Raw genomic sequence first — 57,671 nt, forward strand, 5'->3', positions numbered from 1 at the left:
GCCCATCAGGCGCATGGCCATGTCGACGCCCTTGCGGATCATCGGCTCGCCGCTCTTGCCGATGATGCGGCTCAGGGACGAGGTCAGGCCTGCTTCGTTGTGGGTGGCGACCAGCTTGCCAGTCAGCAGTAGGCCCCAGGTAGCGGCGTTGACGAACAGCGATGGGCTGTTGCCCAGGTGCGGCTGCCAGTTGCCGGTGCTGATCTTGTCGCGGATCAGCGCATCGCGGGTGCCTTTGTCCGGGATACGCAGCAGCGCTTCGGCCAGGCACATCAGCGCCACGCCTTCCTGGGACGACAGGGAGAATTCTTGCAACAGGCCCTGAACAATACCGGCACGGCCGCCGGCACTCTTCTGATTGCGCAGTTTTTCGGCAATGCTCGCGGCCAGCTTGTTGGTGGCTTCGGCCATCGGTGCCGGCAGGCGCGCCTGTTCGATCAGCATCGGCACCACTTCCGGCTCCGGGCGGCGGTAAGCGGCGGTAATCGAAGCGCGCAGCACCGATTGTGGCAGGATGCTCTCGGCGAACTCAAGGAAGCACTGGTGGGCGTGGTCGGCCTGGACCTCGCCGGCATCATCGGCCTCCTTGCTGCTCAAGCCATTGAGCTCGGACAGGGTTGCACCACCCTCGAGTTTCTCCAGGTAATTGAAAATCGCCTGCTTGATCAGCCAGTGCGGCGTGCGATCAATGGAGGTCGCGGCGGCCTTCAGGCGTTCGCGGGTCGGGTCGTCGAGTTTGACCCCAAGGGTGGTCGTTGCCATTTTTTTATCCTCATGGGTGCCACTACCGAGTGGCATCTGCTGGCGGCAAGATTAGCTTTGCCCATCCTGAGGTGCAACCGGGTGCAACCCTTTTGTTGGTTAAATGTTCGACGCTTGATCGGAAAAAATTAAACTCACGACGGAATCCGCTTCACGCTGGTGCATTTGCTTCTGAGATCGGCTGTTCTTGCTCCGAAAAGGAGCAAAAAAAGCGCGTTTGTCCTAAAACACACTTGGGTGCAACTTAATCGGCAGAAACTGGTTGCACCTTATTTGCTTTGTTGAATAGCATTCGCGCACCAAGGTGCAACCAACCCTCAGGGTGGGTTCATCGGCTGGCGGCTTTCCTGGGGAAACGCCAGTCATAAATGCGCGGCATGCAGGTTCGTCTATCCGGTTATCCACGGGTGGCCGTCCCCATGACCGTCGCTACATAAAAACAAAGCCAGGGCGTCACTCCTATGAGCGTTAGTAATCCAACCTTGATCACGTTCGTGATCTACATCGCAGCAATGGTGCTGATCGGCCTGATGGCCTATCGCTCCACCAACAACCTTTCCGATTACATCCTGGGCGGCCGCAGCCTCGGTAGCGTGGTGACAGCCTTGTCCGCCGGTGCTTCCGACATGAGCGGCTGGCTGTTGATGGGCTTGCCGGGCGCGATCTACATGTCCGGTCTGTCGGAAAGCTGGATTGCCATCGGCCTGATCGTCGGTGCTTACCTCAACTGGTTGTTCGTGGCCGGCCGCCTGCGCGTGCAGACCGAACACAACGGCGACGCCCTGACCCTGCCGGATTACTTCTCCAGCCGCTTCGAAGATAAAAGCGGCCTGCTGCGGATCATCTCCGCCGTGGTGATCCTGGTGTTCTTCACCATCTACTGCGCCTCCGGCATCGTCGCCGGCGCCCGCCTGTTCGAAAGCACCTTCGGCATGTCCTACGAGACCGCGCTGTGGGCCGGTGCCGCGGCGACTATTGCCTACACCTTCATCGGTGGTTTCCTGGCAGTCAGCTGGACCGACACCGTACAAGCCACGCTGATGATCTTCGCGCTGATCCTCACGCCGATCATCGTGCTGCTGGCTACCGGCGGCGTAGACACCACCTTCCTGGCCATTGAAGCCAAGGATCCGACCAGCTTCGACATGCTGAAAAACACCACCTTCATCGGCATCATCTCGCTGATGGGCTGGGGCCTGGGCTACTTCGGCCAGCCGCACATCCTGGCGCGTTTCATGGCAGCCGATTCGGTGAAGTCGATTGCCAACGCACGTCGCATCTCCATGACTTGGATGATCCTGTGCCTGGGCGGTACCGTGGCAGTGGGCTTCTTCGGCATCGCCTACTTCTCGGCGCATCCTGAGGTGGCAGGCCCGGTAACTGAAAACCCAGAGCGTGTGTTTATCGAACTGGCCAAAATCCTGTTCAACCCATGGGTTGCCGGTGTGTTGCTGTCGGCCATTCTGGCGGCTGTGATGAGCACCCTGAGCTGCCAACTGCTGGTGTGCTCCAGCGCCCTGACCGAAGACTTCTACAAGGCGTTCCTGCGTAAAGGCGCTTCCCAGCTTGAGCTGGTATGGGTCGGTCGCATCATGGTGCTGGTAGTGGCCTTGATCGCCATCGCCATGGCCGCCAACCCGGAAAACCGCGTACTGGGCCTGGTCAGCTACGCCTGGGCCGGTTTCGGCGCGGCATTCGGCCCAGTGGTGCTGATCTCGGTGATCTGGAAAAACATGACCCGCAACGGCGCACTGGCCGGCATCCTGGTCGGCGCGATCACCGTAATCGTGTGGAAACACTTCGAATTGCTGGGCCTGTACGAAATCATCCCAGGCTTCATCTTCGCCAGCCTGGCGATCTACTTCGTGAGCAAGATGGGCGCACCGACGGTGGGTATGGTCGAGCGTTTTGATGCTGCGGAAAAAGATTACAACCTGAACAAGTAATTCGCTGGTCGTTTAACGGCTGCTGAGCGAACAAGAAAGGCCCACGTCCCAAGGACGCTGGGCCTTTTTTTATATGGGCTTATTGATGCAATTGCCGTTGATGCCTGTGGATTCCAGTGGTGCTCACGTAGGACCTTACTTATTTGCCAACGCAGCGCTCGGCCAGGCGAACGGCTGGTGCAGAATCGGCCGCTCACCCTTCGCAGAGAAACACCGGATGTTCGCTCCTGCCAACCAACCTGCATTTACCCTGGCCCTGGATGGGGCGCCCAGTGACTTCAAGGTGTTCGCGTTCAGCGGCACCGAGGCCATCAGCCAGCCCTATCGTTTTGAACTTGAGCTGGTCAGCGAGCAGCCGGATGTCGACCTGGAGAGCTTGCTGCATCGCCAGGTGTACTTGGGCTTCGATGAGCAGGGGCATGGCGTTCATGGCCTGGTGTATCGGGTTGCCCAGGGCGACTCGGGCCGGCGCTTGACGCGCTACCAGCTCAGCCTTGCGCCGCATCTGGCGTACCTGGCGCACAGCAGTCACCAGCGTATTTTCCAGCATAAGACGGTGCCGCAGATTGTTGCCCAGGTGCTGGCCGCGCAGGGGATTCACAGTGACCGCTTCGAGTTCCGGTTGAGCGGTGATTACCCTGAGCGTGAATATTGCGTGCAGTTCGGCGAGAGCGACCTGGCGTTCATCCAGCGCCTGTGTGCCGAGCTGGGGATTCATTATCACTTCCAGCATTCCCCCGGCGGGCACCTGCTGGTGTTTGGTGATGATCAGACCGTGTTTGCCCAGATGGATCAGCCCACGCCTTACCGGCCGGGTTCGGGAATGGTTGCCGATACCCCTGGGATCAAGCGCTTCACCTTGCAATTGGCGACCCGGACCACGGCGTTGAATCTTCGCGATTACGACTTTCGCAAACCCCATGTCGAGCTGGAAAGCGCAGCCGTCGATGAGTCTTTGCCCAAGCTTGAAACGCAGCACTACCCCGGCAATTTTTATGACCGAGCCCATGGCAGGTACCTCGCCCAGCGTGGCTTGGAGCGGCACCGCAGCGACTACCGCAGTGCCCATGGCCAGGGCGATGAGCCGGCATTGGCCAGTGGCCGGTTTTTGCAGTTGCGTGAGCACCCCCGCGAGGACTGGAATGATTTGTGGCTGGTGACACAGGTGCGCCATGAGGGCAAACAGCCCCAGGTGCTGGAAGAGGTGGTCACCGAGGAGGAAGGTGGGGAGCTGCGCCAGGGGTATCGCAACACATTTGTCGCCGCGCCATGGGATGCGGTGTTTCGTCCGCCTTTGCCGGAGCCGCCGCGCCCGACGGTGTCGGGGTATCAAAGCGCGGTGGTCACCGGCCCGGTTGACAGTGAGGTCCACTGTGACGAGTACGGCCGGGTCAAGGTGCAACTGGCCTGGGATCGTGTCGGTGAGCACAACGACCATTCCAGTTGCTGGCTGCGGGTCGCCAGTGGCTGGGCCCATGACCGTTATGGCGTGGTGCTGATCCCCCGGGTCGGTATGGAAGTGCTGGTGGGGTTCGTCAATGGCGACATGGACATGCCGCTGGTGGTGGGGTGCCTGCCCAACGCTGCCACACCTGTGCCCCTCGACCTGCCCGCGGACAAGACCCGCAGTCTCTGGCGTAGCCAGAGCAGCCCTGGCGGTGGTGGCTACAACGAACTGCGTATCGAGGACCGCAAGGGCGCCGAAGAAATCTACCTGCGCGCCCAGCGGGACTGGACCCAGCATGTATTGCACGACCAGCAGGTACAGGTCGACAACCGGCGTCGCGTGCAGGTGGGCGGCGAGTCGCGCCATGAGTTGCTGGGCGAAGAGCAGCGCATTACCCAGGGCAACCGTTTAACGCAGCTCAAGCAGGATGACCATCTGGTGGTTGGCGGTTCGCAGCACATGCGTGCCGGACAGACCATTGCGCTGGGGGCCGGGCAAAACATCATCATTGATGCGGGTGCCAGCGTGACGATCCAGGCGGGCGGGCAGTCGATCACGTTGTCAGCGGGCGGGATATTCAGCAGTGTGCCGATCCAGCTCGGCAGTGCGTCTGCCCCGACGCCGGCGCCGTTAATGCCCGGGTTAAAGGAAACTTTATTGACAGTGGTTCCGGCGCCGTTAAGCCGTGCACAAGTGCTCAGCCTGAAACGCAGCGCGCCGTTCTGCGAAGAATGTGAGCGCTGCAAGAACGGCCAGTGTGACATCGGCGCCCATGCACGGAGTGCGTCCTGATGCCCGCGCTCTTGACGCCCAATGCCTGGCTGGCGCACTACCCGCTGCAGCCTGATGAACAGCTGTACGCCGTGCTGGGCAATGCCAGCGACGCCAAGCCGCTCGCCGTGTGGCAAGCCACGGCTGTCGCAAAGATGCCACGACCGATCTGGGCGGGCACGGCTTACGCTGACTGGGATGAGGTCATGCCCTACGTTGGCGTCGTTGAGCCGAGCAGTGCCTTTCTCGATTGGATAGCCACCACCCAAGCGCCGGATTGGGGCTGGCTGGCGGTCTCTTCCAGCCCGCTGGACGTGGTGATCGCGCATTTGAAGGGCTTGACCCAGGTGTACCTGCCGGAAAGCCAGCCGGTGTTTTTGCGTTTCTGGGACGGCGCGCACCTTTTGCCGATCCTGCAGTCGTTAGGCGACGAGGCTGCGCACGTGCTGCCGGTGTTCCAGCGCTACTTGATCAACGGCCAGCCGCTGTCGGTGGCCCCCAAATCAGTCACCGCGGCCCCCACCAGCCCCTGGTGGCAGGTGCCGGCATCGTTGCTGACGCCTATGGCGCAGCAGTCACCGCAGGTGCTGGTCGACAACCTGCTGCAATGGCTCCAGGAGCAGCGCCCTGACCTCTACACTGCGTTTGCGCCAGCCACCTTGCAGCACAAGGTCGGCTACTTCGCACGCAGGCCGCAAATCAGCCATGGCGCATTGGCTGATTACCTTGCCTCGCAACTCAGTTGAGCCCCTGGCGATAGCGTGACATCCGTGCCGCCTGCCGTGTGGCCCTGCACCTTTGCGTCGGTAGAAGGTAAACTTCGCCCCCTGCGCAGGAGCAACCATGAATTATCGTCACGCCTTTCACGCCGGCAACCATGCCGATGTCTTCAAACACCTGGCCTTGACCCGTCTCATCGCCCTGATGTCGCGCAAGGAACAGCCGTTCGCCTACCTCGACACTCACGCAGGCATTGGCTTGTACGACTTGCAGGGCGACCAGGCCAACCGCACCGGTGAATACCTGGAAGGCATCGCCCGCCTGTGGGGCGCAAGCGACCTGCCGCCGCTTACCGCCGACTACATGCGCGTGCTGCACGAGATGAACCCGGATGGCCAGTTGCGCTACTACCCGGGCTCGCCGGAACTGGCGCGCCGTCTCACGCGGCCCCAGGACCGTGTGCTGCTCAACGAGAAGCACCCCGAAGATGGCGTGCTGCTCAAGGACAACATGAAAGGTGATCGCCGCGTCAAAGTGCACCTGGGCGAAGGCTGGCATGTGCCACGGGCCTTGTTGCCGGTGCCGGAAAAGCGCGCGCTGATGCTGATCGACCCGCCGTTTGAAAAGCTCGACGAAATGCAGCGTTGCGCCGCGTCCCTCAAGGAGGCCGTTAGCCGTATGCGCCAGACGGTGGCGGCGATTTGGTACCCGGTGAAAGACCAGCGCATGTTGCGCCGTTTCTACCAGGACCTGGCCGGTACCGGTGCGCCGAAATTGCTGCGTGTGGAGTTGCTGGTGCATCCGCTGGACACGCCCAATACCCTCACCGGCTCGGGCCTGGCGATTGCCAACCCGCCGTGGGGGTTGGAAGAAGAACTGCGTGAGTTGCTGCCATGGTTGTCCAAGCAACTGGGCCAGACCCAAGGTGGCTGGCAGATGGATTGGCTCATCGCCGAATAACCGATCTCAATCCAAACGCAGGACCCAATGTGGGAGCGGGTTTGCTCGCGAAAACGGTATATCAGTCAGCAAATTCAGTGACTGACACTCCGCTTTCGCGAGCAAGCCCGCTCCCACATTTTATTTGTATTGCTCCCTAGATCGGGCAGGTCACGCCAGTGCCGCCGATCCCACAGTAACCCTGCGGATTCTTCGCCAGGTACTGCTGGTGATACGCCTCGGCGAAGTACACCGTCGGGGCTTCTTCGATTTCCGTGGTGATCTCACCCAGGCCGGCCTTGCTCAGCTCTTGTTGATAAGCCTGGGCACTGGCCTTGGCCGCCGCCAGTTGCTCAGGTGTGGTGGCGTAGATCACCGAACGGTACTGGCTGCCGATGTCGTTGCCCTGGCGCATGCCCTGGGTCGGGTTGTGCAGTTCCCAGAACATCTTCAGCAGGTCTTCGTATTTCACCTTGGCCTGGTCATACACCACCAGCACCACTTCGCTATGGCCGGTCAGGCCCGAGCAGACTTCTTCATAAGTCGGGTTAGGCGTGAAGCCGCCGGCGTAGCCGACCACGGTGCTGACCACGCCGTCGCGCTGCCAGAACTTGCGTTCTGCGCCCCAGAAGCAGCCCAGGCCGAAGATCGCAAAGCCGACATCATCCAGGAACGGGCCCAGCAGTGGGTTGCCGTTGACGAAGTGCGTTTCGGGCAACTTCATTGGGGTTTCACGACCAGGCAACGCTTGTTCTTGGGTAGGCAGCACGTTTTTGTTCACCAGAATTTCCGAGCGCAAGACCATGATCAGTCCTCTCGTCAGGTTGAGTAACAGTAAATTATCAGACAGCCAGTGTGCCCGAGTGTTACAGCGCTGTCAGGCGATTGGCCCGCGCGGGTAGCGTTTAAGCCTTTGCATCAGCTCGGCACCCGGGATCGGGCGGTCGAACAGGTAGCCCTGGCCCACGTCGCAACGATGCCGGCGCAGGAACGCCAACTGCTCAGCGGTCTCGATGCCTTCGGCCACGACCTTGAGCTTGAGGTTGTGGGCCATGGCGATCACCGCCGAGGTGATTTCCATGTCGTCCTGGTTGTCCGGGATTTCGTGGATAAAGCTGCGATCAATCTTAATGATGTCGATGGGGAATTTTTTCAAGTAGCTCAGCGACGAGTAACCGGTGCCGAAGTCGTCCATCGCCAGGGTCAGGCCGAAGCTCTTGAGCTGGTCCAGTTGCAGACGCGTATCTTCGGTGGCTTCCAGCAGCAAGCCTTCGGTCAACTCCAGCTCCAGCAGGTTGGCCGGCAGCTGCTCCTCCTTGAGGATGGTGGCAATCGAGGACACCAGGTCCGGGTCGGAGAATTGCTTGGGCGACAGGTTGATGGCCACCTGCAAGTTACCCAGGCCTGCGGCCGTCAATTGCCGGCTCATGCGGCAGGCCTGGCGCGCGATCCATTTGCCGATGGGGATGATCAGCCCGGTTTCTTCAGCCACGCTGATGAACTGGTCGGGGCGGATCATGCCCTTTTCCGGGTGGTTCCAGCGCAACAGCGCTTCCATGCCCAGCAGGCGACCGCTGCGCAGGCACAGCTTGGGCTGGTAGAACACGTCCAGCTCGTTCTGGGTCAGGGCACGGCGCAGGTTGTTTTCTACAAACAGCTTGTAGCTGGCCTCGGCATTCAGGGCTTCGGTAAACACTTGTACCTGGTGCTTACCGTTGGCCTTGGCCTTGTGCAGGGCCAGGCCGGCGTTGCGCATCAGGGTCTGTGGGTCGCGACCATGCAGCGGCGCGCAGGCCAGGCCCACGGAACCGGTGACGCTGATCAGCTGGTTGTCGACGAACATCGGCTTGTCGAGGGTGGTCAGCAACTGGCTGGCCACCTGCTGGCCGGTCTCAAGGTCGGCGTCGTCCAACAGCACCGCGAATTCGTTACTGGCAAAGCGTGCCAGGCTGCCGCCGCTGCTCAAGCTGTTGCGCAGGCGGCGTGCCAGGCTGATCAGCAACTTGTCGCCGGTCTGGTGGCCGAGGCTGTCGTTGATGCGCTTGAAGTTGTCGATATCCACCAACAGCAGGCTGATCGGGCTGTCGCTGTCGCGGGCAAAGCGCTCGTCGAGGTTGCGAATGAACGCCGGGCGATTGCCCAGGTTGGTCAGGTTGTCGGTGTAGGCCAGGCGTTCGATGCGCTGCTGCGCCAGCTTGGTCTGGGTGATGTCTTCGTAGATGCCGATGTAGTGGGTCAACTCGCGGTTGTCGCCATACACCTTGGAAATCGACAGCTGGCCCCAGTAGGGTTCCAGGTTTTTGCGGCGGCTTTTGAACTCACCTTGCCAGCTGTTGCTTTTGGCCAGGGCCGAGGGCGCGTCGAAGAGCAATTCGCTGAGGTTCTCCAGGGCCGGCAGTTGGGCCAGGCGATGGCCATGGACTTCTTCGGCGCTGTACTGGGTAATCGCGGTGAAGCTGGGGTTGACGTACTCCACCACGCCGTCGCAATTGACCAGCAGAAATGCGTTGGCGCTTTGTTCCACCGCCCGCTGGAACAGGTGCAAGGCACTGGTGGCGGTACGGCGGTTGTGGTTGTTGATGACCTGGGCGAACTGGTCTGCCAGCTCGCCGGCGAACGCGATCTCATCGGACTGCCAGGCGCGCGGGCTGCCACCTTGCTCCAGGCACAGCACGCCGACGACCTGGCCGTCGACACGGATGCTGGCGTCGAGCATCGCGTGGATGTCCTTGGCGCGCAGGCTTTCGGCCATTTCCCGGGTGCGTGGGTCGCGCAGGGCGTGGGTGGCATCGATCGCACGGCTGGAGTGCAGGGCTTCCAGGTAATCCGGGAAGCTGCTGGCATCGATGGCTTCAGGCAGGCGGTGTTGTTGATCGGCGCGGTGGTAGGCGGAGATCGGTACCAGATGATGGCCTTCGAGGTTCCAGATGCTGGCGCAGTCGATCTGGTAAATGTCGCAGGCGCTGCGCGTGATCAGTTCAGCCGCTTCTTGCAGGGAGTTGGGCGTGGTGTAGCGTTGGCGCGCCAGCAGCAGGATCAATTCCTGCTGGGCACGTACCCGCTCCAGGTGTTGCAACTGTTCTTGCTGCGCTCGCTGGTTGAGCTCCAGGGCGATTTGCAGGCGGCTGTTCTGGTTTTCCAGGTCGGCGGTCGGGGCGGGCGCGCTGGTCTCGCTGAACAGCCCCTCGACCACCATCAGGTAGCCGCGCACCAGGTGGCGGTTGTGTTGTTTGTAGGCCTCGCCCATTTCCAGCACGCTCAGCGGGCCGTCATGGGTGTGCAGGGTATAGCGCACCAGATAATGGGGGCTGTGGGCCAGTTGTTGCTGGATCGCATCGTGCAACTGGTAGCGCGCCTGGGGTTCCATCAGGCTGGCGTAGGGCGTGCCGATCAAGGCGCAGAGTTCAACCGCCGGCAGGCCGAACTGGCGTTCGCAATTGGGATCGAGGTAGAGCAGGGCCCAGCTTGCCTCATTAAGCCGCTCGAAACGCAACATACCGAGGCGCGAAGGCACCGGTAATTGCGTCACTACCTCGGCCGCCATACGGGCGACATCGGGTTGGCTTTTCATGGGGAAACTCGCTTGGGAAAATGCGCACTGCGCTGGGCTCACGCCCTCTTGACTGTCGACTGCGGCAAGGTTGCATCATGCAGCACGCAGTGACAAGAGAGGATGAAGGCTAAGTGCTATAGCCTGTTATCGGCCGCGCGAGGGATTTCTGTAATTGGGGTGATCGGTGGTGCGTTGACGCAGGTACGGTCGCGTGTGGCGAGCAAGCTTGCTTGCGCTGGGCTGCGTAGCGGCCCCAAAAACTTGGGAGCGCTTCGCGCCCCAGCGGGAGCAAGCTCCCTCGCCACAGCAAGCTCGCTCCTACAGAAAAAACAGGCAAAAAAAGCCCCGCCAAGTGGCGGGGTTGAGGTACGAGCGTGGCGCTCGGAAATCGGTGTGGCAAGGGCCTTCCCGGTAACAGGAAGGCCCTGTGACTTACAGCAGGATGGTGCGGATGTCGTTCAGCAGCTGGCTGAGGCGCTGGGTGAAGCGCGCAGCCGCGGCGCCGTTGATCACGCGGTGATCGTAGGACAGCGACAGTGGCAGCATCAGCTTGGGTTGGAACGCTTTGCCGTCCCACACAGGCTGGATGGTGGCCTTGGACACACCCAGGATCGCCACTTCTGGCGCGTTGACGATTGGCGTGAAGCCAGTACCGCCAATGTGGCCGAGGCTGGAGATGGTGAAGCAGGCGCCCTGCATGTCGTCCGGGGTGAGCTTCTTGTCGCGGGCCTTGGCAGCCAGCGCAGCCGCTTCGCCAGCGAGCTGCAGCAGGCTCTTCTGATCGACGTTCTTGATGACCGGTACCAGCAGGCCATCCGGAGTGTCGACGGCAAAGCCGATGTTGACGTACTTCTTGCGAATGATCGCCTTGCCGCTTGGCGCCAGCGAGCTGTTGAAGTCCGGCAGTTCCTTGAGCAGGTGCGCGCAGGCCTTGAGCAGCAGTGGCAGTACGGTCAGCTTCACACCGGCCTTCTCGGCCACGGCTTTCTGCGCAACGCGGAACGCTTCCAGGTCGGTGATATCGGCCTGGTCGAATTGAGTCACGTGCGGGATGTTCAGCCAGCTGGCGTGCAGGCCTGCCGCGCCGATTTGCATCAGGCGGGTCATCGGCACTTCTTCGATTTCGCCGAAACGGCTGAAATCCACGGTACGGATCGGCGGAATGCCCGAACCACCGGTAGCGCCGCCGGCAGCCGGAGCTTCCTTGGCTTTTTGCATCATGGCTTTGACGTAGACCTGCACGTCTTCCTTCAGCACACGACCGTGAGGGCCGCTGGCTGCAACAGCGCTCAGCTCGACGCCGAATTCACGGGCCAGCTGACGCACGGCTGGGCCGGCGTGCACCTTGGCACCGCTTGGCGCAGGTGCGGCAGCCGCAGGGGCCGGTGTGGCCTCGGCTTTTGCAGCAGGTGCTGGGGCAGCAGCGGCCGGAGCGGCTTCAGCCTTGGCAGCCGGAGCAGCCGCCGGTGCTGGAGCGGCTGCTGGGGCAGCACCTTGTACTTTCAGCTTGAGGATGAAGTCACCAGTGCCGACTTCGTCTTCCAGCTTGACCGCGATGCTTTCCACTACGCCGGCAGCCGGCGATGGGATCTCCATGGAGGCCTTGTCGGACTCCAGGGTGATCAGCGACTGGTCGGCTTCGACGGTGTCGCCGACCTTGACCAGCAGCTCGATGATCTTGGCCTTGCCCGACGAGCCGATATCCGGGACGTGAATGTCCTGGACGGTGGCGGCGGCAGGTGCAGCAGCCGGGGCTGGAGCAGCCTCGGCAGCGGCAGGCTTTTCAGCAGCAGGTGCAGGTGCAGCGGCGGCCGGAGCCGCGGCCGCAGGGGCTGCATCAGCAGCGCCTTCGATTTCCAGCTCCAGCAGTTCGTCGCCTTCTTTCAGGCGGTCGCCCAGCTTCACTTTCAGGCTCTTGACCACGCCGGCCTTGGGAGCAGGGATTTCCATGCTCGCCTTGTCCGACTCCAGGGTCAGGATGCTCTGGTCGGCTTCGACGGTGTCGCCGACCTTCACAAACAGCTCGATTACTTCACCTTCACCGCTGCCGATGTCAGGTACGCGAATGAGTTCGCTCACAAAAAATCTCCTCAGCAGTCCAGTGGGTTGCGTTTTTCCGGGTTGATCCCGAACTTGACGATAGCGTCAGCCACCACCTTAGGTTCGATCTCACCACGGTCAGCCAAGGCTTCCAGGGCTGCCAACACCACGAAGTGACGGTCGACTTCGAAGAAGTGACGCAGCTTCTTGCGGCTGTCACTGCGGCCGAAACCATCGGTGCCCAGGACTTTGAATTCCTTGGACGGGACCCACTGGCGAATTTGTTCAGCAAACAGTTTCATGTAGTCGGTAGAGGCAATGACTGGACCTTTACGGCCGGCCAGGCACTCTTCAACGTAGCTCTTGGCTGGCTTCTGGCCAGGGTGCAGACGGTTGCTGCGCTCCACGGCCAGGCCGTCACGGCGCAGTTCGTTGAAGCTGGTCACGCTCCATACGTCGGCACCTACGTTGAACTCGTCGCGCAGGATCTTCGCCGCTTCACGCACTTCACGCAGGATGGTGCCGGAGCCCATCAGCTGTACGTGGTGCGCCGCTTCCTTGGTGTCTTCTTCGAGCAGGTACATGCCCTTGATGATGCCTTCCTCTACACCGGCCGGCATGGCTGGCTGCTGGTAGGACTCGTTCATCACGGTGATGTAGTAGAAAACGTCCTGCTGCTCTTCGGTCATCTTCTTCATGCCGTCCTGGATGATCACCGCCAGCTCATAGCCGTAGGTTGGATCAAAGGTGCGGCAGTTCGGGATGGTGGCAGCCAGGATGTGGCTGTGACCGTCTTCGTGTTGCAGGCCTTCGCCGTTCAGCGTGGTACGGCCGGCGGTGCCGCCGATCAGGAAGCCACGGGTGCGGCTGTCGCCAGCGGCCCAGGCCAGGTCGCCGATACGCTGGAAGCCGAACATCGAGTAGAAGATGTAGAACGGCAGCATTGGCTGGTTGTGGCTGGAGTACGAAGTACCGGCAGCGATGAAGGAGCTCATGGCGCCTGCTTCGTTGATGCCTTCTTCGAGGATCTGGCCCTTCTTGTCTTCCTTGTAGAACATCACCTGGTCTTTATCGACTGGCTCGTAGAGCTGGCCGACGGAGGAGTAGATGCCCAACTGACGGAACATGCCTTCCATACCGAAGGTACGGGCTTCGTCCGGGATGATCGGGACGATGCGCGGGCCGATTTCCTTGTCCTTGACCAGCTGCGCAAGAATACGCACGAAGGCCATGGTGGTGGAGATTTCACGGTCGCCCGAGCCGTCAAGGATAGCCTTGAGGGTGCTCAGGTCTGGCGTCGGTACGCTGAAGCTGTTGGCGCGGCGCTGTGGCACGAAACCGCCCAGTGCACTGCGACGCTCGCTCAGGTAGCGGGCTTCGGCGCTGTTTGGCTCTGGCTTGAAGAACGGCAGGTTCTCCAGCTCTTCGTCCTTGACCGGAATGTCGAAGCGGTCGCGGAACAACTTCAGGCTGTCGACGTCGACTTTCTTGGTGTTGTGCGCGGTGTTCTTCGCTTCGCCGGCACCGGTGCCATAACCCTTGATGGTCTTGGCCAGGATGACGGTGGGTTGTTCTTTGTGGTTGACCGCTTCGTGGTACGCCGCGTAGACCTTGTACGGGTCGTGGCCGCCACGGTTGAGCTTCCAGATCTCGTCGTCGGACAGGTCGGCAACCATCGCCTTGAGTTCAGGCGTGTTGAAGAAGTGCTCACGGACGAACGCGCCGTCTTTGGCTTTGTAGTTCTGGTACTCGCCGTCGATGACTTCGTCCATGCGACGTTGCAGGATACCGTCGACGTCCTTGGCCAGCAGTGGGTCCCAGAAACGGCCCCAGATGACTTTGGTCACGTTCCACTGGGCGCCGCGGAACACGCCTTCGAGTTCCTGGATGATCTTGCCGTTGCCGCGAACCGGGCCGTCGAGGCGCTGCAGGTTGCAGTTGATGACGAAGATCAGGTTGTCGAGCTTCTCGCGGCCGGCCAGGGAAATGGCACCCAGGGATTCAGGCTCGTCGCACTCGCCGTCGCCCAGGAAGCACCAGACTTTCTGCTTGCCTTCAGGGATGAAGCCACGGGCTTCCAGGTACTTCATGAAGCGTGCCTGGTAGATCGCCTGGATCGGGCCCAGACCCATGGAAACGGTCGGGAACTGCCAGAAATCAGGCATCAGCCACGGGTGCGGGTAGGACGACAGGCCCTGACCGTCGACTTCCTGGCGGAAGTTGTTCATTTGTTCTTCGCTGATGCGACCTTCCATGAACGCACGGGCGTAGACGCCTGGCGAGGTGTGGCCCTGGAAGTAGATCAGGTCGCCGCCGTGTTCGTCGGTCGGGGCCTGGAAGAAGTAGTTGAAGCCGATGTCATACAGGGTTGCGCTGGAAGCGAAGCTGGAGATGTGACCGCCCAGGTCCGAATCTTTCAAGTTCGTGCGCATTACCATCGCCATGGCGTTCCAACGTACCAGCGAGCGAATGCGGCGTTCCATGAACAGGTCGCCAGGCATGCGTGCTTCGTGGGTAACGGGGATGGTGTTGCGGTATGGCGTAGTGATGGCGTATGGCAGTTGCGAGCCGCTGCGGGTCGCGAGTTCGCCCATACGGGTCATCAGGTAGTGAGCACGGTCTTCGCCTTCTTTGTCGAGAACCGATTCCAGGGCGTCCAGCCATTCCTGGGTTTCGACGGGATCGAGGTCTTGCATGGCTTGCTCCAGGGCGGAAAGGCTACCAGAATCGGTTGCCTGAAGTTTGCGACTGGCCTTGTGGGCAGACGACATAAATTCTTGGATGGCCGAAGGTTGCTTCGGCGTCCTGTAGTTTTACTACAAATCGTCGGCCATTTCAGCCTTTCGAATGTATATACGAGTAGTAAAACTACACAAGACTGAGCGTATGGCTCGGTCTTGCTGGTGAGCATAATCGTTATTGTTGGTCTATTGCGAACAAGAAAAGGTGAAACTTTGATGTTGCCTGCCAAGATTAATTTAATTTCAGCTATTTCTAACCTTTGTTCGACAGTCCTTCACCGAGCATGGCTCTTGCCTTCACAACTACACGCCATTTACACGCCGATCAAGGATAGACCATGAGCCTTCCAACGCTGGCCGCACTGCCGGCCATTCTGTTGCCTTACGCCCACCGGGCCGAGCAGTCATTTCGTGACGCGGTGGCCGCGCTGGACGACGATCATGGCCTTTCTGCGTGGACGCCGCAACGGTGGGCGGACTTCGCCCGCGTGTGCGCTGCCAGTGATTTCGTCATTGAACAGAGTGTTCGTGACCCTTTGATGTTGCTGGAGCTGGTGGCTTGGGGCGAGCTGGACCGCGGTTTTGCGCCCGGCGAGCTATGCAGCCAGATAGCCGGTGCCGTGCAACAGGCCGAAACAGAAGATGAGCTGGGCCGTGTGCTGCGCCGCCAACGCACGCGCCAGCAGGTGCGCATCATCTGGCGCGACCTCACACGCCAGGCCGACCTGGTGCAAACCTGTCGCGATCTGTCCGACATGGCCGATGCCTGCATCGACCAGGCCTATCAATGGCTGTACCAGCGCCACTGCGCCCAGTTCGGCACGCCGACCGGCGCACGCAGCGGCGAGGCACAGCACATGGTCATCCTCGGCATGGGCAAGCTCGGAGCGGTGGAGCTGAACCTGTCGTCGGATATCGACTTGATCTTCGCGTATCCCGAAGGCGGTGAAACGGTGGGCGTGAAGCGCGCCCTGGATAATCAGGAGTTCTTTATTCGCCTGGGTCAAAAACTGATCAAGGCCCTGGACCCGATGACCGTCGACGGTTTTGTCTTCCGTGTCGACATGCGCTTGCGCCCCTACGGTTCGGCCGGCGCCCTGGTACTGAGCTTCAACGCGCTGGAGCAGTACTATCAGGACCAGGGCCGGGACTGGGAGCGCTACGCCATGATCAAGGCGCGGGTGGTGGCCGGCGACCAGGTGGCTGGCGCGCAACTGCTCGACATGCTGCGCCCGTTTGTCTATCGCCGTTATCTGGACTTCTCGGCCATTGAAGCGCTGCGCACCATGAAGCAACTGATCCAGCAGGAAGTGCGGCGCAAGGGCATGGCCGACAATATCAAGCTGGGCGCGGGCGGCATTCGTGAGGTGGAATTTATCGCCCAGGCATTCCAGCTGATCCATGGCGGCCGCGACCTCAGCCTGCAGCAACGCCCGCTGTTGAACGTGCTGGGCACGCTGGAAGGCCAGGGTTATTTGCCTGCGGCGGTGATCAGCGAGCTGCGCAGTGGTTACGAGTTCCTGCGCTACACCGAACATGCGATCCAGGCGATTGCCGACCGCCAGACGCAAATGCTGCCGGACAGCCCCGAAGACCAGGCGCGCATTGCCTTTATGTTGGGCTTTGGTGACTGGGCGGCGTTCCATGAGCGCCTGATGTACTGGCGTGGTCGCGTGGACTGGCACTTTCGCCAAGTGATTGCCGACCCTGATGAAGAAGAGGGCGAAGAAAGCGAATTAGTGGTCGGTGGTGAATGGTTGCCACTGTGGGAGGAATCCCAGGATGACGACGCTGCGTGCCGCCAACTGAGTGAAGGCGGTTTCACCGATGCCCCCAAGGCCCTCAAGGCCTTGGCCAGCCTGCGTGCCAGCCCGCAGTTGCGCGCCATGCAGCGCCTGGGGCGTGAGCGCCTGGATGCGTTTATCCCACGCCTGCTGGCCCAGGCCGTTGAACATGCCAACCCGGACCTGGTGCTGGAGCGTGTGTTGCCGCTGGTGGAAGCCGTGGCCCGGCGTTCGGCCTACCTGGTGTTGCTGACCGAGAACCCCGACGCCCTGCGTCGCCTGCTGACATTGTGCGCGGCCAGCCCGTGGATCGCCGAACAGATCACCCGTTTCCCGCTGTTGCTGGATGAGTTGCTCAACGAAGGCCGCTTGTTCAAGCCGCCGCTGGCGCCGGAACTGGCCGCGGAGTTGCGCGAGCGCCTCACGCGCATTCCCGAAGATGACCTTGAGCAACAAATGGAAGCCTTGCGCCATTTCAAACTGGCGCACCGCCTGCGGGTGGCCGCTTCCGAAATCGCTGGCAGCCTGCCGTTGATGAAAGTCAGCGACTACCTCACCTGGCTGGCCGAAGCCATTCTTGAACAAGTGCTGGCCCTGGCCTGGCGCCAGACGGTCGCCCGTCACGGCTCGCCGCAGCGACTGGACGGCACCCTGTGCGATCCTGGGTTCATCATTGTCGGTTATGGGAAAGTCGGCGGCATCGAACTGGGGCATGGTTCGGACCTGGACCTGGTGTTTATCCATGACGGCGACCCCCAGGCCGAGACGGACGGTGCCAAGCCGATCGATGGCGCGCAGTTCTTTACACGCCTGGGCCAGCGCATCATTCACCTGCTGACCACCCAGACCAACTCCGGCCAGCTGTATGAAGTGGACATGCGCCTGCGACCTTCCGGCGCATCCGGCTTGCTGGTGAGTTCCCTGGGTGCGTTTGATCGCTATCAACAAAATGAAGCCTGGACCTGGGAACATCAGGCCCTGATCCGCGCGCGGGTGCTGGTGGGCAGCCAGGATGTGGGCCAGGCGTTCGAGCAGGTACGGGCTAACGTGTTGGGGCGTGAACGGGACTTGGAGAAGCTGCGCCAGGAGGTCAGCGAGATGCGGGCCAAGATGCGTGACAACCTGGGCACCAAGGCCACGACGGCCGGCAGGGGCGCCAATGCCTTCGAGGCCACGGCGCTGTTCGACCTCAAGCAGGACGCCGGAGGTATCGTCGATATTGAATTTATGGTGCAATACGCGGCTTTGGCGTGGTCTGCGCAACATCCATCGTTGCTGCGCTACACCGACAATATCCGCATTCTGGAGGGCCTGGAGCAGGTCGGGCTGATGCCCGCCGCCGATGCCCATTTGCTGCGTGAGGTGTATAAGGCCTACCGCTCAGCCGCGCACCGCCAGGCTTTGCAGAACGAGGCCGGTACGGTAGCTGGGGACCAGTTCGCCGACGAGCGGCGACAGGTGATGCGAATCTGGCAAGCGCTGGGCTTAAATTGAAACTCGACTGATTGGCGACGCCAATTTTTATATGGGATGCGGATTAATGTGGGAGCCGGGCTTGCCCGCGATGCAGGCGCCTCGGTTTATCAGTGATACCGAGGTGATGCAATCGCAGGCAAGCCAGCTCCCACATAAAGATGCTCCCTGGCGCACCGCGATCTACAGTCATTATCGATGCGGGGAGGCATAGGCCTCCCCGCATCGTTTGTGGAAACTACATGAATATTCTGATCGTTGGGCCCAGTTGGGTCGGTGACATGGTGATGGCACAGACACTGTTTCAGTGCCTGCGCCTGCGCTATCCAGACTGCCAGATCGACGTGCTCGCCCCTGAGTGGAGCCGGCCGATCCTTGAGCGCATGCCCGAGGTGCGCAAGGCCTTGAGCTTTCCGCTCGGCCACGGCGCCCTGGAGCTGGCGACCCGCCGACGCATCGGCAAGTCCATGGCCGGCCAGTACGACCAAGCAATCTTGCTGCCTAACTCGCTGAAGTCGGCGCTGGTGCCGTACTTTGCCGGTATCCCCAAGCGCACCGGCTGGCGCGGCGAGTTTCGCTATGTGCTGCTCAATGACGTGCGCACCCTGGATAAAGCCCGTTACCCGTTGATGATCGAACGCTTTATGGCTTTGGCCCACGAGCCGGGCGCTGAACTGCCCAAGCCGTACCCGCGCCCCAGCTTGCAGATCGACCCGGTGACCCGCGACGCGGCACTGGCCAAGTTCGGCCTGACCCTGGATCGGCCCGTATTGGCCTTGTGCCCGGGCGCCGAATTTGGCGAGTCCAAGCGCTGGCCGTCGGAGCATTACGCCAAAGTTGCCGAGACGAAGATCCGCGAAGGCTGGCAGGTGTGGTTGTTCGGTTCCAAGAACGATCATTCGGTGGGTGAAGACATTCGCCAGCGCCTGATCCCCGGCCTACGTGAAGAGGCGGTGAACCTCAGTGGCGACACGTCCCTGGCCGAGGCCATCGACCTGTTGTCGTGCGCTGACTCGGTGGTGTCCAACGATTCCGGCCTGATGCATGTGGCGGCGGCGCTGAACCGTCCGCTGGTGGCCGTGTACGGCTCCACATCCCCAGGCTTCACTCCGCCGTTGGCCGACAAGGTCGAAGTGGTGCGCCTGGGCCTGGATTGCAGCCCGTGCTTTGACCGTACCTGCCGTTTCGGTCACTACAATTGCCTGCGCCAGTTGCTGCCCCAGCCGGTAACCGATGCCCTGCAGCGTTTGCAGGGCGACGTGGTCGAGGTTCATTGAGTTGCGGGTTCTGGTAATCAAGACCTCATCCCTGGGCGACGTGATCCATGCCTTGCCGGCCCTCACTGACGCAGCGCGGGCAGTTCCCGGCATTCGGTTCGACTGGGTGGTGGAAGAAGGCTTTGCCGAAATCCCCACCTGGCACCCGGCGGTCGACAAGGTGATCCCGGTGGCGATTCGCCGCTGGCGCAAGAACCTCTGGCAAACCGTCAAGAGCGGCGAATGGCGGCGTTTCAAGCAGGCGGTACAGTCGACCCAATATGACCTGGTGATCGACGCCCAGGGCTTGCTCAAAAGCGCCTGGCTGACCCGTTATGTGCGGGCGCCCATCGCCGGCTTCGACAAAGATTCTGCGCGTGAACCTCTGGCTGCGCGCTTTTACTCCCGGCGCCTGGCCGTGGCCCGTGGGCAGCATGCGGTGGAGCGCTTGCGCCAGCTGTTCGCCGTGGCGCTGGGCTACGACCTGCCCCAACGCCTGGGCGACTACGGCCTGAGCGTCGAAAAACTGCTCGGCCTGCCGCCGAAAAAACCGTTCGTATTGCTGCTGCACGGTACTACCTGGGACACCAAGCACTGGCCCGAAGCCTATTGGCGCGAGCTGGCCGAACGCATGGGCCGCCTGGGCGTGGACGTAAAGCTGCCGTGGGGTAACGCTGCCGAAAAGGCGCGGGCCGAACGCCTGGCCCTGGGCCTGCCCAACGCCGAAGTGTTGCCCAAGCTCAACCTGGCGGGGGTGGCTCGTGTCTTGGCGAGCGCCCGTGCCTGCGTGGCCGTCGACACTGGCCTTGGCCACTTGGCGGCGGCACTGGATGTGCCGACCATTTCCCTGTTCGGCCCCACCAACCCAGGCCTTACCGGCGCCTACGGCAAAGGCCAGATTCACTTGGCCAGCGACTGGCCGTGTGCGCCTTGCCTGCAAAAACAGTGCACCTATCAACCCACTGCCGACGACCTGCGGCGGTTCGACATCGCGCGCGAGTCGCCCCTGTGCTTCACGCGCTTGAACCCTGAGCGTGTCGCAAGCCGGCTGAGCACGTTGTTACTGGCCGAGGAGCAGCACTGATGCAACTGGCTTTTGTTCTGTACAAGTACTTCCCTTTCGGTGGCCTGCAGCGCGACTTCATGCGCATCGCCCTGGAGTGCCAGCAGCGCGGCCACAGCATTCGGGTGTACACCCTGATCTGGGAAGGCGATATCCCGCCAGGCTTTGAGGTGCTGGTGGCGCCGGTCAAGGCCTTGGTCAACCACCGCCGCAACGAAAAGCTTTACGCCTGGATCCAGGCCGACCTGGCAAAGCGCCCGGTGGACCGCGTGGTGGGGTTCAACAAGATGCCGGGGCTGGATCTGTACTTTGCCGCCGACGGTGTGTTCGAGGACAAGGCCCAGACCCTGCGTAACCCGATGTATCGCTGGTTCGGGCGCTACAAGCACTTTGCCGAATACGAGCGCGCCGTGTTCGATAAAAACGCCAAGACGCAGATCATGGTGCTGTCCGAGCATCAGCAGCAGCTGTTTACCCAGTATTACGGCACCCAGGCCGAGCGTTTTCACCTGTTGCCACCGGGTATTGCCCGCGACCGCCGCGCCCCGCCGAACGCCGCCGAGATCCGCGCCGAGTTCCGCGCTGAATTCGGCTTGGCCGAAGATGATTTGCTGTTGGTGCAGATCGGTTCGGGGTTCAAGACCAAGGGCGTCGACCGCAGCCTCAAGGCGCTGGCCGCCCTGCCTTCGCGGCTGAAGAAACGCACCCGGCTATTTGTAATCGGCCAGGACGACCCCAAAGTATTCCAATTGCAGAGCGCGGCGCTGGGCCTGGGCGACCAGGTGCAGTTCTTCAAGGGCCGCAATGATATTCCGCGTTTCCTGCTGGGGGCGGACCTGTTGATTCACCCTGCGTACAACGAGGCGGCCGGCATGGTGCTGGTCGAAGCGGTGGTCGCCGGCCTCCCGGTACTGGTGAGCCAGGTGTGCGGCTATGCGTTCTACATCGACAAGGCCCAGAGCGGCCGGGTGTTGGACGAGCCGTTCGAGCAAACCCAGCTCAACCAGTATTTGGTCGATATGCTCGACGACCCACAAGCGCGTGCGACCTGGAGTCGCAATGGTCTGGCCTTCGCCGAGACGGCCGACCTCTTTAGCATGCCGCAGTACGCTGCGGACCTGATTCTGGCGGAGCCAAACCGATGAAGTTGATTCTAGCCGAACCCTTCAAGACCCTCTGGGCCGGGCGCGATGCGTTCGCCGAGGTCGAGAAGCTGGAAGGCCAGGTATTCCGCGAGCTGGCCGCTCGCCGTACGTTGCGTACGGTGGTCGAGGGCCAGCCTTATTTTGTGAAGATCCACCGTGGGATCGGCTGGGGCGAAATCCTCAAGAACCTGGTCACCGCCAAATTACCGGTGTTGGGCGCGGGCCAGGAGTGGGTGGCGATCCAGCGCTTGCAAGCGCTTGGCGTACCGACCATGACCGCCGTGGCGTTCGGTGAAAAAGGCAGCAACCCGGCCGACCAGCACTCGTTCATCATCACCCAGGAACTGACCCCCATCATCAGCCTGGAAGACCTGACCCTGGACTGGGTCAAGCAACCGCCCGTGCCGGCCATCAAGCATGCCTTGACCCTTGAGCTGGCGCGCACCGTCGGCGCGATGCACCGGGGCGGCGTCAACCACCGTGACTGCTACCTCTGCCATTTCCTGCTGCACACCGACCGGCCCATCAGCGTCGACAACCTCAAGCTGTCGGTGATCGACCTGCACCGTGCCCAGGTGCGTGCGACGATCCCTGTGCGCTGGCGCAATAAAGACCTGGCCGGCCTGTATTACTCCGCGCTGGAGATCGGCTTGACCCAGCGCGACAAGCTGCGTTTTCTCAAGGCCTACTTCCAGCAGCCGCTGCGCCAGATCCTGGCGGAGCAAACCGCGCTGTTGTCTGCGCTGGAACGCATGGCAGCAAAGCTGTATGCGCGTAAACAACGATACGGGGATGCGATCTGATGGCGGGTTGGAATCTGGAACCTGCCTACGCCGCCCTGGCGGATGACTTTGGAAGCCTGGACGCGGTGTTCGCCCTGCAAGGCGAGCGGCTGACCCGCGACCCGTTGTCGGAGGTGATCCGGGTGGAGCGTGGTGGGGTCAATTATTACGTCAAACGCTATGTAGGTGCCGGCAAGGGCCTGCGTCGTTACCTGGGCAGGCCGCGGGTGAAGTCCGAATGGCAGAACCTCAAGCGCTTCGCCAAGTGGGGCATCCCCACCGCCGACGTGGTGGCCTGGGGCCTGGACCGCAAGGGCCTGGCCTATAACCGTGGCGCCATGATCACCCGTGAACTGCCCAAGACCGAAGATCTGTCGGTGTTGGCCGAGCGTCACGATGAGCGCCTCAAAGACCCCCGGTGGGTCGATGGCATCAGCCGCCAGCTCGCCGAATACACGCGCACCATGCACGATCACCGCTTCACCCATAACGACTTGAAGTGGCGCAACCTGCTGGTGGACGACCAGCGCACCCTGTACCTGATCGACTGCCCCAACGGTGATTTCTGGCGCGGTTTCTGGCTCAAGTACCGCATCACCAAGGACCTGGCCTGCCTGGACAAAGTCGCCAAGTATCACTTGTCGGCCACCCAGCGCCTGCGCTTCTACCTGCAATATCGCCAGCGCGCGCACCTGACCGCGTCGGACAAACAGCGAATTCGCCATGTGGTGAAGTTTTTCGAGGGACGCGAATGAGTGACTTCCTGGCGGCCGAAGACCGCGCTCTGCTTGAGCGCAACGGCCTGGCGACCTTCGACGCCCTGTGGGCCAAGCAACTGGATGCGGTGGATGAGCCGAACACCAGCGGCGATGGTTGGAGCAGCGTGTATCGCCTGGAGCTTGAGGGGCAAGGTTACTACCTCAAGCGCCAGAGCAACTACCTCACGCGCACCTTGCACCGCCCGTTTGGCGAGCCGAGTTTTGCCCGCGAGTTTCGCAACATCAGCCTGTATCGAAAGCTCGGTATCCCGGCCCTGCAAGCGGCGTTCTTCGGTGAGCGCAAGGTCAAGGGCGAGCGCCGGGCGATGCTGCTCACCCGTGCGCTGGATGGCTGGAATGACCTGGATTCGTTGCTGGAGCAGTGGGCGCAATTGAGCGCAGCCCAGCACGGTGCGGTCCTGTTGGCGTGCGGCAAGCTGGCGCGTCATCTGCACAGCGTCGGGCAGGTGCATGGCTGTTTTTACCCCAAGCATATTTTCCTGCAGCCTGCCGGTGAGGGTTACGCCGCGCAGTTGATCGACCTGGAGAAAACCCGCCCGCTGTTGTTTGGCTGGCGTGACCGGGTCAAGGACCTGGAACCTTTGCTGCGCCGCGCGCCGCAATGGTCGGATGCGCAGGTGCGCCAACTGCTGGCGGCGTACCTTGAACAGCCCGAGGACAGTGCCCTGGTGTCCACTTGGCACCAGCGCCTGACCGCGCGCCGCAGCCACAAGGAGAACCGCTGATGCGTTTATCCAAGCTGAAAACGGCTGGGCGTACCCCCAGCCTGCCACTGACCCTCGACCTGGCGGATGCCGCCGGCCCTGGACAATTGCAATTGCTGAGCCTGCTGCGGGTGTTGCCGGGGCAGCGCTACGTGGGGGCCGCTGTGTGGCGGGGGCGCCCGGTGTTGGCCAAGTTGTTGGTGGGCAGCAAGGCGGCGCGGCATTTTCAGCGTGAGCTCACGGGTGTACGTCTGTTGGCTGAGCAAGGCCTGACCACGCCGTTGCTGCTGGCCGATGGCTTGCAGGACGGCGAGGGTGGCTGGCTGCTGTTTGAATTTATCGAGGGTGCCCAAAGCCTGTCCGACGCTTGGCTTGCCGTCGAAAACCTGCCGCCGTTGGCGGACGAACAAACCGCCGTGCTCGCCGAAGCGCTGGGCGCGATTGCCCAGATGCATGCCAAGGGCCTGTGGCAAGAAGACCTGCATCTGGACAACTTGCTGCGCAAGGATGGCAAGCTGTATTTGATCGATGGCGCCGGTATTCGTGTCGAAGAGGCGGGCAAGCCGTTGTCGCGCAATCGAGTGCTGGAGAATCTCGGTGTGTTCTTCGCCCAACTGCCGAAAAACCTCGAGCCCTTTACCGAAGAGTTGCTGGTGTATTACTTGCTGGCCAACGGCGAACACGCCTTGCCAATGCAAGCCTTGGAAAAGCAGGTGCGTAAAGTCAGCGCCTGGCGTTTGAGAGACTACCTGGACAAGACCGGCCGCGAATGCACGCTGTTCAGTGTGGTGCGCGGCGCTTTTGGCTTGCGTGCGATCCGCCGCGAAGAAGAAGCCGCGATGGTGCCGGTGCTTGAGCAAGCCGATGCGTTGCTCGACCAGGGGCACCTGTACAAGACCGGTGGCGCGGCGAGCGTGGCCAAGGTCGACGTGGCTGGCCGGCCGCTGGTGATCAAGCGCTACAACATCAAGGGCTTTGCCCATTGGCTCAAGCGCTTCTGGCGCCCAAGCCGCGCCTGGCACTCCTGGCGCGAAGGCAACCGCCTGGCCTTCCTGGGCTTCGCCACGCCCAAGCCGCTGGCGGTGCTGGAGAAACGGTTTCTGTGGTTGCGCAGCCGTGCTTACCTGGTCACCGAATACCTGCCTGGGCCAGACATCATCGAGCGCTTTGCGCCGTATGTGGAGAGCGGCGAGGCGCCCGAGAGCGAGTTGCAGGCACTGGACCAGTTGTTTGCCGACTTGATCCGCGAGCGCATCAGCCATGGGGATTTCAAGGGCCATAACCTGTTCTGGAATGACGGGCGCTGGGCGATGATTGACCTGGATGCCATGTGCCAGCACGGTTCTGTTGCCAGTTTTGCGCCGGCATACGCCAAGGATCGGGCGCGGTTTATGCGCAATTGGCCCCAAGACAGTGCGCTGTATCGGGTGATTGATCAGCGGTTGCCCAAAGAGATCAGTGTCGTCAGTTGAAGCGGGCCCTGTGGGAGCGGGCTTGCTCGCGAAAGCGGCGGGTCAGTCAGCATTAGTGTTTGCTGGGCTGACGCCTTCGCGAGCAAGCCCGCTCCCACATTTGATCTTCATTGTTTTGCATTGTGTTCGCTTAACTGATCGGTATTGGGGTCAGAACTGATACTGCGCCCCGGCCCCCGCATACCACGAGCGCCCCGGCGCCGCTTCGTAATAGCGGCCATTGCCATCCCCCACGATCACCGACCCTACATACTGACGGCCCAGCAGGTTATCCAGGCGCAAGGTCTGGTGAAAGGTCCAGTGCTCTACCTTCTGCTCAAACCGTGCGCGCCAGTTGAAGACGCTGTAGGCCGGTGCGGCGTGTTGTTGGTTGGTGTCTTCTACGTAGACCTTGCTGCGGTACATGCCTTCGATGGCGGTGCTGACCCAGTCCCGTGGTTTCCAGTTCAGTTCTGCGAACAGGGTGGTTTGTGGCACGCCGGGGAGGTAGTTGCCTTTGTCGATGGTGTTGGCGCCGCTGGCAAAGTCGCTGTCGTAGGTTGCGTGCAGGCGGGTGTAGGCGAGGCTGGTGCTCCAGTGGTCGCTCAGTTGGCTTTCAACACCCAGTTCGAAGCCGCGGCGCAATGTGCGACCGGCGTTCTGGTAGCTGGTACGGCCACCGATGGATTGCTGCACTACCAGTTCGTCCTCAGTGGTGATCTGGAAAACGGCGGCGTTGATCCGCGTGTTGTTCAGTTGCGCTTTCACACCCATTTCATATTGCGTACTTTCAGACGGCTTCAAGCCGAAGTTGAAGCCCTCGGTGTTGCCCGGTGCATAGGCCAGCTCGGCCTGAGTCGGGGTTTCAAAGCCTTTGCCTGCGCTGATGTAGCCGTGCAGGTCGGGTGTGAACGCGTACATCACGCTCATCGACGGTGTGTTTTTCTGGTAGGTCTTGTTGCCGCTGGCGTCGCCATTGCTCAGGAACTGATCGTCAACGTCCATGTGCATGGTGCTGTGTCGGATACCGGCTTGCAGGGTCCAGCGGTCGAGGGCCCAGTTGGCTTGGATATACGGGTCGAGGCTGCGAGCTGTGTCGATTTCGTCGCGGCGTAGTTGGCCTTTCACGCCGAGGGTGTTGCCGCTGTAGTTCTGATAGCCATGGCGGCTGTCTTCGCTTTGGTCGAAATCCAGGCCGGTAATGATCATCAGCTCGCCAGGCGCGCTTTCGATGGGCTGCATCCAGCGCACGCTGCCGCCGTAGAACTTACGGTCAAATTGCACCACGCCACCGCCGCGTTCGTTGGCGGGCGTGCCCTTGGGGATCGACAGGTACTGGATCACACTGCGTCGCCCGGTGTAGGCATTGACCTGCAAGGTCGCAGCGCCGAAATACCGCTCGTAATTCATCCCCAATTGCTGGTGATCGATACTTTTACGCGTGTTGTAGTTCAGCGCATTGGCGCTTACCGAGCGCGGGTCTGCCTTGTACGCTGCCCAGGTCTGCCCCAGTGGATCTTGCGTACCGTTCTGCTCCAGGCTGCTATAGATCAGCGCCAGCTTGCTGTCGTCATCGGGCTCGACATTGAGCTTGGCGAAGGTCTGGTCGCGCCGCGCGCTGCTGTGATCGCGGTAGCCGTTGGTGTCCATGCGCGAGGCGTCGAGCACAAACCCCGCGCCATTCGCCGCGCCCTCGGCGCTGAGGTGGTTCTTGTTCAGGCCGTCGCTGCCCACCAGGGTTTCGGCGCCGATACGCGGCGGGCCTTCGCCGTCGCGGGAGAACATCTGGATCACGCCCCCGGCATTGCTGCCATACAGCGTCGCCGCCGGGCCGCGCAGCACTTCGATGCGCTCGGCGGTGTCGAGGTTGAAGGTGGCGGCCTGACCCTGACCATCCGGGGTACTGGCGGGAATGCCATCGGCGATCAGCTTGATGCCGCGCACGCCGAATGCTGAACGGGCGCCGAAACCTCGGGAAGAAATTTGCAGGTCCTGCGCATAGTTCTGGCGGTTCTGCACCACCAGGCCGGGCACGCGGGACAGGGCTTCAGAGGCGTTGATGCCGAGTTGGCCGTCGCTGATCTGTTCGCGGTTGATGCCGTCCACGGAATAGGGCAAATCGAACGTTGGGCTAGCGCTGCGCGAACCGCTGACGACGGTGGGGGCGAGGGTCAGTGGCGAATCATCGCCCTGCACTGTGCTGCTCAAGGCCAGCAGGCCAGGCAGCAAGAGGGAAAAGCGAGCGTGCGTTTTTTTCATGAGGCAGCCAGAGTCTCGGGCACGCATAGCGAAGGCGCGCAAAAAGTGCGCAAGTTTAAACAGTCAGGTAAGTTTTACCATTTCGGATTTTTCCCACGCAATGTGGCGGTGCTTCTCGGATGAATGAGCCAGTCTCTCGGTGCTAGCGTGGCTGACCGTTTGCGAGGCTAGGATATGACAAGAAAAATAATGACTGCACTGGGTATAAGTGTCGCTGCGCTGTTATTAAGCGGCTGTGGAACCGTTAATAGCGTCATGCGCAAAGAGGGCGACACGGCGCGTGAGCTCAGGCTCGTAAAAACCTATTGCCAATCCATTCCCCGCGCTTACAGCGGCGTGGCCTTTGATTTCTGCATGCTGCACGCGGCCCCGGACCCCACCGGGTTCCTCATACCGTTCGTGCTCGTAGATATTGCGGTGTCCGCGGTTGCCGATACGGTGGTTTTGCCCTATACGATTTATCGACAATCGGCCGACGGTAATATCAGCATATATTGGCGTCCAGGCCGTTCATGAGCCTATGGGTATAAAGGCACCTGTCCAGCCCATCTACTGGACGAAAGGAGTTGTCCGTGAGTCGTGGTTTCAAAGTCCTGCTGGTTTCAACCTTGTTATTGGTCTCCGGTTGCGGAACGATCAATACCGTCTTCCGTCCGGATGCCGTGGCCAGCCAGAACCTCAAGGAGTCGCGCAGCCACTGCGAAAACGTGCCGCGTATCTACAGTGGGGTGATCTACGGCTTTTGTACCCTCAATGGCGAGCCCGCACCGGATAAAAGCCTGAAGGACCAAAGCCTGTTGGATCGCCAAGGCAATGGCTTCCCGATCATCGCGATTGAATTTGTCGCCTCTGGTGTCATGGATACCCTGATGCTGCCTTATACGATCTACCGCCAGAACAAGGACGGCAGCATCGAGATCTTCCGCTAGCCCTTCTCGCCGCTAACAGCTTCCCTCTGCTTTTAAGCTATAATCCCGCCCTTTAGCTGTTTCCCGCCCGGGCGGGAAGCACACTTTTTTCAGGCGCGATGCGCCTGCATGCAGACTAAAAGAGGCTAGACCCCAGTGGCATTGACGATTCTTGGCCTGTCCGGCGCCCTTAGCCATGATCCTTCCGCAGCCCTGTATATCGACGGCAAGCTGATTGCGGCCGCCGAAGAAGAGCGCTTCGTACGCGACAAACATGCAAAGAACCGCATGCCCTACGAGTCGGCGAAGTTCTGCCTGGAACAGGCCGGCATCAAGCCTTCGGACGTTGACGTGGTGGCGATCCCATTCGCCCCGATCAGCCTGTTCGGCGAGGCACGCTGGCACTACGCCAAGCGCTACTGGTACGCCCCGGACCGCGCCCTCGACGCGATCCTGATGGGTAACCGTCGCTACAAGCGCTATCGCAACAAGATTGTCTGGTGCCTGGAGCAACTGGGCTTCGATCCGAAGAAAATCAAGATCGAACCGGTTGAACACCACCTGGCCCACGCTTCCAGCGCCTACCACTGCTCGGGTTTCCAGGAAAAAACCGCGATCCTGGGCATCGACGGCAAAGGTGAGTACGCCACCACGTTCTTCGGCTACGGCGAAAACGGCAAGATCCACAAGATCAAGGAATTCTACGACCCGGACTCTCTCGGCGGCCTGTACGGTGCGATCACCGAGTTCCTCGGTTTCGAGATGCTCGACGGTGAGTTCAAGGTTATGGGCATGGCGCCGTACGGCGATGCCAGCAAATACGACTTCTCGCGCCTGGCCTCCTTTGAAAACGGCGAGCTGGTGATCAACACCGACTACGCCAACGTCATCGGCCTGCGCCGCTACAAAGAGAAGGGCAAGGGGTTCTACTTCTCGCCAAAACTGATCGAGTGGCTGGGGCCGAAACGTGAAGGCGACATCGCCGACGAGCCGTACATCCACTACGCGGCCAGCATGCAGGCGCTGTTCGAGAAACTGGCCTTGCAGATGATCGACCATTACCTGGGCGACATCCTCAAGGACACCGGCAAGCTGGCCTTCGCCGGCGGCTGTGCGCTGAACGTCAAGCTGAACCAGAAAATCATTGCCCGTGACGACGTAAAAGAACTGTTCGTGCAACCGGCCTCCGGCGATGCCGGTACCGCCGTCGGTGCGGCGGCCTACGTGTCCCATGCTCGTGGTGTACCGGTCGAGAAGATGGAACACGTCTACCTCGGCCCGTCCTACAGCAACGAAGACGTGATTGCCGCGTGCGCCAAGCACGAGAGCAAGCCGAACTGGCGCAAGATCGAGAACATGCCTAAGCGTATTGCCCAGATCATGGTCGACGGCAATCCGGTAGCCTGGTTCCAGGGCCGCATGGAGTTTGGCCCGCGTGCCTTGGGCGGTCGTTCGATCATCGGTTGCCCAAGTGCGACCGGCGTGGCGGATCGCATCAACCACCAGATCAAGTTCCGCGAGCGCTGGAGGCCTTTCTGCCCGTCGATGCTCGACACCGTGGCCCCGCAGATGATCAAGGTCGATCACCCCGCACCCTTCATGACCTTCACCTTTGAAGTCGCCGAAGAGTGGAAGACCCGCGTACCGGAAGTGGTGCACGAAGACGGTACTTCCCGCGCCCAGGTGCTCAAGCGCGAATACAACCCGCGCTACTACGACATGATGAAAGAGCTGGAAGTGCTGACCGGTAACGGCGTGTCCCTGAACACCTCGCTCAACCGTCGTGGCGAAGCGATGATTTGCTCGCCGACCGACGCGCTGAACATGTTCTTCGGCTCGGACCTGCAGTACCTGATCATGGAAGACATCCTGGTGGTCAAGGACGGCGTAGACCCTTATGACGCCGTGGTTTAAATGCTGAACCGCTTCCAGGGCTGGCGTGAACGTGGCTGGGCGCCTGTCGAGGCCGAGGTTTACGCCCAGGCCTGGCAGCGTTACGGCGGCAGTGTGGCGACCCATCCCCAGGTGATCGAGCGATTGGCCGGGCTGGCGCAGATACCTGTGCGCTACCTGGGCTGGGAGCAAGGTGGTGAACTCAAGGGGGCGATCGCCACCTGGGGGCGCGACCTGGCGCTGTCCAAGGACGTGCTCAAGCGCAGCGGCAAGAAAGGCCTGTTTGACCTGGGCAACGCCGAGATCATTCTGCCGATTGCTGCCGATGCGCAGGTACCGTTGCGGCATCGTGCGCGCTACCTGTCGACGCTCAATCAAGGGCGCGTCAGCACCCTCAAGCCCCAGGCCGAGCAGTTGGCCATGGCGCGCACGCCCGAAGACCTGTCGAAGAAGTTTCGCTATAACCAGCGGCGTGAACTGCGCCTGTTGGAAGAGGCGGGCGGCGTGGTACGGGCGGTCAGTGAGTTTTCCAGCGTAGAACTGGCGGCGATTTATTGCGACCTGTTCCAGCGCCGTTGGGGCTTCCCGGCGGCGGGCGCGGCGCGTCTGGCCGAGGTGCTGGAGTTGCTCAAGGAATTCCTGTTCGGCTCGGTGCTGTTTCTGAACGACGCGCCGATTGCAGTGCAATTGGTGTATCAGGTGCAGTCCAATGAGTGGTTCAGCGCCGAGTATGTCAACGGCGGCGTAGACCCTGAAACCCGTGCATTCAGCCCCGGCAGTGTGCTGAGTTTTCTCAATACCCAAAGTGCCTGGGAACAGGCGCGGGCGGCGAACAAGTCGCTGCGCTTCTCCTTCGGGCGTTCCGACCGCGAATACAAGGAGCGCTGGTGCAACCCGGTGCCGGTGTTCAGCGTATGAGCCGCAAACAGCAACTGCTCAAGCGCCATCGGCGTAACAAGCGTATTGCGCTATTGATCGGCGTGCTGGTGTTGGTCGCCACCGGCGTACTGGTCGCCTGGTGGTTGCCGCTGATCCTTGCGGTGCTGCTGTGGGCCGCCCATGAAGCCTGGTTTGCCGATCACCTGTTTTACTCGCCCAAAGACAGCTATGAGTACGCATTCCCGGCCGGCAGCGAACAGCCCGGCTTGCGCCTGGAGGCGGGCCGGCTGCTGCTGGATGCGCCGTTGGCGGCGGATGAAACCCTGATCGTCGGTATTGAATTGAAAAGTACCTGGCTGGGGCGTTTCTTCGACCCTGCTGTGGACCTGTTGGGCCTGCAAAGCCCGGACCGGCAAGCCTTCGAGCGCGGCGTCGCTGGGCGGCGTTATCTGAACCTGACCGGCGCCGCCGAAGCCTTGGCCGCGGGCAAGCTCGAATTGCGCGGGCGCTTTTGCCGGATCAAGGGGCAGCCGACGCTGTGGCGCTTTCGCCAGCCGGACTATCGCCAGCAACGTGTGATGGTAATCGCGCCCCATGCCGACGATGCTGAACTGGCTGCGTTCAGCCTTTACAGCCAGGCGACTGAAAGTTGGATCGTCACGCTAACGGCTGGTGAAATCGAGGCCGAGCATTATCAGCACATGGGCCTGCCCAAGGCTGAAGCCGCACGCCTCAAGGGCCGTTTGCGGGCCTGGGACAGCGTCGCCGTGCCCCGCTGGGCGGGCGTGCCCGAGGCGCAGTGCGTGCAGTTGGGGTACTTCTGCATGCAGTTGCAAGCGATGCAGGCCGCGCCAGGTCAGCCTCAAGCCTCCCGCGAAGCCGACTTGGCCGATACGCGGCTGTTTCGCCAGTTCAATGGTTTTGCCTTGCCTGGCGATGCTGATGGTGCACCGACCTGGCATAACCTGATCGCCGACCTGCGGGCGCTGCTGCTCAAGGCGCGGCCCCAGGTCATCGTCTTGCCCACGCCGTTGCTGGACCCTCACGCCGACCATATCTGCGCCCACGCAGCAGTGCTGGAGGCCTTGCAGGGGCTGGAGTGGCAGCCCGACACATTGCTCGGCTACGCCAATCACCTGCATGATAACGACCGTTGGCCCATGGGCGATTCCGGCGCTGGCGTGGCGCTGCCGCCACGTTTCGATGGCGCTGTGGAGCTGGTGCCGTGCAGTTTCGCCCTCGCCTTGAGCCAGCAGCAGGACAAGGCCATGGCCCTGGGCATGATGCACGACCTGCAGCCGCCAGCGCCGTTCAAGCGTCGAGTGCGCAGGTGGTTGCAGCAACTGCTGGCGGGCCGTAGTCCATCGCCCTACGGCGAGAACGAATTCTTCCGCAAGGCCGTGCGCCGTCACGAGCTGTTGTGGGTCCTGAAGCAGGACTGAGAGCCGATTGAAGGCAGGCTGTTATGCGCCTGTCGCCCTTTTTACCGGGCTGCGTGCCCGTAGCCAGATTGCTGCATGGAGAGTTATGAAGCCTCGTTTCAAGGTTTTGCAGTTACAGCCGGACTACAACGTCAAGACCCATGACTTTGCGGACTTGGGTGAGCAAATCGTCAAATCCCTGCCGGCTGAGCGCTTCGAGGTGACCTCCGGATTTCTCAGTGGGCGCCCGCTGCCCGGCCAGCCCCTGAGCGTGGCCGAGCACTCCCATTATTTCGAGCTGCCGGAGAAGTCCCTCAAGGGCATTCGCTTTGGCGCCATGTGGCAGATCTACAAGTACTGCCGCGAGCAGAAGTTCGACGTGGTCATCTGTAACCGCTTCAAGTCGGTGAACATGATGCTGTCGCTCAACCGCTGGTTGAAGATCCCGCTGTGCATCGGCATCTCCCACGGCTTTGGCGAGTACGCCCGTGGTTACCGTCGGCGTCAGACCCAGCGCTGGGTCAGCCCGGCGTGGCGCTTTGTCGGTGTGTCCGAAGCGGTCAAGGACTACCTGGTAGACCTCAACTGCGGGTTCACCCGTGAGAACACCACCTACGTCACCAACGCTATCGACATTCCCCAGGCAGAGGCTTTGCAGCTGTCTCGTGAGGACGCGCGCAAGGCCCTGGGCCTGCCCATGGATGCACGGATGATCGGCGCGCTGGGCCGCCTCGTCCCGATCAAGGGTCATACCCATCTGCTGCAAGCCTTTGCCACACTCAAGGACAAATACCCTGAAGCGCAGGTGGGGATTATTGGTTCCGGCCGTGCCGAAGCCGACCTGCGTGCCGACATCGAGCGCCTGGGCCTGACCGGCCGTGCGCACTTGCTGGGCTTTCGCGAGGACGGCATGAAGTACGTGCGCGGCTTCGATATCTGGACCATGCCGTCGCTGTTCGAAGGCCTGGGCCTGGCCTTGCTGGAAGGCATGAGCGGCCACCTGCCGGTGATTGCCTCCAACGGCCCGGCGATGCTGCCGCTGGTGCAGGGCGCGGGCGGCTTGTCCCACGACCCGGGCAATGTCGAACAACTGGCTGCAGCCCTGGATACTTACCTGGCCTTGAGCGATGAACAATTGCGTGCCAAGGGCGAGGAGGTGTTCCGCTATCTGGAGGCCAACCACACCCTCGACGAGTTCAAGCACAAGTACCTGACCCTGATTGAAACCGGTTTGCGTGAAGTAGGTAGAGCATGAATCAGCAACAACCCCTGGTCTCGGTGATCATCGCTTCCTACAACCATGGCCAGTACATCGAGCAAAGCATTCTTAGCGTGCTGGGGCAGACCTACCCCAATATCGAGCTGTTGGTGGTCGACGACGGCTCCAAGGATGACAGCGTCGAACGCATCCAGCGCTTGCAGGCCGAGCACGGCTTTGATTTCCAGGTGCAGCAGAACCAAGGGCTCAGCGCTACCTTGAACGGGGCGATTGCTCGCGCCAAGGGCAGCCTGATCGCACCGTTCGGCTCGGATGACATCATGTTGCCGGACCGTATTGCCACCCAGGTGGCGTATATGGACGGCAAGCCGAAGGTGGGCATGTGTGCCGGCAATATCGAACTGATCGACGGCGACGGCAACCTGCACCCGGAGAAGAAACAGCGTCGCGACGTGCCATTTCGCCGTCTGGATTTCGACGACTTATTCCTGGACCGCAAGCCGTTTCCACCGGCGCCGACCATGCTGATTCGTCGCGAAGTGCTGGAGGAGGTCGGTGGTTTTGACCCGCAGATTCCCCTGGAAGACTTGCTGATCCAACTGAAGATCACGGCGGCGGGCTACACCATCGATGCCCTTGACGTGGTGATGGCCAAGTATCGCCAGCACGCTAACAACACGTACAAGAACCACCGCTACATGATCCAGAACATCCTCAAGACCTACGCCAAGTTCAGCGAACACCCGGCCTATGACACGGTTCGCTACAACTTCCTGAACTCGATGTTCCTCAAGACCGCCGACCGCGACCGCCCGTTGGCGCGGGAGATTCTCAAGCAGATCCCTTTGAAGTTCTGGGGGCGCAAGACCTTGCGGGGGCTGGTGCGGTTGTATCTGGCACCACTCAAAAACTGAACCGCCACCGCACCCTGTAGGAGCGAGCTTGCTCGCGAAAAACGTCAACGATAACGCGTGCTTCCTGAATAAACGCGGTGCCGGTGAGTTTCTCGCGAGCAAGCTCGCTCCTACAGGTGTTTACAGGCTTTGGACCTGCTCGCGGATTTTCGCGGTGGCGGCTGGGCTTGCCACCGAGGCGTAACCTTTGACCAGTTGTTCGAAGTGCGTTTCGAACAGCCAGTTGCGGTCCTGGGGATAACGCTGCATGTGGCGCAGGTTACGTTGGCGCAGGGCGTGACGCAGTGAAGACGGGTAGACGCGCAGGTCGGCCACGTCGATCAGGGCGAACTCACCGTCGTCCATCAACAACACGTTACCCAGATGCAGCGAGCGGAAGTACACGCCGCGCTCGTGCAGTTGCGCCATGAACCGGCCAAAGCGCTCCACCAGTGACTCACGCAGGCTGCTGTCCAGGCTTTGCAACGCTTGGCGCAACGTCAGGCCGGGCAACGGCGTGTAGCGCACTGCGCTGCTGGCGTCGCCCAGGCGGTAGAGCCCGAGGATGTGCGGCGTAGGAATGCCCAAGGTGCGCAGTTGCTCGCTGTTGCTGGCAAATCGCTCGGAGTACGGGTTGAAGCTGCCGGAGGTGTACCAGCGGCGTGGGCGGAACAGTTTGAGGAAACTGCCGTCCTCCAGGCGCAGGACTTTGGGCCCCAGGCCATCGGCTTCAATCACGTGGGCGTTACTGCACAGCTGTTCAAACGCGGCAGGCTTGAGGTTCTGCACCTTCATGCGCAACAGGCTGCGGTGGCGCTGGGCGAGGCTCAGGCCGGTGATAATTGCCAACGGAATCCACAGCAGGAACCAGTGTTCCTTGGGGCGCGACAATATGCCGCCGCCTTCGGTCAGGCCTGCTCCGATGCCATAGGCCAGCAGGGACGATGCCAGGATGAACAGCGGCTGGGCGCGTTGCTGCAGGCCTTTATACAGGCCCCAGCCGAGCATAAAGGCCCAGGGGATAAAACCAATGATGCCGACGTAATAGAGCACGCCGAGGGCGAAGCTGTGGGGCTCGCGCAGTTGATAACCATCCGCCAAGGTCAGGAACAACTCGGAGTCGTAACTATGGCCGATCCACGGGTGCTCGGCGATAAGTTGCAAAGACATGCTCCACAGTTCCAAGCGGAACGAGCTGCCACGCATAATGATTGATTCAGGATAGAACAGCATCAGCCCGACGATGCCCAAGGCGGTGCCGGTGAGCAGTAGCATTGAGCGTCGATTGCGGCTGACAAAGCTCATCCAAAGTATGGCCAGCGTCAGCGCCACCAGCGGCGTGCGTGAGCCGGTCGCCAGCACCGCAGCGGTCATGATTGCCAGTGCCGGGACGCTGAACCACAGTACGTTGAGGCGCTGAGTGGTCATGCAGACGTACAGCCAGTACACCGTGAAAAAGCCAAACAGGTGCGAGCTGAGCAGCGGGTTGTCGAGGGCGCCCAGACCACCAATCATGCGCATGCCAGGTTGATAGCCCTTGGCGAACGCCACCAGGTTACCCAGGCTCACCACCAGCGCAATCACCGCCGCGCTGAAGAAGATCGGTTTGAACAATTCGTTGCGGTAATGCAGCAGCAGCCCGCAGCCGCCAAACAGCATGAAGGTATTCAATGGCCGTTTGAACAGGTCGGTATCAGAACTGGGCGCGGGGCTCCAGAGCAGACTGGTCAACGCCCAGGCGGAGAACGCCAGGAACGCGATCGCCAGGGGCTCGCGCAGCAGGTCCTTGAACTCCCGAGGGCGCATGCACAACAGAAACAAGGTCGGTACGCTGAACAGGATGTAGACAATTCGGTGCAGTACATTGCGATTGCCGACAAAGAACAGTGCACTCAGGAGCAGCAACAAGCCAACAGGCAAAATCCATAGGACCAGGAAGTCGAAAACGCGATTTGAGCCATAGGTAAGGCGCTTGGAGTGCATACAGTAAAGCCATTCCAGAAAGAGAAAGCCGACCATCTTAAGCTAGTGGCTATGTAATGTCGCCGGTAGGATCCAACCGGGCCGCGGCTTACGCCGGGTGCAAGTACAACAGAGAAGCTGTGCTAAAGTCAGCCTCCTTTTTCAAAACGCCGCGTGATATGACCGACTCCAGTCCGAGCGCAAGCCCTTCGAGCTTGAAAATATACTTCCGCCTGCTCAGTTACGTTAAGCCCTATATGGGCTTGTTTGCGTTGAGTATCCTTGGATTTCTGATTTTCGCGTCGACCCAACCGATGCTGGGTTACATCCTCAAGTACTTTGTCGACGGTCTCTCCAATCCGGAAGCTGTGCTGTTCCCGACCGTGCCCTTTTTGCGCGACCTGCAATTGCTGCAGGCGGTGCCGCTGCTGATCATCCTGATCGCGGCCTGGCAGGGCCTGGGTTCGTTCCTGGGCAACTACCTGTTGGCCAAGGTTTCCCTGGGTCTGGTCCACGACTTGCGGGTGCAGCTGTTCAACAACCTGCTGACGCTGCCCAACCGCTACTTCGATAACCACAACTCCGGGCATCTGATTTCCCGCATCACCTTCAACGTGACCATGGTCACGGGTGCCGCGACCGATGCCATCAAGGTGGTGATTCGCGAAGGCATGACGGTGATCTTCCTGTTCGCCTCTTTGCTGTACATGAACTGGCGCCTCACGTTGGTGATGATCGCGATCCTGCCGTTGATTGCCGTGATGGTCAGTACCGCCAGCAAGAAATTTCGCAAGCAGAGCAAGAAGATCCAGGTGGCCATGGGCGACGTGACCCATGTGGCCTCGGAGACCATCCAGGGCTACCGCGTGGTGCGCAGTTTCGGCGGCGAAGTCTACGAACAGAAGCGCTTCTTCAAGGCCAGCCAGAGCAACACCAACAAGCAACTGCGCATGACCCGCACCGGGGCGATCTACACCCCGGCGCTGCAATTGGTGATCTACTCCGCCATGGCCGTGCTGATGTTCCTGGTCCTGTATCTGCGTGGCGATGCCTCGGCGGGTGACATGGTTGCCTACATCACCCTGGCTGGCTTGTTGCCAAAGCCGATCCGTCAACTCTCGGAGGTCAGTTCGACCATCCAGAAGGGTGTGGCAGGCGCGGAAAGCATCTTTGAACAGCTGGACGAAGACGTTGAGGTCGACCACGGCACCATCGAGCGCGACAAGGTCAATGGCCGCCTGGAAGTGCGCAATCTGAACTTCACCTACCCAGGCACCGAACGCCACGTGCTCAAGGACATCAGCTTCACCGCCGAGCCTGGGCAAATGATCGCGCTGGTGGGCCGTTCAGGCAGTGGCAAGTCGACCCTGGCCAGCTTGATCCCGCGTTTCTACCACCATGAAAGCGGTGAGATCCTACTCGATGGTGTAGAGATCGAAGACTACAAGCTGCTCAACCTGCGCAAGCACATTGCCCAGGTTACCCAGCATGTGACGCTATTCAGCGATACCGTGACCAACAACATCGCCTACGGCGACCTGGCCGGTGCGCCTCGTGCCGACGTTGAAGCGGCGGCGGCGGATGCCAATGCCAAGGACTTCATCGACCAGTTGCCCAAAGGCTTCGATACCCAGGTCGGCGAGAACGGCGTGCTGTTGTCCGGCGGCCAGCGTCAGCGCCTGGCGATTGCCCGTGCGTTGCTCAAGAACGCTCCGTTGCTGATCCTCGACGAGGCCACCTCCGCTCTCGACACCGAGTCCGAGCGGCATATTCAGGCGGCACTCGATAAGGTCATGCAAGGCCGCACGACTCTGGTGATCGCACACCGCTTGTCCACCATCGAGAAGGCTGACCTGATCCTGGTGATGGACGACGGGCGGATTGTCGAGCGTGGTACCCATGGCGAGTTGTTGGCGCAGAACGGTTACTACGCCCGCCTGCATGCCATGGGCCTGGATGCACCGGTGCAGGCTGATATCACCTGATCCAACCGGCATCACGGGGCAAATGAAATGTAGGAGCGAGCTCGCTCGCGAAAAACTTCAACGATGACCCGCACTTCCTGAATAAATGCGGCGCCTGTGAGTTTTTCGCGAGCAAGCTCGCTCCTACAGAGAGCAAATCCCCTCCCACATTTGCCCTGCGGTGGTCGCAAGCCATCGCAAACCCTGTGCTAATATCGCGCCCCTGTTCATTTTGTATGTGGGTTGCTCCATGAAGTTGTCCATGCCGCGATTCAATCAAGCCGCTGTCTTGGTGGTCGGCGATGTCATGCTCGACCGTTACTGGCATGGTGGTACCTCACGGATTTCCCCTGAGGCTCCGGTACCGGTCGTCAAGGTCGAGCAAATCGAAGACCGCCCAGGTGGCGCTGCCAACGTCGCGCTCAATATTGCCGCCCTCGGCGCCCCGGCCTCCCTGGTGGGGGTGACCGGCGACGACGAAGCGGCCGAAAGTCTGGCCAACAGCCTGCAGGGCGCCGGCGTGCGTGCGCTGTTCCAGCGCATCGCCCATCAGCCGACCATCGTCAAGCTGCGGGTCATGAGCCGTCACCAGCAGTTGCTGCGTATCGATTTCGAAGAACCCTTCGCCACCGACGCCCTGGCCCTCGGCGACCAGGTCGAGGCACTGCTCGACGGTATCAAGGTGCTGGTGTTGTCCGACTACGGCAAAGGCGCCCTGCAGAATCACCAGGTGTTGATCCAGGCCGCCAAGGCTCGCAACATTCCGGTACTCGCCGATCCCAAGGGCAAGGACTTCTCGGTTTACCGAGGCGCCAGCCTGCTGACGCCAAACCTCAGCGAGTTCGAGACCATCGTCGGCGGCTGTGCCGATGAGCACGAGTTGGTGAGCAAGGGCGCGGCGCTAATGGCGGATCTCGACCTGGGCGCCTTGCTGGTGACCCGTGGCGAGCACGGCATGACCCTGCTGCGTCCGGGCCATCCGGCCATGCACCTGCCGGCGCGTGCCCGTGAAGTGTTTGACGTCACCGGCGCCGGTGATACCGTGATTTCTACCCTGGCAGCCTCCATTGCTGCCGGTGAAGAATTGCCCCACGCCGTGGCCCTGGCCAACCTGGCGGCGGGTATTGTGGTGGGCAAGCTGGGTACTGCCGCCATCAGCGCACCGGAGTTGCGCCGCGCCATCCAGCGCTCCGAAGGCTCGGAGCGCGGTGTGCTGGGCCTGGAGCAATTGCTGCTGGCGATTGACGATGCCCGCGCCCACAACGAAAGCATTGTGTTCACCAACGGCTGTTTTGACATCCTGCACGCCGGGCATGTGACGTACCTGGAACAGGCAAGCGCTCAAGGTGACCGCCTGATCGTTGCGGTCAACGACGACGCTTCGGTCAGCCGCTTGAAAGGCCCGGGCCGCCCGATCAACAGTGTTGACCGGCGCATGGCGGTCCTCGCGGGTCTGGGCGCGGTGGACTGGGTGATCAGCTTCTCTGAAGGCACCCCGGAAAACCTGCTGGCCCAGGTCAAGCCCGACGTGCTGGTCAAGGGCGGTGACTACACCGTCGACCAGGTGGTCGGTGCGGACATCGTCAGCGCCTACGGCGGCACGGTCAAAGTGCTGGGGTTGGTTGAAAACAGCTCCACCACCGCGATTGTCGAGAAGATCCGCAACAACGAGTGATACCCCGTGGGGCGAGCCTGCTCGCCCCTAGCTTTTCTTCGGCACCATCTTGCGCAGCATCTGCCGCGCCTTGCCGGTCAAGCGCTTGAGCTTGGAGTCTTTTTCCGGTTCTGCCAGGCCCTGCTGCCTGAGCCAATCCTTCCAGCGAATCCGCTCATCGCGCACCAGCCAGCCCTCTTGCTGGGCAAAGCTTTCCGCCAGATACAGGCCGCGCGTGCTGGCCGGGTACAGCTGGTCTTTCTTGACCGTGTACAGCTCTGCAAGCGGCTCTCCGTCTTTGAGCGGCATCAAGTACAGGTCCGGACGCTGACGATCCAGGCGTGCCACCAGTTGGTCGCCCTCCAATCGCTCATCCACATGAAACAAACTGAGGGACTTGGCCTCCTTCGGCACTTCCAGGCGCAGGTCATAAATCAATTGCAGGGAGGCGGTCGGCAGGTGCACGTAGGCCCGTGGGCGCTCGATCAGTTGCATGGTGGCGCAGCGCACCGGGCGTGCGGCCCCAGACAAAGGGCTCAGGCGAAACGGCAGGGCCTCGCGGTAATGCAAAGCGGCGGAGTAGGGTGCCGGCAGCCAGGTGTCGTTGAAGCGCCCGCCGAGCCAGCCTTCGGGGGTTTCAAGCAGGCACTCTTCGGCAATTTCCTGGATGGCGGTGTGCAGCGGCAGGTTCAGTTCATGGGCCGGGACGTAGCCGGAGATCAGCTTGAGCACCACGTCGCCACGGTCCTGGCGGCGTTGGCGTACCAACACCCAGTAGTCCTTGTTTTGCCAATGCAGGGTCAGGCGCACCGAGACGCCGAGGTTCGCCAGTTCCAGGGCGAAGCGTTCGGCATCTGGCACCTCGACCGGCTTGCGCCGTTGCAGGGTCTGGGCGAAGTTGAGCGGCATGCCGACGCTCTGGTAGCTCAGGCCTTCGGGGGTGGCTTCGACGTGCAGCGGCAGTGTCTTGAAGTTGCTGGGGTTCTTTCTTATGAGCGTACGCGGCATGTCGGCTCCTTCTTGCGACGGGGGTCGGCCGCGTGGGCGGCATCAGAGTTGACGAATGACCCGGGCAGCAGTTGCTACGTTATGGGCCAGGTGCAGCGGATTAATGGTCCCGACAATAGCACTGGCGACGCCCGTTTGCGCGAACAACAAGGTGAAACTGGCCTGAATTGGATCCATTCCCGGTTCCAGGCATACATGGCCGCTGGCCAGGGCCTTTTTCACCAGGATGCCCTTGCCGTGGGCGGCCGCATAGTCGATCACGGCCTTCTCAGCCTGTTCGTTGAGGTTGTAGGTGACCATCGCGCAGTCGCCCTGTTCCAGCGCTTTCACGCCGCCCTCGACGGTTTTGCCGGAGAAGCCGAAACCGCGAATCTTGCCGTCTTTCTTCAACTGCTCCAGGGTCTGGTAAACCTCGCAATCGTTGAGGATATGCAAGTCGTTGCCGTCCGAGTGCACCAGCACCAGGTCGATAAAATCAGTTTCAAGTCGTTTCAGGCTGCGTTCGATCGACATTCGCGTATGGGCCGCGCTGAAATCGTGATGGGACACGCCATTGGCAAACTCTTCGCCAACCTTGCTGACGATGACCCAGTCCTTGCGCTGGTCACGCAGCAGCGGCCCCAGGCGCTCTTCGCTCATGCCATAGGCCGGCGCGGTGTCGATCAGGTTGATGCCCAGCTCGCGGGCCTGGCGCAACAGCATGCGGGCCTCGTCGTCGCCAGGGATCTGAAAGCCGTTGGGGTATTTCACCCCTTGGTCGCGGCCCAACTTGACGGTGCCCAGGCCCAGGGGCGACACCAGCAGGCCGGTGCTGCCCAGGGGGCGATGCAGGTCGTGCAGGGTTGGCAGGCTCATGGCAACAGTTGCTCCCAGACGGGTTGGCCGATTGCCGGTGCTGGCAGCTCGGGCAGCGGGGTATTGGCGCCTGGGCGGATGCCGTCGCGCTCCAGAGCGTGGAGTACGCGGTCGGCGAAGTCCGGCGCCAGGGCCAGTTTGGTGGGCCAGCCGACCAGCAGGCGGCCGTCTTCGGCAAGGAACGCGTTATCGGGACGGCTCAGCCCCGATTGCAGCGGCTCGGCGCGATCCACCCGCAGGGTGGCCCACTGGGTCTGGCTCATGTCGATCCAGGGCAGCAGTTGCGCCAGCTCTTTCTGTGCGGTGGCGATCTGTTCTTGCGGCGTACGTGCCACGCCGTCAGCCTCGGCGATATCGCCGCCCATGTACCACACCCAGTTGCCATCCGCGGCCGGGTGGGTGGTCACGGTGAGGCGCGGCTTGGTGCCGCCGCCCAGGCAGTGGGCGTACAGCGGCTTGAGGCCGGGGCCTTTGGCGATGATCATGTGCAGCGGGCGTTTTTGCATGGCCGGCTGGCTATGGCCCAGGGCGGCGAGCAAGTCTGCCGTGCCGCCACCAGCGCTCAGGACTATGCGCTGGGCGCGGATCTCACGGCCATCGACCTTCAAGCCCACCAGGGTGTCACCCTCTAGCAACGGTTCGATGTGCACACCTGCGAGCAGACTGTCACCGGCCAGTTGCGCCAGGCGATTGATCAGGCTGGGCACGTCCACCACCAGCTCGGCCAGGCGGTAGACCTTGCCTTTGAAGCGACGGTCCTGCAGCGCCAGGGGCAGTTCGTCGCCCTTGACCTGATCGACGCGGCCACGCACGGCCTTGCTGGCGAAAAAGCTGGTGAGGTTGCCGGCAATCGTGCCGGGCGACCACAAGTAATGCGCCTGGGACAGCACGCGCACACCGGACAGGTCCAGCTCGCCGTTGCCGGCCAGGGCTTCACGCCAGCGGCGCGGCATATCGGCAATGGCTTCGGAGGCGCCGGTGAGGGCGCCATGCAGGGCGTATTTCGCACCGCCGTGAATGATCCCCTGGGACTTCAGGCTTTGCCCGCCGCCCAGGGTGGCGCTTTCCACCAGTACCGTGGAAAACCCCTGGCCGCGCAGGCGCGCATTGAGCCAGAGGCCGGCAACCCCGGCGCCGACAATCAGAACGTCGGTGGAAATAACGGATGGCATCGGCGACCTCAGTGTTCAAGACAAGAGGCGCAGTATACAGGCTGTTGAGTGGCGGTCAGTGCCCGGCGGTTTTCGAGAACAGCTGAATCACCACCACGCCCAGCACAATCAGGCCCATCCCCAGCATCGCCGGCACATCCAGCTTCTGCCCGTAGATGAACAGCGCCGCGATGCTGACCATGACGATGCCCATCCCTGCCCATACCGCGTACGCCACGCCGACCGGCACGGTGCGCACCACCAGAGTCAGCATCCAGAACGCCACGCCGTAACCGACGATCACCAGCAACAACGGAATAGGGGTGCTCCAGCCTTTGATGGCTTTCATGGAAACGGTGGCGATCACTTCCGAGCAGATGGCGATGGCCAAGTAGTAGTAGGCGGCATTCATGGGCAAGTCCTCGGTGTGGTTTCAAGAACTGTAGGAGCGAGCTTGCTCGCGAAAATCGTCAACGATAACCCGCGCTTTCTGAATAAACGCGGCGCCTGTGAGTTTTTCGCGAGCAAGCTCGCTCCTACAGTGGTCGGCATTCTAGTCGTCTGCCAGATGGGGTAAAGTCATTACCTATCTGGAATTGAGATGGGTTGAGCCATGAGCGTGCAATGGGATCTGGAGCAGATGCGCCTGTTTGTCAGCGTCGCCGAGCAGCGCTCGTTTTCCGCTGTGGCGCGCGGGCAGCGCAAGGCGCAATCGGCGGTCAGCAATGGCATTGCCCTGCTGGAGGCGGACTTGGGCGTTGTGCTGTTCGAACGTAGCAGCGGCCGGCAACCGCGCCTGACTGAGGCCGGCAGTGTGTTGCTGGAGGAAGCGCGTGAGGTGCTGCGCCAGTGTGAGCGTCTCACGGGCCGGGCCTTATCGTTAACCCGCGGCGAGGAAGCCTGCCTGCGACTGGCCCAGGATGAGGCGATGTTGTTCCAGCCTGTGCTCGACAGCCTGGAGGCGCTGGCCGTGCACTACCCGCTGCTGGAGGTGCAGTTGTCCAGCGCGGCCCAGGGCGATGTGGCGCGCAAGCTGGTGGAGCGCAAGGCGGACCTGGGGCTGTTGTTCTATCACGACCAGATTCCCGAAGCCCTGGAGCGACGGGTGGTGGGCAGTGTGGAAATGGTCACGGTGTGCGGAGTCAATCACCCGTTGGCCAAGGAGCAGTACGTGACGTGCCAACACCTGGCCCAGTTTCGGCAGTTGCTGATGTCGACCCAGACCAGCGTCTACCCCGGCAGCGAGGCGGCCAGCCCCCTGGTGTGGCGCGCCGACAGCTTCTACGTATTGGCCGAATGGCTGATGAGTGGCCTGGGCTGGGCCTGGCTGCCGCGGCATATCGTGCAATACCCGACCTATCAGCAACAGATGGTCGAATTGACCAGCGAATGGACCCCGCCCGCCCTGGTGGTGGAACTGGTGTGGCGCCGCGACGAGCACCTTGGGCCCGCCGCGCGCTTCTTGGCCAAACGTTTTGCCGAGTGCTTGCAGGCGATCGACTGAAAAAGCCGATAAACTCCGCCGCCATGAATAGAACTCTCTACAGCTGTCTGTTTTACCTGGCGCTGCCGTTGGTGGCTTTACGCTTGTGGTTGCGTGCGCGCAAAGCGCCGGCCTATGCCAAGCGGGTGGGCGAGCGGTTTTCCTATGGCTTGCCGGTGATGCGGCCCGGCGGAATCTGGGTGCACGCGGTGTCGGTCGGCGAAAGCATTGCCGCCGCCCCGATGGTTCGCGGCTTGTTGGAGCGTTATCCACAGCTGCCGATTACCGTCACCTGCATGACGCCCACCGGTTCCGAGCGGATCCAGGCGTTGTTCGCCAACGAACCGCGCATCCAGCACTGCTACTTGCCGTACGACTTGCCGTGCGCCGCCAAGCGTTTTTTGAACCGCGTGCAGCCCACGCTGGCCGTGATCATGGAAACCGAGCTGTGGCCCAACCATATCCATGCCTGCGCCCAGCGCGGTATCCCGGTGGCGCTGGCCAATGCACGGTTGTCGGCGCGTTCGGCCAAGGGGTACGCGCGATTTGCCAAGCTGACGGCGCCGATGCTGGCAGAAATGAGCTTGTTCGCCGTACAGACCGAGACCGAGGCCGAACGCTTGCGCAGCCTGGGTGCACGTCCTGAAACCGTGGAAGTGACCGGCTCGATCAAGTTCGACCTGAGCATCGACCCCCAGTTGACGGCCCGCGCCGCTGCCCTGCGTGAGCAATGGGGCGCCAGCGAGCGTCCTGTCTGGATCGCCGCCAGTACCCACGAAGGTGAAGACGACGTGGTGCTGGCAGCTCATCGCCAGTTGCTGGCGAACTATCCCAATGCACTGCTGATTCTGGTGCCCCGTCATCAGGAGCGCTTTGGCCCGACGTTTGAGCGCTGTGTGCAGCAAGGGTTTGCCACCGTGCGTCGCTCCAGTGGTGAGCCGGTCACCGAGCAAACCTCGGTGCTGCTTGGCGACACCATGGGCGAATTGCTGTTTCTTTACGCCCTGGCCGACAGTGCGTTCGTCGGCGGCAGCCTGGTGCCGACCGGAGGGCACAACCCGCTGGAACCTGCGGCGTTGGGCAAACCGGTGATCATGGGCCCGCATGTCTTCAACTTCCTCGACATCACCGCGATGATGCGCGACGCCGGGGCGTTGCGAGAGGTGGACGATGCCGATGGGCTGGCCGAGGCGGTGCGACAGTTGTTCGAATTGCCCCAGGACGCACGCAAGATGGCGCAGGCGGGGCTCAAGGTGATGCAGGCCAATCAGGGCGCGCTCAAGCGTTTACTGGACGGTTTGGACAAACTGATCAAACACTGACAACACCCACCCAATGTAGGAGCGAGCTTGCTCGCGAAAAACGTCAACGATAACGCGTGTTTGCTGAATGAACGCGGCGCCTGTAAGTTTTTCGCGAGCAAGCTCGCTCCTACAAAAAAGCCTTAACAGACTGACATTTTAATAGCCGGGGCGGGCCTTGAGCTGTTCGGCAGCGGCTTTGGCCAGGTCCGGCGGCAGGAAGTCTTTGTCCGGGTTGTAGTCGGCCTTGAGATAGCGCGCCAGGTCTTGCAGATCCCCGGGGTTGAGCGTGCCCGCCGCCTGCTTCAAGCGCAGGTTGTCGAGGATGTAATCGTAGCGGCTGTTGTTGTAGTTGCGCACCGACGCGTACAGCTGGCGCTGTGAATCCAGTACGTCGACGATGTTGCGCGTGCCCACCTGATAGCCGATTTCCGTGGCTTCCACCGCGCTCTGGTTGGAGATGATCGACTGGCGACGCGCTTGCACCTGCTCCACATCGGTGTTGACTGCGCGGTGCAGATTGCGGGTGTTTTCCACCACCTGGCGGCGCAGGCCTTCGCGCTGTTGCTCGGTCTGGTCGAGGCGCGAATAGGATTCGCGCACTTGCGAGCTGGTAAGGCCGCCGCTGTAGATCGGGATGTTCAACCGCAGGCCGACGGTGCGTTGCGACACATCGCCGCCGTACGGGATGGGCAACTGATTCGGGTTGCTGAAGCCCAGGGCGTCGTTGTCGCCTTTTTCGTATTGCGCAACCGCATCGAGCGTCGGCAAGTGGCCGGCCTTGCGCTGCCTGAGGGTTTCTTCGGCGGCGGTTACCGCGTAATTGCTGGCGAGCAGGTTGAGGTTCTGGCGCCCGGCAGTTTCGACCCAGGCCTTGGCGTCGTTCGGCGCCGGCGGCAGCACCGGCAGCGTGTGGACGATGCCCTGGATCGAATTGTATTGGCGGTTGGTCAGGGTGATCAGCGCTTCGAAAGCGTCGTCCACCTGACGCTGGGCCAGGATGCGGTTGGCCCGGGCAGTGTCGTAGCTGGCCTGGGATTGCAGCACATCGGTCTTGTCCGACAGGCCCACATCGAAGCGTTCGTTGGACTGGTCGAGCTGGCGCTTGAAGGCATTTTCTTCGGCTTTGGTCGACGCCAGGTTGTCCTGGGCGCGCAGCACGGCGAAGTAGCTTTCGGCACTTTGCAAAATCAGGTTCTGCTCGGAGGCCGACAGTTGCAGTGAGGCTTGCTCGTTGACCGCTTGGGCGGCTTGCAGCTGGAACCAGCGGTCGGCGCGAAACAGCGGCTGGCTCAGGGTGGCGCGCCAGGAGTGGGCGTCACGGTTGGCCGTGGCGGCCGGTTGGTCGATCTGGGTGCGCACGTTGTTGCTGTCGGCCCCGGCCGACAGATTCGGCAGCAAGCCTGCGCGAGCCTGGGGCACCACTTCTTTTTGCGCGCCGTATTGGGCACGGGCAGCGGCCAGGTCGGCGTTGTTGTTCGCCGCTTCCTGATAGACGCTGACCAGGTCGGTATTGGCGGACAAGGGCGCTTCAGCTGCCCAGACCAGTCCGTTGGTCGCACAAGACACGGCAACAGCCAGTGAGAGTTTGCGCAGCATGAGGCGATCCCTAGTATGAATATTACGGTGATAATTCAGCGCCCAAGGCTAAGGCTGGCCATGCCTGGCGTCAAGCCTTGAGGCCGTGCCCGAGTGTAGTGGCCGTACCTTCACACAACAATCCCACGATCACGCCATTCATCACGCTGAATGCACCGCTATTGGCAATTTGCCCACGCCATGGTCTAGACTGGCCGCGTTCTTGTCGGGGTGCCTTGTTGGAAGGCTGAGATCGGTAAATACCGGATCCCGTTGAACCTGATCAGGTTAGCGCCTGCGTAGGGAACAAGATTTCTCGTCACCCGGCGAGTCCTCTTGTGCTTCGTCCGGGATGTTGTTCGACAATCGAACAGCCCTCGTGCGCCAAGCACAGCACTGCTCCAGTGCGTCCGTCCGTCACAGGTTCGCTCCGACAAAAATCCACCGCCTGGATAAGTTGGAGAGCCTGTGATGAGTACAAAACTAAAAAATACCGTGCACCTGAGTGAATCGGCCAAGGTCGACTCCGGCTCCGTGCAGCCGTTTACCCGCTCGCAAAAAATCTACGTGCAGGGCTCCCGCCCGGATATTCGCGTGCCGATGCGCGAGATCAGCCTGGACGTCACGCCCACCGATTTCGGCGGTGAAATCAACGCGCCGGTTACCGTCTACGATACCTCCGGCCCCTACACCGACCCGAATGTGATTATCGACGTGCGCAAAGGCCTGGCCGACGTGCGCTCGCCGTGGATCGAAGTACGCGACGACACCGAGCGCCTGCCCGGTCTCACCTCGAACTTCGGCCAGCAGCGCTTGAGCGATGCCGAGCTGACCGCCCTGCGTTTTGCCCATGTAAAGAACCCGCGCCGCGCCAAGGCCGGTGCCAACGTCACGCAGATGCATTACGCGCGCAAAGGCATCATCACGGCCGAGATGGAATATGTCGCCATCCGCGAAAACATGAAGCTTGAAGAAGCCCGTGCCAGTGGCTTGCTGGATCAGCAGCACGCCGGCCACAGCTTCGGCGCCAGCGTGCCGAAAATCATCACGCCTGAATTCGTACGCGAAGAAATCGCCCGGGGCCGCGCGATCATCCCGGCCAACATCAACCACACCGAGCTGGAACCGATGATCATCGGCCGTAACTTCCTGGTGAAGATCAACGGCAACATTGGCAACAGCGCCCTGGGTTCATCCATCGAAGAGGAAGTGGCGAAACTCACCTGGGGTATCCGCTGGGGCTCGGACACCGTGATGGACCTGTCCACCGGCAAGCACATCCACGAAACCCGCGAGTGGATCATCCGCAACTCGCCAGTGCCAATCGGTACTGTGCCGATCTACCAGGCCCTGGAAAAAGTCGGTGGCGCAGCCGAAGACCTGACCTGGGAGCTGTTCCGCGACACCTTGATCGAACAGGCCGAGCAGGGCGTCGACTACTTCACCATTCACGCTGGGGTATTGCTGCGTTATGTGCCGCTGACTGCCAAGCGCGTGACTGGCATCGTCTCCCGTGGCGGTTCGATCATGGCCAAGTGGTGCCTGGCCCACCACAAAGAGAACTTCACCTACACGCATTTCGACGAAATCTGCGAAATCATGAAGGCCTATGACGTCAGCTTCTCCCTTGGCGATGGCTTGCGCCCGGGTTCGATTGCCGATGCCAACGACGCCGCGCAGTTCGGCGAACTGGAAACCCTGGGCGAACTGACCAAAACCGCCTGGAAGCACGACGTGCAAACCATGATCGAAGGCCCCGGCCATGTGCCGATGCAGCTGATCAAGGAAAACATGGATAAGCAACTGGAATGCTGCGACGAGGCGCCGTTCTACACCCTAGGCCCGCTGACCACCGACATTGCGCCCGGCTATGATCACATCACTTCGGGTATCGGCGCGGCAATGATCGGCTGGTTCGGTTGTGCCATGCTCTGCTACGTCACACCCAAGGAGCACCTGGGCTTGCCGAACAAGGACGACGTGAAGACCGGGATCATTACCTACAAGATCGCAGCCCACGCTGCCGACCTCGCCAAAGGCCACCCCGGCGCGCAGATTCGCGATAACGCCCTGAGCAAGGCGCGCTTCGAATTCCGCTGGGAAGACCAGTTCAACCTCGGCCTGGACCCGGATACCGCACGTTCGTACCACGATGAAACCTTGCCGAAGGATTCGGCCAAGGTCGCGCATTTCTGCTCGATGTGCGGGCCTAAGTTCTGCTCGATGAAAATCACCCAGGAAGTGCGTGAGTACGCGGCCAACCAGCGTATCGATGCGGTGGATGTGGACGTGGCCAAGGGCTTGGCCGAGCAGGCTGAGCGGTTCAAGCAGGAGGGCAGCCAGCTCTACAAGAAGGTCTGATCCTTAGGCGGCGGTGTCTGCACCGCCGTCATCGCGGGCAAGCCCGGCTCCCACAGTTGGCCGAGTGGTACACAGATTTTGTGTTCACAAACGGTCCCCTGTGGGAGTCGGGCTTGCCCGCGATAACGATCCGACAAACACCCAATCTCCCTCTGCAATAACACCCTTGAACCGTCAACCGATCAACGGCGTGCCGGCACCAGTTCAGGCTTGATCACGCCGGTGAGGCGCGTATAGGGGAGGGTGATTTCGATCAGCCCCTGTGCGTAAGGGGCGATGGTGCTGACGTTGTACTTGAGCACCACACCGCCGCTGGTCAAGGCCACGTTCGGGGTTTTCTGGAACGGCCAGCTCTTCACGAACTCCGGATCGCGATCCATCTTGGTGCTGATCAACCAGCTGTTGTGGGCAACTTTCGCGGTATTCCAGAAGGCCTGCTCCTGGCCGGGCAGCAGCATGTCGGCCAGGGTCAGTTCCTTATGCAGAATCCGTGAATAGTTGATAAACCCGCGGCCTGGCTCGCCGTGTGCGACGCCGGTGTCCAGGTAGCTGGACACTTCAACGATCACCAGTCCGTCATGCTGGTCACGTACCTTGGCTTGCAAGTACATGCCGTGGCGGTCAGGCGACTCACGCAGGAAGGTGTTCCGGTAGGCGTTCAGGCTCGCCGGTACGCTGGCGCCAGGCGTGGTGCGGGTCATTTGCAGCAAGCGCTGTTCCACCAGGCTGTCGAGTTGTGGCTCGGCGGGGAAATGCACGGTGTCGATGTTCACCAGCGGGCAGGCCGGACTGTCACAGCCGGGCTTGATCTGCTCCGACTTGTCGGTGGTAACGTCCAGCGGTTTGAGATAGGCGGGTTGGAACAGGCTCTGGCAAGCACCCAGGGTCAAGGCAATACAGGCCACGGAGGCGATTTTTAAAAGCGACATGTGTGTCCTTCGTAAATCGATGGAAAGCGAAAAGAGTAGCGCTTGGACTGCCAACGTGGCCGCCAGTTCGCCACTAAACTGATTGCAGTGAGTTTGACGCTCGCCGCCTCTCTCGGCAACCGCAAAGGGGCTGCATCAACGGGCGTCGGCGCGTTAGGATGGCGCCCATTGCACGAGCTTAACGAGGGACACCATGACGGACATCGCGAAGTCGACGCCGAACAAAATCGAGATTGTTCAGCGTGACAATGCCTATAAAGGCTTCTACAAGCTCGATCGCGTGCAACTGCGCCACGAGAAATTCGACGGTGGCATGAGCCGGGTGATCAACCGCGAAGTGTTCGTGCGTCACGACGCCGTGTGCGTGCTGCCCTACGACCCGCTGCGCGATGAGGTGGTGCTGATCGAACAGTTCCGCGTCGGCGCCATGGGCCGCGCCGATAACCCCTGGCTGGTGGAGATGGTCGCCGGCCTGATTGACAAGGATGAGCAACCCGAGGAGGTTGCACACCGCGAGGCCGAGGAGGAAGCTGGGCTGACGTTCTCCGCGTTGTGGCCGATCACCAAGTATTTCCCGTCGCCGGGCGGCAGTACCGAATTTGTCCACCTGTACCTGGGCCGTTGCGACAGCTCGGGCGCGGGTGGCGTCCATGGATTGGAAGAAGAGGCAGAAGATATCCGCGTCACCGCCTGGGCATTCGAAGATGCATTGCAGGCGGTGCGCGACGGCAAAATTTCCAACGCAGCCAGCATTATCGCCCTGCAATGGCTTGCGCTTAATCGCGCGGAAGTGAGGGGGTTATGGCAGTAAAGGCACGGGAACGTTATCGAGTTGACCTGATCGGGCTGCAAGCGGCCTGCGAGGCCAATTATGCGCGGCTGATGCGCCTGCTCCCGGACATGCGTCACACCCCCCAGGCGCGGCGAATCGCCGTGACCCATGGCGACCAGATGCTTGGCGTGCTGACCCTGGAAGTCATTCTCACCTGCCCATACACCACCACACTGCGGGTACGCCAGGAACACAGCCTGCCGTGGTTGCCGGTGCCGCAACTGGAAGTACAGGTGTACCACGACGCCCGTATGGCCGAAGTGATCAGCGCCGAGCATGCGCGACGCTTTCGCAGCATCTATCCTTACCCGAATGTGTTCATGCACCAGCCCGATGAGAAAGCACAGCTCAATGTGTTCCTCGGTGAATGGCTCAGCCACTGCCTCGCCTTGGGCCATGAATTTGAAGTGGTGCGGTAGAGGTGAACTGTGCCTGCTTCCTTAGGTTTCCTCTTTGTGTCCTGCCCCAGCATAATCGCGCAAAATGTCCATGCCTGTAGTTGCCAGGGAGAGCGCCTTGCCGAGCGTATCCGCCGTGAATCCTGATGCCGTGTTGCTGGTGCAGTTGTCCGACAGCCATCTGTTTGCCGACGCTGACGCCACGCTGCTGGGCATGAACACCCGTGAAAGCCTGCAGCGGGTGGTCGAGCTGGTGCGCGCGCAACAGCCGGCCATCGACCTGATACTGGCGACCGGCGACTTGTCTCAGGACGGCACGCTGGCGTCCTATCAGCAGTTTCGCGATTTGACCGCTCCCCTTGGCGCCCCGGCGCGCTGGATTCCCGGCAACCACGACGAACCGCAGGTCATGGCCCAGGCTGCCATGCACAGTGATTTGCTCGAACCGGTGGTGGATATCGGCAACTGGCGTATCACCCTGCTGGATTCGGCGGTACCCGGGTCGGTGCCGGGGTACTTGCAAGACGAGCAACTGCAACGGCTGGCGCGGGCCTTGAGCGAAGCGCCGGACCGCCATCACCTGGTGTGTTTCCACCATCATCCGGTGCCCATCGGCTGTGCGTGGATGGAGCCGATCGGCCTGCGCAACCCCGAGGCGCTGTTTGCCGTGCTTGAGCGCTTCCCGCAGACCAAGGCATTGCTCTGGGGGCATGTGCATCAGCAGATCGACGGCGAGCGCAACGGTGTGCGACTGCTGGCTTCGCCGTCCACCTGTATCCAGTTCGCGCCGGGAAGTGAGGATTTCCAGGTCAGCGAGCAGGCGCCGGGGTATCGCTGGTTGCGCTTGCATGGCGACGGACGGTTGGAGACGGGGGTAGAGCGGGTCAAAGGCTTCGCTTTTACGGTTGATTACGGCAGCAACGGCTATTAAGGCCTGCAAACACTGATCAAAAGGTGGGAGCTGGCTTGCCTGCGATGACGGTGTACCTGGCGCTGACTCGTTGACTGAATCGCCGCCATCGCAGGCAAGCCAGCTCCCACATTGGGTCCGCTTCTGCCTGCATTCCCTGTAAACTGCGCCTCTTTGGCCCCTGCACGGAGAGCCCGGCATGTCCGCTTCGATCCTGTATATCCACGGCTTCAACAGTGCGCCGGCTTCCAACAAGGCCAGCCAGTTGACCACCGTGATGGGCACCCTTGGCCTGTCCGACCAGTTACGCGTACCGGCGCTGCATCACCACCCTCGTCAGGCAATTCCTCAATTAGAGCAAGCGATTGCGCAACTGGGCCGGCCACTGCTGGTCGGCAGCTCACTCGGCGGCTACTATGCAACCCATCTTGCCGAACGCCATGGCCTCAAGGCGCTGCTGGTCAACCCGGCGGTCAGCCCCCATCGGATGTTCGACGGTTATCTGGGCACCCAGAAGAACCTCTACACCGATGAGACCTGGGAATTGACACAGGACCACGTCACGGCCCTGGCCGAGCTGGAAGTACCGGCGCCCCAGGATGCCGCGCGTTATCAGGTGTGGTTGCAGACCGGGGACGAAACCCTGGATTATCGCCTGGCCCAACAGTACTACCGGGCCTGCGCCTTGCGCATCCAGGCCGGTGGCGACCATGGTTACCAGGGGTTCGCCCAGCAATTGCCGGCCCTGTTGTGCTTTGCCGGTATTGGCGCAGATCAGTTTCAATCCTTCGATTTTTCGTCACTGTAGAAAATCGCAGGTCACTTTTTAATCGAACGACTCACGACGAGACCCCATGGCCACTCCCAGCGCTAGCTCTTATAACGCCGACGCCATCGAAGTCCTCTCGGGCCTCGACCCGGTGCGCAAACGCCCCGGCATGTATACCGACACCAGTCGGCCGAACCACCTTGCCCAGGAAGTCATCGACAACAGCGTCGACGAAGCCTTGGCCGGGCACGCCAAGTCGGTGCAGGTCATCCTTCACGCCGACCATTCCCTGGAAGTGTCCGACGATGGTCGTGGCATGCCGGTGGATATTCACCCCGAAGAGGGTGTGCCGGGCGTCGAGCTGATCCTTACCAAGCTGCACGCCGGCGGCAAGTTCTCCAACAAGAACTACCAGTTTTCCGGCGGTTTGCACGGCGTGGGCATTTCCGTGGTCAACGCGCTGTCGACCCTGGTGCGGGTCAAGGTCAAGCGCGATGGCAACGAGTACCAGATGACTTTCGCCGATGGCTACAAAGCCACCGACCTGGAAGTGATCGGCACCGTTGGCAAGCGCAACACCGGCACCAGCGTGTACTTTGCGCCGGACCCCAAGTATTTCGATTCGCCCAAATTCTCCATCAGCCGCCTCAAGCACGTGCTCAAGGCCAAGGCTGTGTTGTGCCCGGGGCTGCTGGTCAGCTTTGAAGACAAAGGCACCGGCGAGAAGGTCGAGTGGCACTACGAAGACGGCCTGCGCTCTTACCTGGAAGACTCGGTCAGCGACTTCGAACGCCTGCCCCACGAGCCGTTCTGCGGCAGCCTGTCGGGTAATAAAGAAGCTGTGGACTGGGCGCTGCTGTGGTTGCCCGAAGGTGGCGACAGCGTGCAGGAAAGCTACGTCAACCTGATCCCCACGGCCCAGGGCGGCACCCACGTCAACGGTTTGCGCCAAGGCTTGCTGGATGCCATGCGTGAATTCTGCGAATACCGCAGCCTGTTGCCGCGCGGCGTCAAACTGGCGCCGGAAGACGTGTGGGAGCGCATCGCGTTCGTGCTGTCGATGAAGATGCAGGAGCCGCAGTTCTCCGGCCAGACCAAGGAGCGCCTGTCGTCCCGCGAGGCGGCGGCGTTTGTCTCTGGCGTGGTCAAGGACGCCTTCAGCCTGTGGCTCAACGAGCACCCCGAGCTGGGCCTGGCCCTGGCGGAGCTGGCGATCAACAACGCCGGCCGGCGCTTGAAGGCCAGCAAGAAGGTCGAGCGCAAGCGCATCACCCAGGGCCCGGCACTGCCGGGCAAACTGGCCGATTGCGCCGGGCAAGACCCGATGCGTTCCGAGCTGTTCCTGGTGGAGGGTGACTCCGCCGGCGGTTCCGCCAAACAGGCGCGGGACAAGGAGTTCCAGGCGATTCTGCCGTTGCGCGGCAAGATCCTCAACACTTGGGAAGTCGATGGCAGCGAAGTGCTGGCCAGCCAGGAAGTGCACAACATCGCCGTGGCTATTGGCGTTGACCCGGGCGCGGCGGACATGAGCCAGTTGCGCTACGGCAAGATCTGCATCCTCGCCGACGCCGACTCCGATGGCCTGCACATTGCTACCTTGCTGTGCGCATTGTTCGTCCAGCATTTCCGCCCGTTAGTGGATGCCGGTCACGTCTACGTCGCGATGCCGCCGCTGTACCGCATCGACCTGGGCAAGGAAATTTTCTACGCCCTGGACGAAGCCGAGCGCGATGGCATCCTCGACCGCCTGGTGGCCGAGAAGAAACGCGGCAAGCCACAGGTCACGCGATTCAAGGGTCTGGGTGAAATGAACCCGCCGCAACTGCGCGAAACTACCATGGACCCGAACACCCGGCGCCTGGTGCAGTTGACCCTGGAAGACTTCGCCGCCACCTCGGAAATGATGGACATGCTGCTGGCGAAGAAGCGCGCTGGCGACCGCAAGACCTGGCTGGAGTCCAAAGGCAACCTGGCCGAGGTTCTGGGCTGATGCGCACAGGTTTCGCCCTGGCGATCCTGATATTGAGCGGGCTGGCGGTCACCCAGGTGGCTGCTGCGCCCATGGCAGAACTCAAGCTGGTCTCGGAACACCCGGTTGACGGCATGCGCGGTGGGAACCTGTCGGGCCTGGCGTTGTGTGGCAACGAGCTATGGACAGTTTCGGACCGCGATGATGACCAAATCTACCGCCTGGATACCCGTGCGCCGACCTGGAGCACGCAAGCGCTGAAGATCGATGTGCCGCCCGTGCCCGAGTCCGGCCTGCCTTGGGGCTTGCGTTCGCGCACCAAGGCCGCTTCGTTCATACGCGGCGGTGATTTGGACTTTGAAGGCATCAGCTGTGATGCCGCAGGCAACCGCTACATTGTCAGCGAAGCCCATGCCGCGGTGTTGCAGGTGCCCGCGACGGGCGCGCCCGAGTGGTTGAAAATCGCGCCGGGCATGGTGCGTGAAGCCAGGGCCAGTGGCATGTTGCTGCACTTTAATGCCTTGTTCGAGGGCCTGGCGGTAAACCCTGAAGGCAATCAGATCTGGCTGGCTGCCGAGCGCGAACGCCGTGGCCTGGTCTCGATCAAGCGTGGGCAGAGCGTGTGGGATTGTGATGGTCGTTGTGTATTGTTGAGCGAGGCCGGCCAGGAAGTGCAGCCGGCGCAGTTCCCCAACGCCAAGGCCGTGTCCAAGGACTTTGCTGACTTGTCGCTGTTCAACGGCAAGCTCTTTACCCTGGAGCGCAATGCGTTCCAGATCTGCCGGCGCGACCCGCTCACGGCCAAGGTTGAGCTGTGCTGGTCGTTTGCCGATGAAACCCTGACGCCGCAGCGACGTTACCCACAGTCGTATGGCCTGGCTGAAGCCCTGTTGGTGGATGCCGACGGTGCCTGGGTCGGGATCGACAACAATTTCGGCCCGCGTGCCGATGGTGAAAAACGTCCGATGGTCTATCGTTTTGCCGCTCCGGATGGCGGCTGGAGTGCCCAGCCATGAATCGAGCTTTTTTTGAATTGAATCAGCGCAGCGGCAGTTCCGCTGCGCCTTACCCCATGATGAGGCCCGCATGAGTGACATCCTCGCAGACAGCTTAGATGGCGTAGAACGCCGGTCGCTGGCTGAATTCACCGAAAATGCCTACCTCAACTACTCCATGTACGTGATCATGGACCGTGCCTTGCCGCATATCGGCGACGGCCTGAAGCCCGTGCAACGGCGCATCATCTACGCCATGAGTGAGTTGGGCCTGGACGCCGATTCCAAGCACAAGAAATCGGCGCGTACCGTCGGTGACGTGCTGGGTAAATTCCACCCTCACGGCGATTCGGCGTGCTATGAAGCCATGGTGCTGATGGCCCAGCCGTTCAGCTACCGCTATACCCTGGTGGACGGCCAAGGTAACTGGGGTGCACCGGATGACCCCAAATCCTTCGCCGCCATGCGTTACACCGAGGCGCGGCTGTCGCGTTACTCCGAAGTGCTGCTCAGCGAGCTGGGCCAGGGCACTGCCGACTGGGGGCCGAACTTTGACGGCACCCTCGACGAGCCTCTGGTGTTGCCAGCGCGTTTGCCGAATATCCTGCTCAACGGCACCACTGGTATTGCGGTCGGCATGGCCACTGACGTGCCGCCGCACAACCTGCGCGAAGTCGCCACCGCCTGCGTGCGCTTGCTGGATGAGCCCAAGGCTACGGTCGAG

At 61.5% G+C, this 57,671-nt stretch carries 44 protein-coding genes and 1 riboswitch (2 of these 45 cut by a window edge); of the genes, 31 read left to right on the plus strand and 13 right to left on the minus strand.

The features are described from left to right. Positions 1–762, minus strand: the beginning of a protein-coding gene (gene putA / locus ODQ19_RS08685; RefSeq protein WP_330209810.1) for a trifunctional transcriptional regulator/proline dehydrogenase/L-glutamate gamma-semialdehyde dehydrogenase. 3,192 nt of this gene lie to the left of the window's left edge; only the first 762 of its 3,954 coding nucleotides appear in the window; it begins with the start codon at positions 760–762; the stop codon falls past the left edge of the window. 461 nt (positions 763–1,223) lie between these two features. Here putA and putP point away from each other — a divergent pair, with 461 nt between their 5' ends. The 4 genes from putP to ODQ19_RS08705 all read left to right on the plus strand — a co-directional run bounded on the left by putP (position 1,224) and on the right by ODQ19_RS08705 (position 6,606). Further along, a complete protein-coding gene (putP, locus tag ODQ19_RS08690; RefSeq protein ID WP_330209811.1) occupies positions 1,224–2,708 on the plus strand; it encodes a sodium/proline symporter PutP in 1,485 nt (494 codons plus the stop codon). Positions 2,709–2,925: 217 nt separating this feature from the next. Next, positions 2,926–4,947 carry a type VI secretion system tip protein TssI/VgrG gene (gene tssI, locus ODQ19_RS08695; RefSeq protein WP_330209812.1) on the plus strand — a complete coding sequence of 674 codons (2,022 nt, stop codon included), beginning with the start codon at positions 2,926–2,928 and terminating at the stop codon, positions 4,945–4,947. Beyond that, positions 4,947–5,672 (plus strand): DUF4123 domain-containing protein, encoded by a 726-nt coding sequence (locus ODQ19_RS08700; protein WP_330209813.1) that lies wholly within the window; start codon positions 4,947–4,949, stop codon positions 5,670–5,672. The genes tssI and ODQ19_RS08700 overlap by 1 nt, the downstream gene beginning before the upstream one ends. Positions 5,673–5,769: 97 nt before the next feature. Next, positions 5,770–6,606 carry a 23S rRNA (adenine(2030)-N(6))-methyltransferase RlmJ gene (locus ODQ19_RS08705; RefSeq protein ID WP_330209814.1) on the plus strand — a complete coding sequence of 279 codons (837 nt, stop codon included), beginning with the start codon at positions 5,770–5,772 and terminating at the stop codon, positions 6,604–6,606. A 136-nt stretch (positions 6,607–6,742) separates the two neighbouring features. Here ODQ19_RS08705 and msrA read toward each other — a convergent pair whose 3' ends face one another. The 4 genes from msrA to aceE form a co-directional block, all read right to left on the minus strand. Beyond that, positions 6,743–7,390 (minus strand): peptide-methionine (S)-S-oxide reductase MsrA, encoded by a 648-nt coding sequence (gene msrA, locus ODQ19_RS08710; RefSeq protein ID WP_034134734.1) that lies wholly within the window; start codon positions 7,388–7,390, stop codon positions 6,743–6,745. A 72-nt stretch (positions 7,391–7,462) separates the two neighbouring features. Next, on the minus strand, positions 7,463–10,156 hold the full coding sequence (locus ODQ19_RS08715) for a putative bifunctional diguanylate cyclase/phosphodiesterase (RefSeq protein WP_330209815.1): 2,694 nt from the start codon (positions 10,154–10,156) through the stop codon (positions 7,463–7,465). A gap of 414 nt (positions 10,157–10,570) precedes the next feature. Beyond that, positions 10,571–12,217, minus strand: coding sequence for a dihydrolipoyllysine-residue acetyltransferase (gene aceF, locus ODQ19_RS08720; RefSeq protein WP_330209816.1), 1,647 nt, complete (start codon positions 12,215–12,217; stop codon positions 10,571–10,573). Positions 12,218–12,228: 11 nt separating this feature from the next. Then, the gene (gene aceE, locus ODQ19_RS08725) at positions 12,229–14,874 is read right to left on the minus strand and encodes a pyruvate dehydrogenase (acetyl-transferring), homodimeric type (RefSeq protein WP_116666230.1); all 2,646 of its coding nucleotides are present in this window, start codon (positions 14,872–14,874) and stop codon (positions 12,229–12,231) included. A 383-nt stretch (positions 14,875–15,257) separates the two neighbouring features. Between aceE and glnE the strand changes: the two genes are divergently transcribed. The 8 genes from glnE (at position 15,258) to ODQ19_RS08765 (ending at position 25,377) form a co-directional block, all read left to right on the plus strand. Continuing rightward, a complete protein-coding gene (gene glnE, locus ODQ19_RS08730; RefSeq protein WP_116666231.1) occupies positions 15,258–18,197 on the plus strand; it encodes a bifunctional [glutamate--ammonia ligase]-adenylyl-L-tyrosine phosphorylase/[glutamate--ammonia-ligase] adenylyltransferase in 2,940 nt (979 codons plus the stop codon). 221 nt (positions 18,198–18,418) lie between these two features. Beyond that, positions 18,419–19,453 carry a lipopolysaccharide heptosyltransferase II gene (waaF, locus tag ODQ19_RS08735; RefSeq protein WP_330209817.1) on the plus strand — a complete coding sequence of 345 codons (1,035 nt, stop codon included), beginning with the start codon at positions 18,419–18,421 and terminating at the stop codon, positions 19,451–19,453. Position 19,454: 1 nt separating this feature from the next. After that, the gene (gene waaC, locus ODQ19_RS08740) at positions 19,455–20,516 is read left to right on the plus strand and encodes a lipopolysaccharide heptosyltransferase I (RefSeq protein WP_116666233.1); all 1,062 of its coding nucleotides are present in this window, start codon (positions 19,455–19,457) and stop codon (positions 20,514–20,516) included. Beyond that, positions 20,516–21,640, plus strand: coding sequence for a glycosyltransferase family 4 protein (locus tag ODQ19_RS08745; RefSeq protein ID WP_014716627.1), 1,125 nt, complete (start codon positions 20,516–20,518; stop codon positions 21,638–21,640). Before waaC ends, ODQ19_RS08745 begins: the two co-directional genes overlap by 1 nt. Then, positions 21,637–22,443: a lipopolysaccharide core heptose(I) kinase RfaP gene (rfaP, locus tag ODQ19_RS08750; protein WP_014716628.1), complete on the plus strand. Its 807-nt coding sequence runs from the start codon at positions 21,637–21,639 to the stop codon at positions 22,441–22,443. Before ODQ19_RS08745 ends, rfaP begins: the two co-directional genes overlap by 4 nt. Beyond that, a complete protein-coding gene (locus ODQ19_RS08755; RefSeq protein ID WP_003187993.1) occupies positions 22,443–23,177 on the plus strand; it encodes a lipopolysaccharide kinase InaA family protein in 735 nt (244 codons plus the stop codon). Before rfaP ends, ODQ19_RS08755 begins: the two co-directional genes overlap by 1 nt. Continuing rightward, positions 23,174–23,926 (plus strand): lipopolysaccharide kinase InaA family protein, encoded by a 753-nt coding sequence (locus ODQ19_RS08760; protein ID WP_330209818.1) that lies wholly within the window; start codon positions 23,174–23,176, stop codon positions 23,924–23,926. Before ODQ19_RS08755 ends, ODQ19_RS08760 begins: the two co-directional genes overlap by 4 nt. Continuing rightward, positions 23,926–25,377: a lipopolysaccharide kinase InaA family protein gene (locus ODQ19_RS08765; protein ID WP_330209819.1), complete on the plus strand. Its 1,452-nt coding sequence runs from the start codon at positions 23,926–23,928 to the stop codon at positions 25,375–25,377. The genes ODQ19_RS08760 and ODQ19_RS08765 overlap by 1 nt, the downstream gene beginning before the upstream one ends. Before the next feature lie 150 nt (positions 25,378–25,527). Here ODQ19_RS08765 and ODQ19_RS08770 read toward each other — a convergent pair whose 3' ends face one another. Further along, entirely contained in the window at positions 25,528–27,615 is a 2,088-nt protein-coding gene (locus ODQ19_RS08770; protein WP_116666238.1) for a TonB-dependent receptor family protein, read from the minus strand. A 189-nt stretch (positions 27,616–27,804) separates the two neighbouring features. Between ODQ19_RS08770 and ODQ19_RS08775 the strand changes: the two genes are divergently transcribed. From ODQ19_RS08775 to ODQ19_RS08805, 7 genes are all read left to right on the plus strand, one after another. Continuing rightward, on the plus strand, positions 27,805–28,131 hold the full coding sequence (locus ODQ19_RS08775; RefSeq protein WP_116666239.1) for a YceK/YidQ family lipoprotein: 327 nt from the start codon (positions 27,805–27,807) through the stop codon (positions 28,129–28,131). A gap of 56 nt (positions 28,132–28,187) precedes the next feature. After that, positions 28,188–28,544, plus strand: a complete 357-nt coding sequence (locus ODQ19_RS08780; protein ID WP_116666240.1) for a YceK/YidQ family lipoprotein — start codon at positions 28,188–28,190, stop codon at positions 28,542–28,544. Positions 28,545–28,679: 135 nt separating this feature from the next. After that, a complete protein-coding gene (locus tag ODQ19_RS08785; RefSeq protein ID WP_116666241.1) occupies positions 28,680–30,437 on the plus strand; it encodes a carbamoyltransferase family protein in 1,758 nt (585 codons plus the stop codon). Next, the gene (locus tag ODQ19_RS08790) at positions 30,438–31,334 is read left to right on the plus strand and encodes a GNAT family N-acetyltransferase (protein ID WP_330209820.1); all 897 of its coding nucleotides are present in this window, start codon (positions 30,438–30,440) and stop codon (positions 31,332–31,334) included. Then, complete coding sequence (locus ODQ19_RS08795; RefSeq protein ID WP_330209821.1) at positions 31,331–32,737, plus strand: PIG-L family deacetylase; 1,407 nt, start codon at positions 31,331–31,333, stop codon at positions 32,735–32,737. Before ODQ19_RS08790 ends, ODQ19_RS08795 begins: the two co-directional genes overlap by 4 nt. 85 nt (positions 32,738–32,822) lie before the next feature. Next, complete coding sequence (locus tag ODQ19_RS08800; protein ID WP_014716637.1) at positions 32,823–33,971, plus strand: glycosyltransferase family 4 protein; 1,149 nt, start codon at positions 32,823–32,825, stop codon at positions 33,969–33,971. Further along, the gene (locus ODQ19_RS08805; protein WP_330209822.1) at positions 33,968–34,849 is read left to right on the plus strand and encodes a glycosyltransferase; all 882 of its coding nucleotides are present in this window, start codon (positions 33,968–33,970) and stop codon (positions 34,847–34,849) included. Before ODQ19_RS08800 ends, ODQ19_RS08805 begins: the two co-directional genes overlap by 4 nt. A 120-nt stretch (positions 34,850–34,969) precedes the next feature. Here the strand turns inward: ODQ19_RS08805 and ODQ19_RS08810 are convergent, their stop codons facing one another. Then, the gene (locus tag ODQ19_RS08810) at positions 34,970–36,811 is read right to left on the minus strand and encodes a bifunctional O-antigen ligase/aminoglycoside phosphotransferase family protein (RefSeq protein WP_116666245.1); all 1,842 of its coding nucleotides are present in this window, start codon (positions 36,809–36,811) and stop codon (positions 34,970–34,972) included. Between the two features lie 158 nt (positions 36,812–36,969). Between ODQ19_RS08810 and msbA the strand changes: the two genes are divergently transcribed. Next, positions 36,970–38,775 carry a lipid A export permease/ATP-binding protein MsbA gene (gene msbA, locus ODQ19_RS08815; protein WP_330209823.1) on the plus strand — a complete coding sequence of 602 codons (1,806 nt, stop codon included), beginning with the start codon at positions 36,970–36,972 and terminating at the stop codon, positions 38,773–38,775. A 229-nt stretch (positions 38,776–39,004) separates the two neighbouring features. Next, positions 39,005–40,429: a bifunctional D-glycero-beta-D-manno-heptose-7-phosphate kinase/D-glycero-beta-D-manno-heptose 1-phosphate adenylyltransferase HldE gene (hldE, locus tag ODQ19_RS08820; RefSeq protein WP_161906483.1), complete on the plus strand. Its 1,425-nt coding sequence runs from the start codon at positions 39,005–39,007 to the stop codon at positions 40,427–40,429. 27 nt (positions 40,430–40,456) lie between these two features. Here hldE and ODQ19_RS08825 read toward each other — a convergent pair whose 3' ends face one another. The 4 genes from ODQ19_RS08825 to ODQ19_RS08840 are packed head-to-tail and all read right to left on the minus strand — an operon-like array spanning position 40,457 to position 43,834. Then, positions 40,457–41,416 (minus strand): metal ABC transporter ATPase, encoded by a 960-nt coding sequence (locus tag ODQ19_RS08825; RefSeq protein WP_330209824.1) that lies wholly within the window; start codon positions 41,414–41,416, stop codon positions 40,457–40,459. A 42-nt stretch (positions 41,417–41,458) separates the two neighbouring features. Continuing rightward, positions 41,459–42,271: an aldo/keto reductase gene (locus tag ODQ19_RS08830; protein WP_060767941.1), complete on the minus strand. Its 813-nt coding sequence runs from the start codon at positions 42,269–42,271 to the stop codon at positions 41,459–41,461. Beyond that, the gene (locus ODQ19_RS08835; RefSeq protein ID WP_200599117.1) at positions 42,268–43,443 is read right to left on the minus strand and encodes an NAD(P)/FAD-dependent oxidoreductase; all 1,176 of its coding nucleotides are present in this window, start codon (positions 43,441–43,443) and stop codon (positions 42,268–42,270) included. Before ODQ19_RS08835 ends, ODQ19_RS08830 begins: the two co-directional genes overlap by 4 nt. Before the next feature lie 55 nt (positions 43,444–43,498). Further along, positions 43,499–43,834 carry a DMT family transporter gene (locus tag ODQ19_RS08840; RefSeq protein WP_003188013.1) on the minus strand — a complete coding sequence of 112 codons (336 nt, stop codon included), beginning with the start codon at positions 43,832–43,834 and terminating at the stop codon, positions 43,499–43,501. A gap of 201 nt (positions 43,835–44,035) precedes the next feature. Between ODQ19_RS08840 and ODQ19_RS08845 the strand changes: the two genes are divergently transcribed. Further along, complete coding sequence (locus ODQ19_RS08845; RefSeq protein WP_161906486.1) at positions 44,036–44,926, plus strand: LysR family transcriptional regulator; 891 nt, start codon at positions 44,036–44,038, stop codon at positions 44,924–44,926. A 23-nt stretch (positions 44,927–44,949) separates the two neighbouring features. After that, positions 44,950–46,227, plus strand: a complete 1,278-nt coding sequence (waaA, locus tag ODQ19_RS08850) for a lipid IV(A) 3-deoxy-D-manno-octulosonic acid transferase (RefSeq protein WP_330209825.1) — start codon at positions 44,950–44,952, stop codon at positions 46,225–46,227. Between the two features lie 138 nt (positions 46,228–46,365). On the opposite strand, the gene ODQ19_RS08855 is transcribed toward waaA, so the two are convergent. Beyond that, entirely contained in the window at positions 46,366–47,805 is a 1,440-nt protein-coding gene (locus tag ODQ19_RS08855) for a TolC family outer membrane protein (RefSeq protein WP_032893875.1), read from the minus strand. 196 nt (positions 47,806–48,001) lie between these two features. After that, positions 48,002–48,107, plus strand: a riboswitch (TPP riboswitch). A 148-nt stretch (positions 48,108–48,255) separates the two neighbouring features. Between ODQ19_RS08855 and thiC the strand changes: the two genes are divergently transcribed. Beyond that, entirely contained in the window at positions 48,256–50,145 is a 1,890-nt protein-coding gene (gene thiC / locus ODQ19_RS08860; RefSeq protein WP_330209826.1) for a phosphomethylpyrimidine synthase ThiC, read from the plus strand. Between the two features lie 182 nt (positions 50,146–50,327). Here the strand turns inward: thiC and ODQ19_RS08865 are convergent, their stop codons facing one another. Beyond that, the gene (locus ODQ19_RS08865) at positions 50,328–51,074 is read right to left on the minus strand and encodes an RsiV family protein (protein WP_032893871.1); all 747 of its coding nucleotides are present in this window, start codon (positions 51,072–51,074) and stop codon (positions 50,328–50,330) included. Between the two features lie 193 nt (positions 51,075–51,267). On the opposite strand from ODQ19_RS08865, the gene ODQ19_RS08870 reads away from it, so the two are divergent. The 7 genes from ODQ19_RS08870 to parC all read left to right on the plus strand — a co-directional run. Continuing rightward, positions 51,268–51,885 carry an NUDIX domain-containing protein gene (locus tag ODQ19_RS08870; RefSeq protein ID WP_032893869.1) on the plus strand — a complete coding sequence of 206 codons (618 nt, stop codon included), beginning with the start codon at positions 51,268–51,270 and terminating at the stop codon, positions 51,883–51,885. After that, positions 51,876–52,325 (plus strand): DUF1249 domain-containing protein, encoded by a 450-nt coding sequence (locus ODQ19_RS08875; protein ID WP_073524857.1) that lies wholly within the window; start codon positions 51,876–51,878, stop codon positions 52,323–52,325. Before ODQ19_RS08870 ends, ODQ19_RS08875 begins: the two co-directional genes overlap by 10 nt. Before the next feature lie 97 nt (positions 52,326–52,422). Further along, positions 52,423–53,235, plus strand: coding sequence for a 3',5'-cyclic-AMP phosphodiesterase (gene cpdA, locus ODQ19_RS08880; protein WP_330209827.1), 813 nt, complete (start codon positions 52,423–52,425; stop codon positions 53,233–53,235). 178 nt (positions 53,236–53,413) lie between these two features. After that, on the plus strand, positions 53,414–54,022 hold the full coding sequence (locus ODQ19_RS08885) for a YqiA/YcfP family alpha/beta fold hydrolase (protein WP_116666759.1): 609 nt from the start codon (positions 53,414–53,416) through the stop codon (positions 54,020–54,022). 46 nt (positions 54,023–54,068) lie between these two features. After that, entirely contained in the window at positions 54,069–55,973 is a 1,905-nt protein-coding gene (gene parE / locus ODQ19_RS08890; protein ID WP_330209828.1) for a DNA topoisomerase IV subunit B, read from the plus strand. Next, positions 55,973–56,968 carry an esterase-like activity of phytase family protein gene (locus ODQ19_RS08895; RefSeq protein ID WP_330209829.1) on the plus strand — a complete coding sequence of 332 codons (996 nt, stop codon included), beginning with the start codon at positions 55,973–55,975 and terminating at the stop codon, positions 56,966–56,968. The genes parE and ODQ19_RS08895 overlap by 1 nt, the downstream gene beginning before the upstream one ends. A 70-nt stretch (positions 56,969–57,038) precedes the next feature. Beyond that, positions 57,039–57,671, plus strand: partial view of a DNA topoisomerase IV subunit A gene (gene parC, locus ODQ19_RS08900; RefSeq protein ID WP_330209830.1) — the 5' portion only. It continues 1,632 nt past the right edge of the window; 633 of the gene's 2,265 nt are visible here — the first part of the coding sequence; it begins with the start codon at positions 57,039–57,041; its stop codon lies off the right edge, out of view.

It is taken from the genome of Pseudomonas sp. AM4(2022) (assembly GCF_036346515.1).
GTDB classification, from domain to species: Bacteria; Pseudomonadota; Gammaproteobacteria; order Pseudomonadales; family Pseudomonadaceae; genus Aquipseudomonas; species Aquipseudomonas paracarnis.

Bases quoted from the DNA above. Each gene is read 5' to 3' on its own strand.
- ODQ19_RS08840 (WP_003188013.1), bottom strand. From the start codon at position 43,834: ATGAATGCCGCCTACTACTACTTGGCCATCGCCATCTGCTCGGAAGTG.
- ODQ19_RS08855 (WP_032893875.1), bottom strand. From the start codon at position 47,805: ATGCTGCGCAAACTCTCACTGGCTGTTGCCGTGTCTTGTGCGACCAAC.
- ODQ19_RS08775 (WP_116666239.1), top strand. From the start codon at position 27,805: ATGACTGCACTGGGTATAAGTGTCGCTGCGCTGTTATTAAGCGGCTGT.
- msbA (WP_330209823.1), top strand. From the start codon at position 36,970: ATGACCGACTCCAGTCCGAGCGCAAGCCCTTCGAGCTTGAAAATATAC.
- waaF (WP_330209817.1), top strand. From the start codon at position 18,419: ATGAATATTCTGATCGTTGGGCCCAGTTGGGTCGGTGACATGGTGATG.
- ODQ19_RS08845 (WP_161906486.1), top strand. From the start codon at position 44,036: ATGAGCGTGCAATGGGATCTGGAGCAGATGCGCCTGTTTGTCAGCGTC.
- ODQ19_RS08835 (WP_200599117.1), bottom strand. From the start codon at position 43,443: ATGCCATCCGTTATTTCCACCGACGTTCTGATTGTCGGCGCCGGGGTT.
- ODQ19_RS08865 (WP_032893871.1), bottom strand. From the start codon at position 51,074: ATGTCGCTTTTAAAAATCGCCTCCGTGGCCTGTATTGCCTTGACCCTG.
- ODQ19_RS08810 (WP_116666245.1), bottom strand. From the start codon at position 36,811: ATGCACTCCAAGCGCCTTACCTATGGCTCAAATCGCGTTTTCGACTTC.
- ODQ19_RS08700 (WP_330209813.1), top strand. From the start codon at position 4,947: ATGCCCGCGCTCTTGACGCCCAATGCCTGGCTGGCGCACTACCCGCTG.
- msrA (WP_034134734.1), bottom strand. From the start codon at position 7,390: ATGGTCTTGCGCTCGGAAATTCTGGTGAACAAAAACGTGCTGCCTACC.
- rfaP (WP_014716628.1), top strand. From the start codon at position 21,637: ATGAAGTTGATTCTAGCCGAACCCTTCAAGACCCTCTGGGCCGGGCGC.
- ODQ19_RS08755 (WP_003187993.1), top strand. From the start codon at position 22,443: ATGGCGGGTTGGAATCTGGAACCTGCCTACGCCGCCCTGGCGGATGAC.
- ODQ19_RS08745 (WP_014716627.1), top strand. From the start codon at position 20,516: ATGCAACTGGCTTTTGTTCTGTACAAGTACTTCCCTTTCGGTGGCCTG.
- aceE (WP_116666230.1), bottom strand. From the start codon at position 14,874: ATGCAAGACCTCGATCCCGTCGAAACCCAGGAATGGCTGGACGCCCTG.
- ODQ19_RS08715 (WP_330209815.1), bottom strand. From the start codon at position 10,156: ATGAAAAGCCAACCCGATGTCGCCCGTATGGCGGCCGAGGTAGTGACG.
- ODQ19_RS08765 (WP_330209819.1), top strand. From the start codon at position 23,926: ATGCGTTTATCCAAGCTGAAAACGGCTGGGCGTACCCCCAGCCTGCCA.
- ODQ19_RS08795 (WP_330209821.1), top strand. From the start codon at position 31,331: ATGAGCCGCAAACAGCAACTGCTCAAGCGCCATCGGCGTAACAAGCGT.
- ODQ19_RS08790 (WP_330209820.1), top strand. From the start codon at position 30,438: ATGCTGAACCGCTTCCAGGGCTGGCGTGAACGTGGCTGGGCGCCTGTC.
- ODQ19_RS08770 (WP_116666238.1), bottom strand. From the start codon at position 27,615: ATGAAAAAAACGCACGCTCGCTTTTCCCTCTTGCTGCCTGGCCTGCTG.
- ODQ19_RS08875 (WP_073524857.1), top strand. From the start codon at position 51,876: ATGGCAGTAAAGGCACGGGAACGTTATCGAGTTGACCTGATCGGGCTG.
- ODQ19_RS08870 (WP_032893869.1), top strand. From the start codon at position 51,268: ATGACGGACATCGCGAAGTCGACGCCGAACAAAATCGAGATTGTTCAG.
- putP (WP_330209811.1), top strand. From the start codon at position 1,224: ATGAGCGTTAGTAATCCAACCTTGATCACGTTCGTGATCTACATCGCA.
- ODQ19_RS08830 (WP_060767941.1), bottom strand. From the start codon at position 42,271: ATGAGCCTGCCAACCCTGCACGACCTGCATCGCCCCCTGGGCAGCACC.
- ODQ19_RS08825 (WP_330209824.1), bottom strand. From the start codon at position 41,416: ATGCCGCGTACGCTCATAAGAAAGAACCCCAGCAACTTCAAGACACTG.
- ODQ19_RS08895 (WP_330209829.1), top strand. From the start codon at position 55,973: ATGCGCACAGGTTTCGCCCTGGCGATCCTGATATTGAGCGGGCTGGCG.
- hldE (WP_161906483.1), top strand. From the start codon at position 39,005: ATGAAGTTGTCCATGCCGCGATTCAATCAAGCCGCTGTCTTGGTGGTC.
- ODQ19_RS08705 (WP_330209814.1), top strand. From the start codon at position 5,770: ATGAATTATCGTCACGCCTTTCACGCCGGCAACCATGCCGATGTCTTC.
- glnE (WP_116666231.1), top strand. From the start codon at position 15,258: ATGAGCCTTCCAACGCTGGCCGCACTGCCGGCCATTCTGTTGCCTTAC.
- ODQ19_RS08805 (WP_330209822.1), top strand. From the start codon at position 33,968: ATGAATCAGCAACAACCCCTGGTCTCGGTGATCATCGCTTCCTACAAC.
- waaA (WP_330209825.1), top strand. From the start codon at position 44,950: ATGAATAGAACTCTCTACAGCTGTCTGTTTTACCTGGCGCTGCCGTTG.
- thiC (WP_330209826.1), top strand. From the start codon at position 48,256: ATGAGTACAAAACTAAAAAATACCGTGCACCTGAGTGAATCGGCCAAG.
- ODQ19_RS08885 (WP_116666759.1), top strand. From the start codon at position 53,414: ATGTCCGCTTCGATCCTGTATATCCACGGCTTCAACAGTGCGCCGGCT.
- ODQ19_RS08800 (WP_014716637.1), top strand. From the start codon at position 32,823: ATGAAGCCTCGTTTCAAGGTTTTGCAGTTACAGCCGGACTACAACGTC.
- ODQ19_RS08760 (WP_330209818.1), top strand. From the start codon at position 23,174: ATGAGTGACTTCCTGGCGGCCGAAGACCGCGCTCTGCTTGAGCGCAAC.
- parE (WP_330209828.1), top strand. From the start codon at position 54,069: ATGGCCACTCCCAGCGCTAGCTCTTATAACGCCGACGCCATCGAAGTC.
- tssI (WP_330209812.1), top strand. From the start codon at position 2,926: ATGTTCGCTCCTGCCAACCAACCTGCATTTACCCTGGCCCTGGATGGG.